Source organism: Streptomyces swartbergensis, from assembly GCF_002148965.1.
In the GTDB taxonomy this organism is placed as follows: Bacteria; Actinomycetota; Actinomycetes; order Streptomycetales; family Streptomycetaceae; genus Streptomyces; species Streptomyces swartbergensis.
The window spans coordinates 1-41844 of record NZ_NGFN01000030.1 but is presented as its reverse complement, the minus strand read 5'-3'; the positions used below and the strand labels follow the sequence as shown (position 1 = coordinate 41844).

The window sequence follows — 41844 nt, the reverse complement described above, 5'->3', positions numbered from 1 at the left end:
CACCACCACCGCGAAGGCGAAGGCGCGCACCCCGCCGAAGCAGCCACAGGCCGCCGCAGGCACGCGCACGCCCCCTCACGCCACCGAAGCGATCCGCATCCTGATGTCCTCCGGCGACAGAGCGCCCTTCGCCGTCACATGGTCCCCCGACGACTCCCCCCGCAGCCGCCGCCCGATCCACGGCACCAGAAACTCCCGCGCCCAGTGCACATCGTCCCGCCGAACCTCGAGCGCCCCCCGCGCCGGCAGCGGCGGCCACGGCTGCTCCGGGTCGGCCGGAACCTCCAGCCCGAGCACCTGCCCCGCGCGGAGCGCCACCCGCGTGTGCCCCTCCGGCGACAGGTGCAGCCGGTCGGCGTCCCAGGCCCTGCGGTCCTGGACACTGCGCAGGGACCACAGGTCGAGGACCGGGCAGCCGTACCGGTCGGCGATGGCCCGGACATGCCCGTTGTACGTCGCGATCTTGCCCCGCAGGTGCTTGAGCACGGGCATCCCACGGGTGTCGAACCCGGTCGTCACCATCACCGTGCCGGCCGCGGCGGTGAGCCGCATCAGGGCCCGTTCGAACCGCTCGGCCACCTCGTCCGGGTCGGTACCGGGCCGCAGGATGTCGTTGCCCCCGGCGCAGAACGAGACGAGGTCCGGGGCCATTTCGACGGCCCGCGGAACCTGGTCCGCCACGATCTGGTCGAGGAGCTTCCCGCGCACCGCGAGGTTGGTGTACCGGAAGTCGCCTTCGGGCCGGCGGTCGGCGAGCAGGACGGCGAACCGGTCGGCCCAGCCGACGAACGCCCCGTCGGGGCCGGGATCACCGACGCCCTCGGTGAAGCTGTCCCCCACCGCCACGTACGACCCGATCACTGCTCTGCTGTCACTCTTCGAATCGTCTGCCACAGCCGCTCATGATTCACCCTTTAATGTGACCTACGCGACCGTAGGCAGGGGTTGACGGGCGGTGAGATAAGCCACTTCCCAAGTGTTCGCCAATTCCGGAATAGGTCACCCTTCAGCGGTGTTGGGGAGTCAATCGCCACACCCGGAAGCCGGTGATCCGGAAGTGGCTCCACACGGTCCGGAACGCGAAGTGCCCACTGGTGTACGGCCGCGGGTCCGTGTAGTCGAAGACGAGGCGCCCGTTGTTCCACCACCTGACCGTCGAACCGTCGGAGACGATCCGCACCCGGTGGGGCTCACCCGGCACCAGCAGCGGCTCGGTGTAGTCGTAGATCAGGGGCCGCACACCGGGCTCGCCGACGTACCGCCGCAGCCGGGTCGTGGTGTTGTAGTTGGCGCCGTAACCGGCGTAGTACGTCGTCAGGTGGTCGTACTCCTCCAACGCCCCACCGCGCGGAGTGGCGAAGAGATCATCCGGGGAGCGGACGTCGGTCGCGTTCCAGAAGTTGTTGAGGTCCGAGACGCGGTCGTTGACCCCGCCCTCGGAGACCGGCGTGGCGGTGTATTCGAGGACGTACGGCCCGTCGAGCCTCCGCCTGAACCACACGGTCGCCCCGCTCGGTACGTCGATCTCCAGAACGCCGCGAGAGGCGGTCACGGTCCCGCCGTCCTGGAGTTCGGTCGCCCACTGGGCGAGGCCGTGGCAGAAGTCGTCGTGGGCGATGAGGCGGCGGTGCCGGGGCGCGGCGTGGGCGGCGCCCGTCGGGAGGAGGGCCGCCAGGCCGGCTCCGGCGGCCAGGGCTGCGAACGCTCTGCGAGTGGTCGGCACGGGACACGTCTCCTCGGGGATCCGCCTGGAAGGCTCTAGAAAGCGCTTGCGCTCCGGACGGGATCACTGTGTCCCAACTGCCGCCCGCTGTCGATCCCTCGGGCCGGCCGATCACCACGAGCCCACGCACACACCGAAGGCCGGACCCGGGGATCGGGGTCCGGCCGACGGTTGCGTGTCAGGCAGGTGGTCGTGCGGTCGGTCAGCCGACGGAGACGCCGTGCGAGCGCAGGTAGGCGACCGGGTCCACGTCCGAGCCGTAGTCCGGCGTGGTGCGGATCTCGAAGTGCAGGTGCGGTCCGGTCACATTGCCGGTGGCGCCGGAGAGGCCGATCTGCTGTCCCGCGCTCACGGTCTGGCCCGCCGAGACGGAGAGCGAGGACAGGTGGGCGTACTGCGCGTAGCTGCCGTCGTTCAGCTTGATGACGACCTGGTTGCCGTACGCGCCGCCCCAGCCGGCGGAGACGACCGTGCCCGCGCCGACAGCCTTGAGGGAGGTGCCCGTCGGGACGACGAAGTCGACACCGGTGTGGTAGCCGCTGGACCACATGCTGCCGGACATCCGGTACGGGGTGCCGACGGTGGCACCGTCCACCGGGGCGCTGTAGCCGCTGGAGGTCGCGGCGGCCGGCTTGGCGGCAGCCGGCTTCGAGGACGACTCGGAGGCGGACGACTTCGGAGCCGAGGGCTTGGAGGCCGAGGACTTCGTGGACTTCGAAGCGGAGGACTTCGACGAGGACTTCGACGGTGCCGAGGACTTGGACTCGCTCGCCGCCGCCTTCTTGCCGATCGACAGCTTCAGGCCCGGGTGGATCAGCGACGGGTCGTCGCCGACGGCGTCACGGTTGTCCGTGTAGAGCTTCTTCCAGCCCCCGTCGACGTTCTGCTCGTCGGCGATCTTCGCGAGATAGTCACCGGCCTGCACGGTGTACGTGCGGGCGCCCGTGGCCTTTTCGACGGCCTTCTTCTCGGCGGCCGGAGCGGACTGGACGGTCTTTTCCGGAGCCGACTGCGGGGTGGCGGCGTGGGCGCCGGCGGCCCCCATGAGCGGAAGGGCGAGTGCGGCCCCGCCGGTTCCGGCGACGGCGATGGAGCGGGTGAAACGCTGGGTTTTCGGGCGGCGGTGCTTACCCTTCGCGGGCATGGCGAATTCCTCTCCGGCGCCTACGAGGTGAGCTGTCGGGTTCGGGCTGGAGATGCCCGGCCGCGCCGAGGCGCGGCTTAACCCCAAGCCGTTCCGGGAACCGGAACAGGCGTCTTACCTGTGGGTCCCCCGCTCCTGCCGTACGTCGGGTCAGTGTGTGCGGGCTCCGGGCGGCGGCAGGATTAGGCGTCCGTCCGGATTGGTGTGGAACGTAAGCGACCAAGACGCGAAGCGACAAGCTTGCGGTTGCCCGTGACGGCGTTTTTCTTGACGCGTCGGCACATTTTCCGTCACGGAGCGTGGATTACCGATCTCCCGCTTTCCTCAATAACCCTGAACAACACGTGAATTACGTGCACATGGCAACAACACATCGTCACGAATATGACGATGCTCACGCACCCCGACCTCATCTCCTTTACGATCGGGGCACGTTATGTCGAAATAACCGAAGCACTCCCTATTCGGACAGAACGGCTACTTACGCTTAAGCCGGACGACGGTGGCGTCCAGATCCCCGCGCAGACCGACCCGCAGCCCGTGATGGAGCAGCACCGCGCCCCGGTGAATTTCGCCCGTTTCGAGGCATTCGTACGATGCCGCGGGGTCGAGGCCCCGCAGCCGGAGCGCCGGAACGGGCTCGCCGTAGCGCTGTGCCTGGAGCCAGGCGAGGACGACGGTCTCGTCGCCGAGCAGGTACTGCACGGCGCTCAGGCCGCCCTCCGGCGGGCGCAGCCGGTATTGGTCACCGCGCTGCACGACGGGCCGGATCTCCTTGTAGAGCTCCACCCAGTCCCGCGCCTCGGCGAGTTCCCCCTCCGTCCACTTCGTGAGGTCACCTCCGACCCCGAGCACCCCGGCCATGGCACTGACGAACCGGAACCGCAGGGAACTGGCCCGCTGGTTGAGCATGGCGTTCGGGCTGTCGGTGACCCAGGCGGCCATGACCCGGGCCGGATGGATCTGGCTGAAGCCGTGCTGGATGGCGAGCCGGTCGAGCGGGTCGGTGTTGTCCGAGGTCCACACCTGGTCGGTGCGGCTCAGCACACCGAGGTCGATCCGGCCGCCGCCGCCCGAGCAGGACTCGAAGGCCACCCCGGGGTGAGCGGCCCGCAGCCGGTCCAGCAGGGCGTACAGGGCATGGACGTGGTCGACCCACAGCCGCTGCGGGTAGGGGTCGTCCGGCCAGCCGGCGTCGGTGAAGCAGCGGTTGAAGTCCCACTTGACGTAGTCGATCGGGGCGCTGGAGAGGAGCCCGTCGAGCTGCTGCCAGAGGTACTCCTGGACGTCCTCGCGGGCGAGGTTCAGTACGAGCTGATTGCGGAACTCCGTCCGCTTTCGTCCCGGTTGGTACTGCACCCAGTCCGGGTGCGCGCGGTACAGGTCGCTGTCCGGGTTGACCATCTCCGGCTCGACCCAGATCCCGAACTGCATGCCGAGGCCGTGCACGTGGTCGGCGAGGGGCTTGAGGCCGCCCGGGAAGCGGTCCGGGTTGGGAGTCCAGTCACCGAGCCCGGCCCGGTCACTCGTACGCGCCCCGAACCAGCCGTCGTCGACAACGAACAGCTCGACGCCCATGGCGGCGGCCCGCTCGGCGAGCGCCCGCTGCTGCTCCTCGGAGATGTCGAACTCGGTGGCCTCCCAGGAGTTGAACAGGACCGGCCGGTCCTGGTCGGCGTCCGGGATCACGTGCGCCCGCTGGTAGGCGTGCCAGGCGCGGCTCGCCCCGCCGAAGCCGCCGTCGCTCCAGAGCCCGGCGAAGACGGGGGTCGTGTACGACTCCCCCGCGCCGAGCATCAGCAGGCCCGAGTCGTCGTACCCGGCCCCGCCGGTGATCTGCACGCGCGCGTCAGGGAGCTGGGCCACGGCGATCCGCCAGGACCCGGACCAGCCCAGGGCGCAGCCGTAGACCTCGCCGCTCTCCTCGGTCGCGTCGGTGTCGAGCGCGACCCACGGCAGGTGCTGGTGACCGGTGTGGCCGCGGCGGCTGCCGATGACCTTCTCGCCGTGGGTGAGGGCGGAGCGCTCCAGCCGGGACTCGGCGCCCCAGCGGCCGTGCAGCTGGGACAGCCGCCAGGTGTCGCGGTCGGGCAGGGTCCAGGTGGCGGAGTCGGCGCGCAGCACCTCGACGGCAGGGCCGTGGTTGCCGAGGGCCACCCAGCGCTCGACGACGTCCGTCGAGGAGCGCATCCGGTAGTGCAGCGTGATGGTCAGATCGCCGTCGCGGAAGCGCAGCCGCAGCTCGCCGCCCTCGGCGTCATGCCCCTCGTAGGTCCACTCGGTGCCGCGCCGCTCCGGGGTGCGCACGGACAGGGCGGGCCGGACGAAACGGGGACCGCCCTCGACCGGGTACTCCTCGCGCCCGTCGAGCGGGGATTCGAAGGGCCAGTAGTCCGGCAGCGGCCGGACGGCGAGTGCCTCGGCGTCGGCGAGGCCGATCCGGGGGCCCCAGTGCAGGTGCAGCAGTTCGTCGCGCTCGGTGACGTGGACGGCGTAACTACTGGCCGGACCGGAGAGCACCCACGTACGACCGTCTTCGGAGATGTCCAGCATCAAGGCCTCACAGATTCGAACAGGCCCGACCAGGTGCGACCAGGCCCCAACATCATCAAGGGCTGCGGGGGCTCCGGGCAACGCCTGTGGACAACTCATTGCCCCAGGCAGGCATGTCGTATCGTCGAGTGGTGCCCGTCGACGAGCCGCGTCGGCGGCGCCGAAGGGGAGGAGCCCTCGTGACGCAGCAGGTCCCGTCGACCGAGCCCGAGCTGGCCGGAGTGCGCAACTTCCGGGATGTGGGCGGACTGCCGACCGTGGACGGACGACGGGTGCGGCAGGGGGTGCTGTTCCGCAGCGGCCACCTCGCGCATGCGACCGGTGAGGACGCCGCCTTCATGACCACCCTGGGCCTGCACACGATCTTCGACTTCCGCAACGAGGCCGACCAGAAGCTCGAAGGGCCGGATGTCGAGCTGCCGGGCGTGCGCAATGTGAACCTGCCGCTGAGCGACCCGGCCGACGGCGCCGAGTTCTGGCGGATGGTCCGCGACGGCGACCTGGACCAGCTGCGCGCGATCCTCTCGGACGGCAAGGGCGCGGACCGGATGATCGCCTCCTACCGCACGATCATCCGGAACCGCACGGCCGAGCACTCCCAGGTGCTGCACGCGCTCGCCGAGGACAGCGTCCCCGCCCTGATGCACTGCGCGGCGGGCAAGGACCGCGCGGGTCTGTCCATCGCGGTGACACTGCTCGCCCTGGGCGTCGAGCGCGAGGCGATCGTCGACGACTACCTGAAGTCCAACGCCAAGCACCGCCGCTACAAGGTGCACCGCAGCAGCTCCGCCGCCTCGGCCTACTCCCCCGAGGTCATGGAGCTGCTCAGCCCCCTGTTCGACGCGCGCGCCGAGTACCTGGCGGCGGCCTTCGACACCATCGAGGAGACCTGGGGCTGCGTCGACGCCTATCTGGAGAAGGGGCTCGGGCTCACCCCGGAGACCCGGGAGCGGCTGCGCGAGCGACTGCTCGACTGAGAAGTACGGCTAGCGGGCCCCCGCCTCGAACAGGAAGTACACGAACGCGGCGAAGATGTGCCCCACCACGAGGTAGACGAACAGCCGCACCCACAGGGCGCGGGGAAACTTCTCCTCCATGTCCTTCACGGCATGTCTCGCATGTCTCGTATGTCTCCAGGGGTGGGGCCCAGGCACAGGGCGGCCGTGGGGCTCTGCAAGAGGGTGTGGACGAAGAGCAGTTCGACGCCGTCCGGGTCCTGGGCGGCGATCCGGTGCGGGGTCAGCGAGTCGAAATGGGCGCTGTCGCCGGGCGCGAGCTGGTGCGTGGTGTCGCCGAGGCTCAGCCGCAGCCGTCCCCGGAGCACATGGAGCCACTCCTCGCCGGGGTGGACGCGCACGATGTCACCCTGGGAGCCATGGGGGACGTGGACGCGCAGGGCCTGCATCCCGCGGCCGGAGGCGCCCGCCTGCCAGTAGGTCCAGCCGCCCGCCGCGGTCGGTTCCATGTCGGCGGCGCGGACGACGGCGTCCCGGTCGGCGACCGTCTCGCCGAGCAGCTCGGAGACCGTCGTACCGTAGATGCGGGCGAGCGCGAGGAGCATCGGCAGGGAGGGCTGGCGTTGTCCGGTCTCCAGGCGGGAGAGGTGGGCGGGCGACAGCCCGGCGGCGCGGGCCGCGGCCTCCAGGGTCAGGGATGCCCGGCGCCGCAGTGCACGCAGTTGCGGCGCGACGGCGGGCAGCGCACCGGCCGCCTGGTCAGCCGGCGGGGCGGCCCCGGAGGACCGCTCGGTCTCGGAGGAGCTCATGCCTCCATTCAGCCGGAGCCTTGCCTCAGCGGCAAATTCCTTGCCTCTGAGGCAAAAGCGCTGTCGTTCGCAGCCTGGTCAGGCGCTACCGGTTGGCCACCGCCTGCTTGACCAGCGTCTTGCCGAAGTCCCAGACCAGCCCGCCGTCGTGCGCGTCGTCCATCACGGCCGTGAAGGCGTCGACGAACCGGTCCACCTCCCGCTCGCCGATGATCAGCGGCGGGATCAGCTTGATCACCTCCATGTGATCGCCGGAGACCTGGGTGAGGATCCGGTGCTTCTGGAGCAGCGGTACGACGACCATCTGCGCGAACAGTCCCTTGCGCGCGGCCTGGAGCATGGCCCAGCGGCTGCGCAGCTTCAGCGACTTCGGCCGGCCGAACTCGATGCCGATCATCAGGCCCCGGCCGCGGACGTCGGCGAGCATCTCGTACTTGTCCGTCAGTGCCGCGAGCCGGGATCGGAGCTGTTCCCCGGTGGCGCGGACACCGGCGACGATCTGCTCGTTCTCCATCACCGACAGCACCGCCAGGCCCGCCGCCATGGCCTGCGCGTTGGACCCGAAGCTCGCCGAGTGGACCAGCACGCGGTCCATGGACGAGTAGACCTTCTTGAAGATCCAGTCCTTGCCGAGCGTGGCGCCCACGGGCACATAGCCGCCGGAGAGGGCCTTGGCCACGCACACCAGGTCGGGTTCCACACCGTCCTCATGCTGGTAGCCGTAGAAGTCGCCGGTGCGGCCGAGACCCGTCTGCACCTCGTCGGCGATGAGCAGCGCCTTGTGCCGGTGCAGCAGGTCCTGGGCGGCCCGCAGATAGCCGGGCGGGGCCTCCAGCACGCCCTTGCCCTGGATCGGCTCGACGATCAGGGCGGCGACGTCGCCCTTCCTCAACTCCCTTTCCAGCGCGTCGAGGTCGCCGAGCGGTACGGCCGTGTCGGGCAGCAGCGGGGCGAAGCCGTCGCGGAAACCGGACTCCCCGTTCACGGAGAGGGCGCCGGTGGTCAGGCCGTGGAAGGCGTGCGCGCAGTACAGGATCCTGGGCCTGCCGGTGACGAACCGGGCGAACTTCAGCGCTCCCTCGACCGCCTCCGTGCCGCTGTTGCCGAAGAACACCCGGTCCAGGTGCGGGCTGTGCGCGAGCAGCTTCTCGGCCAGCAGGCCGGGCAGCGGCTGGCAGTCGAACCGGGTGAGGTCGGCGAGCTGCGCGTCCAGGACGTCGTGCAGCGCCTTGCGCACCACGGGATGGTGGCGGCCCAGGCCCATCACCCCGAACCCGGCGAGCATGTCCAGGTAGTCGTTGCCGTCCGCGTCGTAGAAGTAGGCGCCCTCGGCGCGCTCGTAGACCTTGTCGAAGCCGATGGTGTGCAGCATGCGCGGGAGCTGGTGGTTGAGGTACCGGGTGTGCAGCTCGTAGCGCTCGGCTCCGCGTTCGGCCAGCAGTGCGCCGAGGTCGAACGCCCCGGCCTGCGACGACTCCGACGCGGACTCGGCGGTTGTCATTCCTGTGGCTCCTTGGACAGCTCTTTCTTCACGGTCAGGCTCGCACTGATCCGTCCGGCGACCTCGACCGGTGTGAGGCCGATGTCGGCGAGCACCTCGCCGCGCTTGGCGTGCGCGAGGAACTGCTCCGGGATCCCGAAGCGCCGTACGGGGACGTCGACTTCGGCATCGCCCAGGGCCAGCGCCACGGCCGAGCCGACCCCGGCCGCCCGGCTGTTGTCCTCGACGACGGCGACCAGGCGGTGTTCGGAGGCGAGGCCCGGGAGCGCCGGGTCGACCGGTTTGACCCAGCGGGGGTCGACGACGGTGCAGCCGATGCCGCGGGCTTCGAGCAGCTCCGCCGCCTGGAGGCACACCGGCGCCATGACGCCGACGGCGACCAGAAGCACCTCCGCTCGGTCGGCGCGGTGCAGCACGTCCAGCCCGCCCACCCGGTCGACGGCCGGGATCGACGGGCCGACGGACTCCTTCGGGAAACGCAGCAGTGTCGGCGCGTCGTCCACGGCGACCGCCTCGCGCAGCTGGGCGCGCAGCTGGTCGGCGTCGCGCGGCGCGGCGATCCTGAGGCCGGGGACGACCTGGAGGACGGACATGTCCCACATGCCGTTGTGGGAAGCCCCGTCGACGCCGGTGACCCCGGCCCGGTCCAGCACGAACGTCACCCCGCAGCGGTGCAGGGCCACGTCCATCAGGAGCTGGTCGAAGGCGCGGTTGAGGAAGGTGGCGTAGACGGCGACGACCGGGTGCAGGCCGCCCGTCGCCAGGCCCGCCGCGGACACGGCCGCGTGCTGCTCGGCGATTCCGACGTCCCACACCCGGTCCGGGAACCGTTCGGCGAACCCGCCCAGGCCGACCGGGTGGAGCATGGCGGCGGTGATCGCGACCACGTCGTCCCGCTCCTCGCCGATCCTGACGATCTCCTCGCCGAACACGGAGGTCCAGGAGGGGCCGCCCGCCGGCGAGAGCGGCACGCAGGTCAGCGGGTCCATCACCCCGACGGTGTGGAAGTGGTCCTCCTCGTGGGCGAGGGCGGGTTCGTAGCCGCGGCCCTTCTCCGTGAGGCAGTGGACGAGGACCGGTCCGTGGAAGCGTTTGGCACGCCGCAGGGCGGACTCCACGGCCCCGATGTCGTGCCCGTCGATCGGGCCCACGTACTTCAGGCCCAGGTCCTCGAACAGGCCCTGCGGGGCGAACGCGTCCTTGAAGCCCTTCTTCGCGCCGTGCAGGGCCTCGTAGAGGGTGTTGCCGACCAGGGGCGTGGCCTGGAGCACGTCCTTGCCCCAGGCCAGGACCCGCTCGTAGCCGTCGGTCGTGCGCAGGGTCGCGAGGTGGTTGGCGAGGCCGCCTATGGTCGGGGCGTAGGAGCGTTCGTTGTCGTTGACGACGATGATCAGCGGCCGGTTCTTGGCGGCCGCGATGTTGTTCAGGGCCTCCCAGGCCATGCCGCCGGTGAGCGCCCCGTCGCCGATGACCGCGACGACATGGCCCTTCTCCCCCTGCACCTGGCGGGCCTTGGCGAGCCCGTCGGCCCAGCCCAGCGCGGTGGAGGCGTGGCTGTTCTCGATGACGTCGTGCTCGGACTCCTCGCGCGAGGGGTAGCCGGACAGGCCGCCCTTGCCGCGCAGCTTGGAAAAGTCCTGGCGTCCGGTCAGCAGCTTGTGGACGTAGCTCTGGTGGCCGGTGTCCCACAGGATGCGGTCGACCGGCGACTCGAAGACCCGGTGCAGGGCGACGGTGAGCTCCACCACCCCCAGGTTGGGCCCCAGATGACCCCCGGTCCTGGCGACCGCGTGCACCAGGAACTCCCTGATCTCGTCGGACAGTTCGCCGAGTTCCGCCTCGGCCAGCGCCTTCAGGTCGCGTGGTCCTCGGATGGTCTCCAGAATCGTCACGATCGGGCCCCCTTCGAATTCCGTGCTCTTCAGCTCACGGTGACGGCCGGCTCCCCCGACCCCACGCCGTCCTGCTCCATCTGCTCGGCGAGCTTCATCGCCTCTTCGATCAGCGTCTCGACGATCTTCGATTCGGGGACGGTCTTGATGACCTCGCCCTTGACGAAGATCTGCCCCTTGCCGTTGCCGGAGGCCACCCCCAGATCGGCCTCCCGCGCCTCGCCGGGACCGTTGACCACACACCCCATGACGGCGACCCGCAACGGCACTTCCATGCCCTCGAGCCCGGCCGTGACCTCGTCGGCGAGCTTGTAGACATCGACCTGGGCGCGACCGCAGGACGGGCAGGAGACGATCTCCAGCCGCCGCTGCCGCAGCCCCAGCGACTCAAGGATCTGGATGCCGACCTTGACCTCCTCGGCCGGCGGCGCGGACAGCGACACCCGGATCGTGTCGCCGATGCCCCGCGACAGCAGGGCGCCGAAGGCCACCGCCGACTTGATCGTGCCCTGGAACGCCGGACCCGCCTCCGTCACGCCCAGGTGCAGCGGATAGTCGCACTGCTCGGCCAGCTGCCGGTACGCCTCGATCATCACGACCGGGTCGTTGTGCTTGACGGAGATCTTGATCTCCCGGAAGTCGTGCTCCTCGAACAGGGACGCCTCCCACAGCGCGCTCTCCACGAGCGCCTCGGGGGTCGCCTTGCCGTACTTCTGGAGCAGCCGCCGGTCCAGCGACCCTGCGTTGACGCCGATCCTGATCGGCGTGCCGTGGTCCTTGGCGGCCTGCGCGATCTCCTTGACCCGGTCGTCGAACTGCTTGATGTTGCCGGGGTTGACGCGGACGGCGGCGCAGCCCGCGTCGATGGCCGCGAACACGTACTTGGGCTGGAAGTGGATGTCCGCGATCACCGGGATCTGCGACTTGCGCGCGATGGTCGCGAGCGCGTCCGCGTCGTCCTGGGTCGGGCAGGCGACCCGGACGATCTGGCAGCCGGACGCGGTGAGTTCGGCGATCTGCTGCAAGGTGGCGCCGATGTCCGACGTACGGGTCGTCGTCATCGACTGCACCGACACCGGGGCCCCGCCCCCGACCGCCACCGGACCGACCTGGATCCGGCGCGAGACGCGCCGCTCCGCGATCGGCCGGACCGGTACCTCGGGAACGCCCAGCGGGATGGCGGTCATGGCCTCACTCCCGGTTTCCGGAGACCGTCTCGCGCATGGCGCGCAGGGACTCCTTCAGCGATCCCATGGTGGCGAGGACGGCGGTGGGCTCGTAACCGCAGTGCGCCATGCAGTTGGCGCAGCGCGGGTCCTTGCCACGGCCGTACTTGTCCCAGTCGGTGTCCTCGACCAGCTCCCGGTACGTCGGCACATACCCGTCGCTCATCAGGTAGCAGGGGCGCTGCCAGCCGAACAGCGAGTAGTTCGGGATCGCCCACGCGGTGCACGGGAAGTCGACCTTGCCCTCCAGGAAGTCCAGGAAGAGCGGGGAGTGGTTGAGCCGCCAGCGCCGCCGGTTGCCGCCCGCGAAGGCCTTCTTGAACAGCTCGCGGGTCTGCTCCACGCCGAGGAAGTGCTCCTGGTCGGGGGCCTTCTCGTAGGCGTACGCGGGCGAGATCATCATCTCGTCGACCTTGAGGTCGTCGTTGAGGAAGTTCAGCACCTCGATGATGGTCTGCGGTGTGTCGGTGTTGAAGAAGGTCGAGTTGGTGGTCACCCGGAAGCCCTGCCGCTTGGCCTCCTTGATGGCCTCCACGGCCTCGTCGAACACGCCCTCCTTCGCCACCGACTCGTCGTGCCGCTCGCGCAGCCCGTCGATGTGCACCGCGAAGGCGAAATAGGGGGAGGGCTTGAACTTGTCCATCTTCTTGCGCAGGAGCAGGGCGTTGGTGCACAGGAAAACGTACTTCCGCTTGGCCACCAGCTGACGCACGATCTCGTCGATCTGCGGGTGCATCAGCGGCTCGCCACCGGCGATGGACACCATGGGGGCGCCGGACTCCAGCACGGCCCCCACGGCCTGGGCGACCGGCATCCGCTGCTTGAGCACCCCGGCCGGGTGCTGGATCTTGCCACACCCCTCGCACTTGAGGTTGCAGGCGTACAGCGGCTCCAGCTCCACGATGAGCGGGAACTTGTCCCTCCGGCGGAGCTTCTGTTCAGCCAAGTATGTAGCGACCTTGATGGACTGTCGGAGCGGCATGGCCATCTGGCTCACCTCCTGGGGAGCAGCAAGGAACGGTGCCATTCGAAGAAAGCGGGAAGGACCGAACGAAGGACACGGAAAGCCGATATTCCACCGCGCACCGTGCCGATCCGGACGAGTTCATGTTCTGGAGCGTCCACGACCACCCGGACGGCCGCAACCGGGCGCTCGCCCGCGCGCACGGCGCTCAAGAGCGTGGCCGCCGACTCCATGTCGACCGCGATTGCGCCGGTCGCGCGCAGAGCGGACCGTTCGTGACCTCGGACGACGTGGTCGGAGCCGGTGAGCGGCCCGGTGTGCACGGTCCGCCCGGGCACCGCGCGGCCCAGCTCCTTGACCAGCAGGTCGGTCCCGACGCAGGCGGTCGCACCGCGGGGGTCACGGGTCTCCTCGGCGACGACCAGGTCACCGGGGTGCATGCCGGGCGCGAGCCCCGCGCAGAAGCCGGTGGCGAGGACGGCGGCGTCGCGCAGGGCCGGGCCGGCGAGCATCCGGGTGACGGACCGCTCGGCCGCCGCCGGCCCCATACCGGTCCGCAGCACGGTGACCGGCCCGTCGGCGCCGCCACGGTCCCCCGCGCGCAGGGCGAGCTGCTCGATGCCGAGCGCGCAGGCGATCAGCAGCGGGGCCGGAGCGGGCTGCGTGCTCATCAGCTCCCCTCGGCCTCGGCGAGCGGCTTCCCGGTCTCTGAGCTCCCCGTGGCCGCGGCGAGCGGCTTCCCGGCCGCCCCGCTGCCGTGGTGCCGGTCGGCGAAGGGCTCCCCGTGCAGGTACCGGCCGAGCGCGGTGAGCGGGAACACCTGCCGGTAGAGGTGGTAGTTGATCGAGAAGTCCCACGGGAAGCCCGTCCCCGTGAAGTACGGCTCGTCCCAGGAACCGTCCTCCCGCTGGGTGGCGGCGAGCCACTCGATGCCGCGTTCGACCGCCTTGGAGTCCCGCTCCCCCGCCGCGAGCAGGGCCATCAGGGCCCACGCCGTCTGGGAGGCGGTCGAGGCGCCCCTGCCGCTCCACTCCCTGACGTGCGTGTAGGAGCGCAGGTCCTCGCCCCAGCCGCCGTCGTCGTTCTGGACCGACTCCAGCCAGGTCACGGCCCGTCGGATCGCCGGGTGCGCGGCGGGGATGCCCGCGGCGACCAGAGCGGGTACCACGGACCCGGTGCCGTAGACGTAGTTGACGCCCCAGCGCCCGAACCACGAGCCGTCGGGCTCCTGTTCGGCCAGCAGCCACTCGATGCCGCGCCGGGTGCGCGGGTCGTGGGCGAGGCCCTCCACCGCGAGCATCTCGACGACGTGCGCGGTGACGTCGGCGGAGGGCGGGTCGATGACCTCGCCGAAGTCGCAGAACGGCAGCCGGTTCGGGAACGGGCTGGTGTTGTCGACGTCGAAGGCGCCCCACGCCCCGTTCTTCGACTGCATGCCGAGGGTCCAGCGCAGGCCGCGCCCGACGGCCTTGTCCATCCGCACCGGGTCGTGGTGGGCGATCCGGCGCAAGGCGAGGATCACCTCGGCGGTGTCGTCGATGTCGGGGTAGTTGTCGTTGTGGAACTCGAACGCCCAGCCCCCGGGCGGCAGTCCGGGCCGCTTCACCGACCAGTCACCGGGCCGGACGATCTCCTCGCCCAGCATCCAGTCCGCGGCCTTCACCAACTGCGGGTGGTCGGCGGGCAGTCCGGCGTCGACGAGCGCGATCGCGGCCAGGCAGGTGTCCCACACCGGCGACTGGCAGGCCTCGATCATCCGGGCCCCGTCCTCCCGCCATACGGCGAACCGGTCCAGCGAGGCGAGTCCCTCGCGCATCACGGGGTGCTGGAGGTCGTAGCCGAGCAGGTGCAGGGCGATGATCGAATACACGGCCGGGGGCTGGATGCCGCCCCAGCAGCCGTCGTTCTCCTGCCGCTCGATGATCCACCGGGCGGCGCTGTTCATCGCGGCTCTGCGCAACCGGCGCGGCGCGACCTTCCGCAGGGCGTGCAGTCCCTTGTCCATGCGCTGGAAGGCGCCGTCCCAACTGAAAGCCGGGGCAAGCGGCTTGGCCGGGTTCGGGTGGGCCGGGTCGGTGTGCAGCTCGTCCAGCGGGAAGGGCGCGGGGCGTACCGGCCGCTTCGCGGAGACGATCGTCAGCGGGACGATGGTCTGCCGCGCCCAGCAGCCGAAGTCATAGATGTTGAGCGGCACCCACTTCGGGAAGAAGATGAGCTCGGGAGGCAGTTCGGGCAGGTCCTCCCACTTCCACCAGCCGAACAAGGCCAGCCAGATCCGGGTGAAGACCCGGGCGGCGGCGATGCCGCCCTGCTCGCGGATCCAGGCGGAGGCCTTCGCCATGTGCGGTGCGCCGGGCTCGTCACCGGCCAGGCGGAGGGCGACGTAGGCCTCGATGGTGGTGGAGAGTTCGCCGGGGCCGCCGTAGAAGGTGGCCCAGGTGCCGTCCTCGCGCTGCTCGCCGCGGATGAAGAGCGCGGCGGCCCGCGTGGTCTTCTCGTCGCGGATGCCCAGGAACTGACGGAGCAGCAGGTCCTCGGCGTCCATCGTGACGTTGGTCTCGAGGTCGCCCTTCCACCAGCCCTGGGCGTCCTGGCGCGAGAGCAGGAAGTCCGTGGCGCGCTGTGCGGCGCGGGCGGCGGCTTCCGGTACCCCGGCCGCCACGGGGATGTCGGTGTCGGTTTCGCTGGCCGCGGCGGCGCGGGGTGGCAGGGCCCCGGTGCTTCCGTCGGTCGTCGCTGTCATGGCTTCCCCTTCGTGCAGTGGTGCAAGGTGTGCAGCTGCTGTGGGTCCGCCGTCGGCCGGTGTCCGTGGTGTCTCGCGGCACCGGCCGGCGACTACGCGAGGGTTATTCGGCCGATAGTGATCATCTCTTTCGTACGACGACGAAGTCCGCGAGCGCCGTGAACTGCTCCCGCACCCGGTCGGGCATGTCGACGGCGTCGAGGGCTTCGATGGCGATGGTGTGCTGACGGCGTGCCTCGTCGGCGGTCCACTCGCGGCCGCCCGCCTCCTCGATGAGGGCGGCGCGGGCCGCGAACTCCTCCTCGGAGAAGTTCTCGAAGTCGCTGGCCTTGGCGTCGGCGGCGAGGAGTTCGCCGAGCCGCTCGGAGGCGGAGCCGCCCGCCGCGAGCGCGGCCACGACCGGCAGCGACTTCTTGCGCTGGCGCAGGTCGCTCCAGGTCTGCTTGCCGGTGGAGACCGGGTCGCCCCAGATGCCGAGGAGGTCGTCGACGGCCTGGAAGGCGAGGCCCAGGTGGTAGCCGTACTTCTCCAGCGTGTCGGCGGTGCGGTCGTCGGCACCGCCGAGGACCGCACCGATGGAGCTGGCGCAGGCGAGCAGGGCGCCGGTCTTGTTGCCCTCCATCTCCAGGCACTCCTCGACGCTGACGCGGTCGCGGTGCTCGTAGGAGATGTCCTGGGCCTGACCGTCGATCAGGGCGCGGGTGGCGGTGGTGAGACGGCGGGTGGCGCGGCCGGCCTCGACGGTGCCGAGTTCGAGGAGCACCTCGTTGGCGAGGGCGAACAGGGCGTCGCCGACCAGGATGGCCTGGGCGGGGCCGTGCACCTTCCAGACCGTGTCGCGGTGGCGGCGCTGCTCGTCGCCGTCCATCAGGTCGTCGTGGAGGAGGGAGAAGTTGTGGACGAGCTCCACGGCGACGGCGCCGGGGATGCCGGTCTCGGGGGCGGCTGACATGACCTCGGCGGACAGCACAGCGAGGGCGGGGCGAACGGCCTTGCCGCCATCCCCCGTCGCGGGCCGGCCCTGGGCGTCGATCCATCCGAAGTGGTAGGCGGCAACAGTGTCCATGGGAGGTGCCAGGCGGTCGATGGCCGCCCGCAGTACCGGAGTGGCCAGGGTCCGGCCGCGCTCCAGGAGCGCGGTCACGTCCACCGCCTCGGCAGTCTTCGAGGCCGGGGGCACAGTGGGCACAGTCTCTCCTCTTGTTGCGGTACCGGGGGTGCGGGGGCCGCCTGCCGCGCTGTCCTGAGCGAGCATCACGCCGCCTCCTCGAACTCGAAGAGGTGGCGAGGGCGGGGCCGGCCCAGGGCGCCCAGCACGGCGTCCGCCGCGCTCACACCACTGCGGACCGCACTCTCCATGGTCGCGGGCCACCCGGTGGCGGTCCACGCTCCGGCCAGGTACAGGCCGGATGCCTTGGTGCGGGCGCCGGGCCTGAGGCGCCCGACGCCGGGGGTGGGAGCGAACGTCGCGGTGCGCTCCCGGGTGACGAAGAAGTCCTTCACTTCGGCGCCGCGGGTCAGCGGCAGCAGCCGCTCCAGCTCGGGCAGGTACCGCTCACGCAGCACGGCCACGGGCTCGTCGATCTCGTCCTGGGCCGCCGACTGGGACAGGGCGAGGTACTGCCCCTCGCGCAGCCCGGACGCCTCGGTCCGGTCGAAGACCCACTGCACCGGGGTGCCGAGGGCGGTGAAGAACGGCCGGCCGAGCACCTTGCGGTCGTACACCACATGGACGTTGAGGATGGGTGCGGTCCCGATCTCCAGGAGCCGCTCGGGCACGTCCAGGGCACCCGCGGGCAGCAGGTCGTGCGCCTCGCGCTGCGGTACGGCGAGGACCACCGCGTCCGCCTGAATCGTCTCGCCGGGAACCTCGATGCTCCACGCGCCGTTCCCGTTCTGGGAGACGGAGGTGACGCGTGTACGGATCTCGGTCCGGACGCCCGCGGAGTCGAGCGCCTTGCGGGCCAGTCGGTCGTGCAGGTCGCCGAGCGGGACGCGCGCCCAGCCGATGTCGGCCGCGCCCGGGTCGGACAGCAGACCGGTCTTGAACACCATCGCGGCGAGCCCCAGGGAGGCGTCGCCCGCGACCGCGTTGAGGGTGGCGACCCCGACCAGGTCCCACAGGGCCTCGATGGCGCGCCTCGACTGGCCGTGCGCGGCCAGCCAGCTGCCGAAGTCCTGCGTGTCCAGGGCCGGATCGGCGAGGTCGAGCCCCTTGAGCGCGAGCGCGGCCCGGCCCACCTTGGCGCGGTCGGCGAGCGACAGGTGCGGATAGGTGGCGAGGCTGCGGCCCAGGTGCAGGGGCACGGGCAGCGCGTCGCGCCGCAGCCTGCCGAGGCGCCGCCCCGCGGGCCGTGCGACGTCCAGGACGGGCACGTCGAGCCGGTCCTGGAGCGGAGCCAGCGCCGCGCCCTCGATGCGGTCGAGGAACCAGCGGTAGGCGGTGCAGCAGCGCAGGTACACGTGCTGTCCGTTGTCGACGGTCAGCTCGCCGCGCTGGAAGGAGAAGGCCAGGCCGCCGAGTCTCGGCCTGCCCTCCAGCAGGGTGACGCGCACGCCGGCGTCGGCGAGCGCGAGCGCGGTGGTGACGCCGGCGAGCCCGCCGCCCACCACGACGGTGTGCCGCCCGTCCGTGACCGGTCCCCGGGATCCCGTGCCGTGGGTCATCGTGCGCCCTCCCCTGCCCGGTGGCCGTCCTGCTCGAACGGCGCGCGACCGACCGTCTCCGTCAGGGACGCCGTCCCACGCCGGAGGGTTGCCCGCCACTTGTCTCCGACGGTGTGGCCGGGAGGGGAGTCGTGGCGGCGCTCGGCCGCCGGGGTCACTGGCGTGGGACCGCCCGACCCGGCGCCGACGACCGCGACGTGCCTGCGTCGGTGTGCCGGGGAGGGGACCGGTTCGTTCTCGTGGCGGGCCTGCGGGACGTCGCGCCCGCGCTCGGCCGCCGGGGTGACGCGGGCGGGACCGCCCGGCCCGGCGCCGGTAACCGGGGCGCTCCCCCGCCGGCAGACGGAGGAGAGCACCGACTCGCTCTCGTAGCGGGCCTGCGGCACGTCGTGGCCACGCTCGGCCGACGACGCAACTCGGGCCGAACCGCCCGACCCGGCGCCGGTAACCGGGGCGCTCCCCCGCCGGCAGACCGAGGAGAACACCGACTCGCTCTCGTAGCGGGCCTGCGGCACGTCGTGGCCACGCTCGGCCGACGACGCAACTCGGGCCGGACCGCCCGACCCGGCGCCGACGACCGCGACGCGCCTGCGTCGACAGGTCAGGGAGAACACCCGCTCGGTCTCGTGGCGGGCGCGCGGCGCCGCGCTCTCCGGCGCTGCCCGGCAGCACAGGACTGCGGCCGCGCGGCGGGCGTGAGCCCGGTGGCCGGCGGCATCCCCCTGGACCGGTTCGTTCGTCACGCGCGCCTCCTGACGGTCCGTCGGGTCACGTGGCGGGCGTCGAGGCCGGACAGGCCGCGCACGGCGACATAGGCCTTCTCCCGGCCGGGCAGGGAGACGCGGCCGCGCAGCACGGCCTCGGGGTCGCGCTCGATGCGGTCGAGGAGGCGTCGGTAGATGCCGGCCATGGCGGCGACACAGGCGCCGCTGCGCCGGTCGAGCATGGGGAGCAGCCGGTAGCCCTCGGCGAAAAGAGCGCGGGCCCGTCGCACTTCGAAGTGCACGAGGCCCGCGAAGTCGGAGCCCTCCGGTGGCCGCGGCCCGCTGAAGCCGGCCGAGCAGCCGAACTTGGCGAGGTCGTCGGCCGGCAGATAGGTGCGCCCGTCCACGGCGTCCTCGCGGACGTCCCTGAGGATGTTGGTGAGCTGGAGCGCCAGACCGAGCGTGTCTGCATACTCCGGCGCGCGCTCGACGCCGCGCGCCCCCGGCTCGGTGCCGAACACACCGAGCGAGAGCCGCCCGATGGCCCCCGCCACACAGCGGCAGTAGACCTTCAGGTCGTCCCAGGTCTCGTAGGTCTCGCCGCGTACGTCCATCAGGACGCCGTCGATGAGCTCGTCCAGGCCGCCGAGCGGAAGCGGGAAGTGCCCGGCGGCGTGCGTGAGGGCGACGGCGACCGGGTCGGTGTCGTCGTCGGCCACCGCGCCCTCGCGGATCCGGCTGAGCAGCGTCCGGGTCTCCTCCAGCCTGGCCACCTTGACGTCGTCGGCGAGCGCGCCGTCGCCGATGTCGTCGACCCGCCGCGAGAAGGCGTACAGCGCCGACATCGCACGGCGCTGGGGCGTCGGCAGCAGCCGGATGCCGTAGGCGAAGTTGCGGGCCTGCCGCCCGGTGACGGCCTCGCAGTAGCTGTAGGCGGCGAGTACCGGTGGGGACGCGTGTGGTACCGACTCCACGGTCCGGATCACCCCTCTCCTCGCAGAGTCACGCCCACCTCACGCMGCAACTGGACCTTGCCGGGCTTGGGCGGGCCGGGAAGTACGTCGTAATCGGCGGCGGCGATCGCGCGGACGGCCGCCCTTCCCCCCGCCACGAACCCTGCGAGCAGCAGCTTCAACCTGCCGTGGACGCTACCCACCAGGGGGGCGCCTTCATTCAGGAGATCCAGGGCCCTTTGCGCTTCGTACGCAATCAGCGCACGGACCGACGCTCCGGCGGATTCCGTGGCGAGGTCGGCCTCCTGGACGTGGAAGCGTTTCATGTCGGCGGCGGGCAGGTAAACGCGGTCGCGGCCGAGGTCCTCGGCGACGTCCTGGAGGTGCTCGACGATCTGGAGGGCCGTGCAGATCATGTCGGAGCGGCGGACCCGCTCGGGCGTCGAGGTACCGGTGACGGCGAGGACCAGGCGGCCGACGGGGTTGGCGGACAGCTCGCAGTAGGCGAGGAGGTCGTCGTAGGTCTCGTACCGCGTGACCAGCTGGTCCTGGCGGTTGGCGGCGATCAGGCCGAGGAACGGCTCGGGGGTCACAGAGCGGCGGCGGACGGTCGGCTGGAGGCGGTGCAGCAGGGGATGCCGCGGGGTCGAGTCGAAGACCCTGCGCAGGTCGGCCTCGAAGGCGTCCAGCAGGACCAGCCGGTCCTCGGCCTCCTGCGGGGAGACACCGAGCAGGCGGGCGTCGGCGCCGCCGGGGGCCAGGTCGCCGTCGCCGATGTCGTCGACGAGGCGGGCGAAGCCGTAGACGGCCATGAGGTCGGTGCGCCAGGCCCGGGGCAGGAAGAACGGGGCCACGGGGAAGTTCTCACCCGCGGCCTTGTCGAGCGTGCCGCGCTCCGGATCGAGGGCGCGCGCCGTGCCGGTTCCCGTCACCGCCGGCTGCCCGGCGGGAGGACGGCACGTGCTGCGTGGAGCTGGGGAGTTTCCGTAGCCATTGCCGTCACATCTCCCGTTCTACACTGCCGACCCAATACACACTATTTCGGACACGCCGCCCAGCCGTCGCCGCACGGCGGTGCGACGAGCGATGTCGCGCATTATCGCCCTGATTGCCGTGTTTCGGGACCGGTACAGCTTACGTTGCACAACGCATCGCGGTTCGCCAGGGTGTCCCGCACATCACGAGAACACACGGATTGGCCCCAAGATTCCTAAGAAGGGCCGGAGTTGACGCTTCTTTTGCAGACGCAGGGCCCTGCCGGAACAGTTCCGGCAGGGCCCTGGACGGGCCGGGCTACTTGCCGGTGAACTTCTCGTACTCCTTGAGCACCTCGTCGGTCGGGCCGTCCATCCGCAGCTCGCCGCGTTCCAGCCACAGAACGCGGTTGCAGGTGTCGCGGATCGACTTGTTGTTGTGACTGACCAGAAACACGGTGCCGGCTTCCTTGCGCAGCTCCCGGATGCGGTCCTCGGAGCGCTTCTGGAACTTGCGGTCGCCGGTGGCCAGGGCCTCGTCGATCATCAGGACGTCGTGGTCCTTGGCCGCGGCGATGGAGAAGCGGAGGCGGGCCGCCATGCCGGAGGAGTAGGTGCGCATGGGCAGGGTGATGAAGTCGCCCTTCTCGTTGATGCCGGAGAAATCGACGATGTCCTGGTAGCGCTCCTTGATCTCCTCCCGGGACATGCCCATGGCGAGCCCGCCCAATATGACGTTCCGTTCGCCGGTGAGGTCGTTCATCAGGGCCGCGTTGACGCCGAGCAGCGAGGGCTGGCCGTCGGTGTAGACCTTGCCCTGCTCGGCGGGCAGCAGACCGGCGATGGCGCGCAGCAGGGTCGACTTGCCGGAGCCGTTGGAGCCGATCAGTCCGATGGCCTCGCCGCGGTACGCCACGAAGGAGACGCCTCGTACGGCGTGCACCTTGCGCACACCCCGTGCCGCGTCGTCGGAGCCGCGCTTGAGGATGCGGCTGAGTGCGGCGGTGGCGCTGCCCTTGCCGGTCTTGGCGCCGTTGACGCGGTAGACGATGTGCAGGTCGTCGGCGATGACGGTGGGGATCCGTTCGTCCTGCTTCTGGTCAGCCACGGCCGTACCTCTCCTCCGCCTTCCAGAAGTACACGAAGCCCCCGAGGGCGAAGAGCACGGCCCAGCCGCCCGCGGCCGCCCACACGTGGTCGGGGAGGTACTCGGAGCCGTAGTCGTTCATGAGGGCGAAGCGCATCAGGTCCATGTAGATCGCGGCCGGGTTCCACTGGAGGACGTTCGCGATCCAGTCCGGCTTGTCCTCCAGGAAGATCGGGATGGAGAACATCACCCCGGACGCGTACATCCACGTCCGCATCACGAACGGCATCAGCTGCGCGAGGTCCGGGGTCTTGGCTCCCGCCCGGGCCATGATCAGCGCGAGGCCGGTGTTGAAGCAGAACTGCAGGGCGAGCACCGGCACGATCAGCACCCAGGACAGGTCCGGGTAGTGGCCGAAGCCGACCGCGATGGCGAACAGCACGATCATCGAGAACAGCAGCTGCTGGAGCTGCTGGAGCGCGAAGGAGATCGGCAGCGAGGCGCGCGGGAAGTGCAGGGCGCGGACCAGGCCGAGGTTGCCGGAGATCGCGCGCACGCCCGCCATCACCGAGCTCTGCGTGAAGGTGAACACGAAGACGCCCGTGACCAGGAACGGGATGTACACCTCGCGGGACATGCCCCGGTCGGCCTCCAGGAGCAGACCGAAGATGAAGAAGTACACGGCCGCGTTCAGCAGTGGTGTGGCCACCTGCCACAGCTGGCCGAGCTTGGCCTGGCTGTACTGGGCGGTCAGCTTCGCCTGGGAGAAGGCGATGATGAAGTGCCGCCGTCCCCAGAGCTGACGGACGTACTCGATGAGGGACGGCCGGGCGCCGCTCACGCTCAGCCCGTACTTGGCGGCGAGCTCCCTCGCCGTGAGTCCCTCGTCGGGCGCCGCGGGCGCGCTCACCGCGACCGTGGCGTCGTGCGTTGTCTCACTCACTAGTGGAAACTTTCGTCTTCGAGATGCGCGGCCTGTGCGGGCCTGGCCTGAGCCGGGGTCCGGGGTACGACCGGGGGTCCCGGGTACGAGCTTGTCAGATCACCGGGGGCCGGCCCAGTCGGGTCAGCCGCCACACCGTACGCCACTTCATGGGCCGACGGCGTCCGCACGGGGTGGTCCAGCCCTCGCGGAATCCGCCGAACCAGGCGCGCAGGGCGGAGCGGGAGGGACGGCGTACGAGGGTGAGCAGCAGCCACACGCCGAGGTAGACGGGGACGAGGGGCGCGGGGAGGTTGCGGCGGGCGAGCCAGACGCGGTTGCGGGCGACCATGCGGTGGTAGACCGCGTGCCGCGAGGGAGCGGTCGTCGGGTGGTACAGCACCATGTCGGACCGGTAGTCGATCATCCAGCCCGCGTCGAGGGCCCGCCATGCCAGGTCGGTTTCCTCGTGGGCGTAGAAGAATTCGTCCGGAAGTCCGCCGACGTCGGCGAAGACCCGGGTGCGGACGGCGTTGGCGCCGCCCAGGAAGGTGGTGACCCGGGAGGAGCGCATCGGGTCGGCGGCGCGCAGCCGGGGCACGTGGCGGCGCTGGGTGACGCCGGTGTCCGGGTCGGCTATGCGGAAGCTGATGATGCCGAGCTTCGGGTCGGCCTCGAAGGCCTCGCGGCACAGCTCGGCGGTGTCGTGACCGGCCAGCAGGCCGTCGTCGTCGAGGAACAGCAGGATGTCGACGTCCCGGCCGGCGGGGCCGAAGGCCTCGATGCCGACGTTGCGGCCGCCGGGGATGCCGAGGTTCTCGGGCAGCTCGATCGTGCGGACGCCCTCGGGGACGTCCGGGACGGGCGAGCCGTTGCCGACGACGACCACCTCGACGGGGTCGCCGTCCTGCTTGGCGACCGAGTCGAGCAGGGCGCGCAGTTCGTCGGGGCGGTTGCCCATGGTGATGATGACGGCGCCGACCTTCATGCCGCTCACTTCAGCCTGCTTGAAGCGAGGATGGACACCAGGTGCAGGAGGGTCTGCACCAGCGCGATGCCGGCCAGCACCGCGACGCCGAGCCGGGAGAAGAACAGGTCGCCGCGCACCTGGTCGGCGATCGCCAGGACCAGGATCAGCAGGGACGCCTCGATGCCGAGGATCAGGCGGTGGAACTTGAGCGCGGCGGCGGCCTTGCGGGCCAGCGCCATGCCGGAGGAGCGCATCTCGGCGGCGGTCTCCTGGACCGGCGGCTTTCCGGCCTGGTGGCGGGCGACGCCGACGAGGTCGGTCTCGGCCTTGATCAGGATGGCGCCGAGGGCGGCGAGGGTGCCGAGGAAGGCCCACAGCCAGTCGATCCGGCCGCTGCCCCACAGGTCGGCGGCGCGCAGGCCGAAGCCGACGAGCACGGCGGCGTCGGTGAGGTAGGCGCCGACGCGGTCCAGGTAGACGCCGTTGAGGGAGTACTGCTTCTTCCAGCGCGCGATCTCGCCGTCGACGCAGTCCAGCAGGAGGTACATCTGGACCATGACGACGCCGAGCACGGCGCCCGGGATCCCCGGCACGAGAAGTGCCGGGGCCGCGAGCACACCGAAGACGGTCATCAGGTACGTGAGCTGGTTGGGCGTGACCCGGGTGTTCACCAGGTAACGGTCGACCCGCAGGGACACCTCACGCATGTAGAGGCGTCCCATCCAGTGCTCACCGCTGCGCCGGTCCTTCACCCCCGCGGGGTGAACGACGGGGCGTAGTTCAGCTACCGATGGCCTTGACATAGTCGGCGTAAGTGTCCTTGATCTGTTCGGTGTTCAGGTCGAGGTGTTCGAGGATGGTGTAGCGGCCGGGCCGGGTCTCCGGGGCGAACTCGACGGCCTTGACGAACTCGTCCGTGGTGAAGCCGATCTCGTCCGGCAGCACGGGCAGCCCGTGCCGGCGCAGCACCTCGGCCATGTACGCCGACTCCTCGTGCGCCCCGCGCAGCCACATCGCGAAGGCCGCGCCGAGACCGCACTGTTCGCCGTGGGCGGCGGCCCGCTTGGGGAACAGCAGGTCGAAGGCGTGGTTGATCTCGTGGCACGCCCCGGAGGACGGCCGCGAGTCGCCGGACACGGACATGGCGATGCCGCTGAGGACCAGCGCCTCGGCGAGCACCTGGAGAAAGTCGTTGTCCCCGATGCCGCCCGGGTGCCGCAGTACGGCCTCACCGGCCTGGCGGGCCATGGCCGCGGCGAGCCCGTCGATCCGCTCGCCCTTGACGCGGTTGGCCAGCTCCCAGTCGGCGATCGCCGAGATGTTGGAGACGGCGTCACCGATGCCGGCGCGGACGAAACGGACCGGGGCCTCACGGATGACGTCCAGGTCGATGACGACCGCGATCGGGTTCGGCACGCCGTAGGAGCCGCGGCCCGCGTCGTTGTCGAGGGTGGCGACCGGCGAGCACAGGCCGTCGTGCGCCAGGTTCGTGGGCACGGCGACCAGGGGCAGGCCGACGCGTGCCGCGGCGAACTTGGCGCAGTCGATGATCTTGCCGCCGCCGAGGCCGACGACCGCGTCGTAGTGGCCGGCCTTTATGTCGCTGGCCAGCCGGACCGCGTCGTCGAGGGTGCCACCGCCGACCTCGTACCAGGTGGCGCCGGGCATGCCGGGCGAGATGCGCTCGCGCAGCTTGGCGCCGGAGCCGCCGCTGACCGCGACGGCGAGGCGGCCGGAGTGCGAGATGCGCTCGTCGGCGAGGACGCACGCCAGGTCGTCGAGGGCACCCGGGCGGATGTCCACGACGAGCGGCGAGGGGATGAGCCGGGTCAGTACTGGCATGCGATCTCCCGTCCACGGGCGAGATCGTCGTGGTTGTCGATCTCCACCCACTTGACGTCGCCGATCGGCGCCACGTCGATACGGAAGCCGCGGTTCACCAGCTCCTGGTAGCCGTGCTCGTAGAACTGCTGCGGGTCGGTCTCCCACACGGTCTTGAGCGCGTCGGCCAGTTCGGGGGCCGCGTCGCCCTCGATGAGGGTGACGCCGATGTACTCGCCGGTGGCCTCGGCGGGGTCCATCAGCTTGGTGATCTTCGTCATGCCCTTGGCGGGGTCGACGACGACCTTCATCTCCTCGTCGGCCAGGTCCTTCACGGTGTCCAGGGCGAGGATGATCTTCCTGCCGTCGCCGCGGGCGGCGAGCAGCGTCTTCTCGACGGAGACCGGGTGGACGGTGTCGCCGTTGGCGAGGATCACGCCGTCCTTGAGGGCGTCACGCCCGCACCACAGGGAGTAGGCGTTGTTCCACTCCTCGGCCTTGTCGTTGTCGATGAGGGTGAGCTTGAGGCCGTACTTCGCCTCCAGCGCTTCCCTGCGCGCGTACACGGCCTCCTTGCGGTAGCCGACGATGATCGCGGCCTCCGTGAGGCCGACCTCGGCGAAGTTGGCGAGGGTCAGGTCGAGAACCGTGGGTTCGCCCTCTATGCCCGCGGGCCCCACCGGCACCAGCGCCTTGGGAAGGCTGTCGGTGTAGGGGCGCAGACGCCGTCCGGCGCCGGCCGCCAGCACGAGGCCGATCATGCGGGTTCTCCTTCATCGTGTACGGCGGGCGCCCCTGCGGACACCCAGAAGCGGATGCTCTCGACGAGCACCACCAGGGCCACGGCCACGGCGAGAGCCGTGAGCGCGACCGTGAACTGCGAGGCGGTGAGCAGCGCGGCGAGGACGGTGACGAGCAGCGTCCGTCCTTCGTGCCCCCCGATGGAACGCACCAGCCAGGCCGGGGGCGCTCCGGCGTTGCCGCGGATGCGGTAAACCGTGTCGTAGTGATGGTAGGCGACCGCGGACACCAGCCCGAAAGCCGCAGGAAGGGCTCCGTTCACGTCCGCCCGGGCCGCCAGGATCAGGACGGTGCCGTATTCGGCGGCGCGGAAGAGCGGGGGGACGAGCCAGTCGAGGGGGCCCTTGAGGGGGCGGGCGACGGCCAGACCCGAGGTGAGGGCGTAGGCGAGGGCGGCGACGATCGGCCAGGGTCCGCCGAAGCCGGTCAGCGCGGCCGTGAGGACCACGGCGAGACCGCCGAGGAGGGCGACGGCGGGGGTCGCGAAGCCCGGCAGCTTGCGCGCGGGCTTCTTGAGGGCCTCTGCCACTCCCTGGGCGAGCGGACCGCTGTCCGCGAGGTCGGCGAGTGCCCCGGCCGCCCGGTCGGTCCGCTCGGCCCGGCGGGTCAGGGAACGGAGCACCCGGCCCGCCGTGGTGTACGTCGCCGCGAAGGCGCAGCCGATGAGCAGTGCGTAGAAGGTGATACGGGGAGTCGTCACCGCCGTGAGCACCGCGATCATCGCCCAGCGCTCGCCGATGGGCAGGACGATCATCCGGCGTATCCAGACCGTCCAGCCGACGCTGTCGAGCTTGTCGGAGAGGGCGGCGGTGGGACTGGTGTTGGCCGTGGCGTCGTGGTTGGCCTCGTTGAAGGAGAAGTCCACGACGTGCCGGCAGGTCTGCAGGACCATGGCGCCGAGGGCGAGGGCCCAGACGTCGTCTCCGCCGCGGGCGGCACCGAGGGCGAGACCGGCGTAGTAGGCGTACTCCTTGGCCCGGTCGAAGGTGGCGTCGAGCCAGGCGCCGAGGGTGGAGTACTGCAGGGAGTAGCGGGCGAGCTGGCCGTCGGTGCAGTCCAGCACGAAGGACGCGATCAGCAGGACGCCGGCCGCGACGAATCCGCCGCGGGTGCCGGTGGCCGCGCAGGCCGCCGCTATGAGGGCGGTGAGCAGCGAGGCGGTGGTGACCTGGTTGGGGGTCAGGCCGCGGCGGGCGCACCAGCGGGCGATGTAGCGGGAGTACGGGCTGATGCAGTAGGTGGTGAAGAAGCCGTCGCGGGACTTCACGGCCGACTTCAGGCGTACGGCCTCGTCGTCGACGTCCGCCACCGCCTGCCGTGCCTCGTTGCGGGCCTGCGGGTCGGCGGGGACGGTGGCGACGAGGCTGCCCAGTTCGGGGCGGTGCACGTCGGCGCCGTCGGCGTCCAGGGCGGTGAGGATGCGGTCGGCGAGGCTGTCGACGAGGGTGGTGCCGCCGCCCGCGGAGTTCTCGCGGGCCATCGCCCGGGTCAGGGCCTGGCGGCCGGCCGGCTGGGCCGTGACGGCGCCCGGGATCGCGGCGAGCGGGAAGCGGGGGTCGGTCAGGCCGAGACGCAGCGCGTGCACATGCCCCATGAACCTGGCGTCGACCAGGGCGACCCTCTCCTCGGCCGGCACCCCTGCGAGCAGGGTCTCGGCCTCGGCGGCGTCGGCCGCCACCCGCACGTCGAAGCCGAGGGACCGCAGATCGCCCTCGATCGACGATCCGGGGACCGGCTGACCGGTGAGGATGGCGGTCGACAACCGAATTCACTCCCTGGGGACCGACGCGTCCGCGCCAGTGCTGTACATGGTGGGGGCGCCCGCGCCGGAAGCTCCCGGGCGGCATGTCGGCAGAGGCTATCGGATGCGGGGAGGGCCACGTTCACCGCCTGTTCGGCAGATCGATCTACGTGGTTCGCACAAGCCCTTGCCGCGATCATCATCGTGGATCCGGGGCCCGCCCCACAAACCGCGCCCCCCAGACCGGACATCGAGGACATCACGCGGGTCCGACCCAGAGCCACATAGGGTGGGCGACCATGACTTGGCTGATCACCGGCGGGGCCGGCTACATCGGGGCCCATGTGGCCAGGGCCATGAACGAGGCCGGGGAGCGCGTCCTCGCCCTGGACGACCTCTCGGCCGGAGTGGCCGCGCGGCTCCCGGCGGACGTACCGCTCGTCGAGGGCTCCTCGCTCGACGGCGACCTGCTGAAGCGGGTGTTCGCCGAGCACGGCGTGACGGGTGTGGTGCATCTCGCGGCGCGCAAGCAGGTCGCCGAGTCCGTCGCGCAGCCGACGCGGTACTACCAGGAGAACGTGGGCGGTCTGGTGACCCTGCTGGACGCGGTCGCCGGGGCCGGGATCGACCGCTTCGTGTTCTCGTCGTCGGCCGCGGTGTACGGCGACCCGGGGGTGGACCTCATCACGGAGGACACGCCCTGCGCGCCGGTCAACCCGTACGGCGAGACAAAGCTGGCCGGGGAGTGGCTGGTGCGGGCGGCGGGGCGCGCGCACGGGATCTCCACCGTATGTCTGCGCTATTTCAACGTGGCGGGCGCGGCCGCGCCGGAACTGGCGGACACGGGTGTCTTCAACATCGTCCCGATGGTCTTCGACCGGCTGACGCGCGACGAGGCGCCGAGGATCTTCGGTGACGACTACCCGACCCCGGACGGCACCTGCATCCGCGACTACATTCATGTCGCCGACCTGGCCGAGGCGCATCTCGCGGCGGCCCGGCGGCTCACCGGCGGGGGCGTCACCGGCGACCTGACGGTCAACATCGGCCGGGGCGAGGGCGTCTCGGTGCGCGAACTCATCGCGGTCATCGGCGAGGTCACCGGCGACCGCCGGCCACCGCTCGTCGAGGGCCGCCGCCCCGGGGACGCGCCGCGGGCGGTCGCCTCGGCTGCCCGGGCGGCCGGGGAACTGGGGTGGACCGCGCGGCGCGGGGTGCGCGAGATGACCGAGTCGGCGTGGCGGGGCTGGCTCCTGCACCACGGCTCCTGAGCGCGGCTTCCGCCTCATTGACATGCCCTGACCTGCACATCGTTTCCGCAGGTCAGGGCACATGACAACGGTGTTCAGTGCCGCGTTGCGCATACCCCCTCCCCGTAGTTCACTGGGCTGCCCGAGCACGATCAGGCAAACGCGGGAGGATGACCTTTCATGGGGGCTGGGCACGATCACGGGCATGCGCACGGCGCGCCGGCCGGCGGTACGGCGACCTCGGCGTACCGCGGCAGGCTGCGGGTCGCGCTGGCGATCACGCTCGGCATCGTGGTCGTCCAGATCGTCGGGGGGGTGCTCGCCGACTCGCTCGCGCTCGTCGCGGACTCGGCGCACATGGCGACGGACGCGCTGGGCCTGGGCATGGCGCTGCTGGCGATCCGCTTCGCGAACCTCCCGCCCAGCGACCAGGCCACCTTCGGGTACGCCCGCGCCGAGATACTCGCCGCTCTGGCCAACTGTCTGCTGCTGCTCGGGGTCGGCGGGTACGTCGTGTACGAGTCGGTCCAGCGCTTCGTCACCCCGGCGGACACCGAGGGCCACCTCGCCGTCGTGTTCGGTGCCATCGGCCTGGTCGCGAACATGGTGTCGCTGGCGCTGCTGATGCGTGGCCAGAAGGAGAGCCTGAACGTGCGCGGCGCGTTCCTGGAGGTGGCGGCGGACGCTCTGGGCTCGGTCACGGTGATCGTCTCGTCCCTGGTGATCATGCTCACCGGCTGGCAGGCCGCCGACCCGATCGCCTCCCTCGTCATCGCGCTGATGATCGTGCCGCGCACGGTGAAGCTGCTGCGCGAGACCTTGAACGTCCTGCTGGAGGCGGCGCCCAAGGGCGTTGACATGGCGGAGGTGCGCGCCCACATCCTGGCGACCGACGGGGTGGAGGACGTCCACGACCTGCACGCCTGGACGATCACCTCCGGCATGCCGGTGCTGTCGGCGCACGTGGTCGTCAGCTCGGACGTGCTGAGCGCGACAGGCCACGAGAAGATGCTCCACGAGCTCCAGGACTGTCTCGGCGGCCACTTCGACGTGGAGCACTGCACGTTCCAGTTGGAGCCGGGCGGGCACCGGGCGCACGAGGCGCACCTCTGTCACTGACGCGCCGCTGCCGAGACCTCTGGGGCTGATGGCGCTGGTGGGCGCCTTGTGCTGGGAGTGCGCCGGGGTGCGCAGCCCTCCGGCGCGCGCCCCGCGTCCTGGCTCTCACCACACCGGCGGGGACGATTTTCGGCCCACCGTGCCGGGCACGATCACCTACTGGGTGCCTCTTCCGGGGCCGAGCGGCGCCGTCCGCGTTCCGCGCCTCCGCGCGGGACATGCGGGCGCGGGCGTGACGTGCCGGGAGTGCCGGATTCGTACGGCAGACTTGGGGCGCGAAGACCGATGTGAAGGATGGGTATGCCGATCACACCTGCCACCGCGACGCACAGCCCGTCGAACGGCACCGCAGACGCGATTTTGCTGGAACTGGTCGACGAGGACGGCGTGACGATCGGCACCGCGGAGAAGCTCGCCGCCCACCAGCCGCCCGGGCAGCTGCACCGCGCGTTCTCGGTGTTCCTCTTCGACGAGTACGGCCGGCTGCTGCTCCAGCAGCGGGCGCTGGGCAAGTACCACTCCCCCGGCGTGTGGTCGAACACCTGCTGCGGCCACCCCTACCCCGGTGAGGCACCCTTCGCGGCGGCGGCCCGGCGGACCTTCGAGGAGCTCGGCGCCTCCCCGTCCCTGCTGGCCGAGGCGGGCACGGTCCGCTACAACCACCCGGACCCGGAGTCCGGCCTGGTGGAGCAGGAGTACAACCACCTCTTCGTCGGGATGGTGCAGGCCGTGGTGCGGCCGGATCCGCAGGAGGTGGCATCGACCGCGTTCGTGACTCCGCCGGAGCTGGCGGAGCGGCACGCCAAGGACCCCTTCTCGTCCTGGTTCATGACCGTCCTGGACGCGGCCCGGCCGGCGATCAGGGAACTGACCGGCGCGTCGGCCGGCTGGTGACGGCGGCCCTGAGGGCAGGGGCTACGGGAAACGCGCGGGCTTGAGCGGCAGGGTGACCCAGATCACCTTGCCGCCGCTCGCGGTGTGGTCGACCTCGCACACCCCGCCGGCCTCCTGGGTGATCTCGCGCACCAGCAGCAGTCCGCGACCGCCGGTCCGGCCGTGGTCGGTCTCCAGTGCGGTCGGCCGGTACGGGTGGCTGTCCTCCACGGACACGCGCAGCCACTCGGCGCCGACGGCCAGCTCGACGGCGATGGTCGGCGAGAGCACCGCCGCGTGCTTCACGGCGTTCGTCACCAGCTCCGAGACGATCAGCAGCAGCCCCTGGGCCAGGTCGTCCGAGACGGGCGCCCCCTGACGCAGCAGCAGGTCCCGGACGGCGTGCCGCGCCTGCGGCACCGAGGCGTCGACCGCTGGTGCGGTGAACCGCCAGACCCCTTCGTACGGCAGCGGATCCTCGGGCCCCGGGCCGAGGGGCGCCGCGCCGCCCTCTGGGCGTGGACCGAACCCACGCCCGTCGTCGTCCATCGTCCGGTCGCCACCCTCACGCTCGATTGTCGCCACACTCCGAGTGTTGGTAACGATGCGCTCCTTACCCCAGAGCTGACCAGAAGTCAGCAAGTATCGAGCACTTCTGACCGTTGGCGTATGACACAGTCAGTTGTGGGACTGGTCCTGTCCCTGTTGTGCCGTCTCGGCGAACTATTCGGGTTGTACGGGTTTGACATCCGGATAGCATCCGGCGCATGGAGCCGCAGCTGCTGTACAGCGTGACCGACTCGGTCGCGACGGTCGTCATCCGCCATCCCGAGAAGCGCAACGCCATGACGGCCGCCATGTGGCGCTCCCTGCCGCCGCTGCTTCAGGGGCTCGCGGGCGATCCGGCCGTGCGGGCGCTGGTGCTCACCGGCGAGGGCGGGACGTTCTGCGCCGGGGCCGACATCTCGACGCTGCGGGGCTCGCCGGAGGAGGCGCAGCGGCTGGCCGTGGAGGCGGAGGAGGCGCTCGCCGCGTTCCCGAAGCCGACGCTGGCGGCGGTGCGCGGGCACTGTGTGGGCGGCGGGGCGCAGCTGGCGGCGGCCTGTGATCTGCGGTTCGCCGAGGAGGGGGCGCTGTTCGGCGTGACGCCCGCGAAGCTCGGCATCGTCTATCCGGCGTCCTCGACCAGGCGGCTGGTCTCCCTGGTCGGGCCGGCCACCGCCAAGTACCTGCTGTTCTCCGGCGAACTGATCGACGCGGAACGGGCGCTGCGCACCGGGCTGGCCGACGAGGTGCTGCCCGAGGGGGAACTGGGCAAGCGGGTCGCCGAGTTCACCCGGGTCCTGGCGTCCCGTTCGCAGCTGACGCAGGCCGCGGCCAAGGAGTTCGCGAACGGGCGCACGGACCGCGACGCCCACTGGGCCGCGCGGGCACGCGAGAGCGGCGACACCGCGGAGGGCGTCGCCGCGTTCCTGGAGCGCAGGCAGCCGCGGTTCGGCTGGAGTGTGCCTACGTCAGGATGACGCCGGAGTGCGACCGGAGCAGTTCGACGATGTGCGCGGGGGCCTTCCCGGGTGATCCGGCGTCGTAGGGAGGCTGCGGGTCGTACTCCGTGGCGAGCTGGACGATCTGCGCGTGGTCCTCGCCCGCGATGCGGCCGAGCAGGGTCAGTCCCATGTCGATGCCGGAGGAGACGCCGGCGGCGGTGACGTACTTGCCGTCGGTGACGACCCGCTCCCCCGTGGGCTCGGCGCCGTGGCGCTTCAGCTCCTCCAGGGCGAGCCAGTGGGAGGTCGCGCGGCGGCCCCGGAGGAGTCCGGCGGCGGCGAGCAGCAGGGAGCCGGTGCACACGGACGTCGTCCAGGTGCTGGTGGCGTCGGCGGTACGCAGCCAGGTGAGCAGGGGTCCGTCCGCGGCTGACGGGAGCGGGCCCGGGCCGCCGGGGACCACGATGATGTCGGGGTTCGGTACGTCGTCCAGGGTGCGGTCGGCGAGGAAGGCGAGGTTCCCGGAGTCGTTCCGTACGGGGCCGGTCTCCTCGGCGACGAAGACGGTCTCCGCGTCCGGGAGCCGGCCGAGGGTCTCGTAGGGGCCTATGGCGTCGAGGGCGGTGAAGCGGTCGTAGAGGACGATGGCGATCTGCATGGGTCCCTTTCGTCGGTTCGGCGGGGTTCAGGGGGTCGTCGCGGGGCGGAAGCGGCGGCGGTACTCGGCCGGGGGTGTGCCCAGGGCCTTGACGAAGGCCCGGCGCATGGCCTCGGGGGTGCCGTAGCCGCTGGTGCGGGAGATCTCCTCGATGCCGTCGGTGGTGTCCTCCAGCAGGCGGCGGGCGTGTTCGAGGCGGACCCGGTCCACGTACCGGCCCGGTGTCATGCCGGTCTCGGACCGGAAGGCGCGGGCGAAGTGGCGGGGCGACAGACGGGCGCGGGCGGCGAGGGCCTCGACGGAGAGGTCGGCGTCGGGGCGTTCGGCGATGAAGCGCTGGACCTCCCGGAGGGGTTCGCGGTGTGCGGTCTGGGCCGCGAGCTGGGCGCTGAACTGGGCCTGGTTGCCGGGCCGGCGAAGGAACACGACCAGGTGGCGGGCGATGGTGAGGGCGGCGTCCCGCCCCAGATCCTCTTCCACCAGGGCGAGGGCGAGGTCGATGCCGGCGGTGACACCGGCCGACGTGGCGATGTGGCCGTCGCGTACGTAGACGGGGTCGGGGTCGATCTCGACGTCCGGGTGGTCACGGGCGAGCCGGTCGCAGTACGCCCAGTGGGTCGTGGCCCGGCGGCCGTCCAGCAGGCCGGCTGCGGCGAGCACGGCCGCGCCGGTGCAGACGGAGACCAGCCGGGCGGCGCGCGGCCCGTGCTCGCGCACCCAGTCGACCAGGCGCGGGTCGGGGCGCAGGGAGCCCGTGCCGCCGGGGACGAGGAGGATGTCCGGGTCGGACGCCGTGGTCAGGGACTCGTCGGGTACGAGGGTCAGGCCGCTGGTGGTCCGCACCGGCGCGCCGTCCAGGGACGCCGTGCGGATCCGGTACGCGCCCGGAGAGAGCAGCTCCGCGCCCGCGAAGACCTCCACGGGGCCGGTGACGTCGAGGCTCTGCACGCCCTCGAAGAGGACGGCGAGAACGGTGCGCTGGGCCATGCCGCCGATTCTTCGCGGGCCCGACGTGCGGCCGCAACGACGAGTTCCCCACCTTTCCTGCCATGAGGGGCGCGACCATAGAGGGCATACCAAGCGGTTGGTAACCTGCGCGGCATGACGACTGCCGCCCTCTCGCCGCTCGCCGGCCGACGCTGCCAGAACGTGCTCAACACCCTGCACGCGACGCACTACTTCTCGCCGGATCTGGGACGGGAACTCGGTGCCGCCGGGGTCACCCATCCCCACGCCGTGAACTTCGCCGTGCGGGCCGCCGCCCTCGGGCCGGTCGGGGCCGGGGCGGTGACGGCGACCTTCTACAACTACAAGTACGAGCTCGTGGCCCGGCACGTGCCTGCCGTGTGGGAAGCCGCGACGCCCGGCCAGGTGCTGGCGGCACGCGCGCGTGCCGTCGACGCGACGCTGCGCCGCCTGCTGGGCGAAGAGGCCCTGGCGTCGGCGGAGATGGCCGAGGCAGCGCGGCTCGCGCTGCGCGCCGCCGAGGCCTGCTCGCGCGCGGCGCGACCGCTGTACGCCGCCCATGCCGACCTGCCGGTCCCCGAGGAGCCGCACCTCGCGTACTGGCATGCGGCGACCCTGCTGCGCGAGCACCGGGGCGACGGGCATCTGGCCGTGCTGATGTCCGCGGGGCTGGACGGGCTGGAGGCCATGGTGACCCACACGGCGACGGGCAAGGGCATGGCGCCGAAGTGGGTCTTCAGCACCCGGGGCTGGAACCAGGAGGACTGGGATGCTGCGACCGACCGGCTGCGTGAGCGCGGGCTGCTGGACGCGACCGGCGAACTCACCGAGCGCGGTGTCGCCCTGCGTGAGGAGATCGAGCAGGAGACGGACCGCCTGGACCGGGCGCCGTACGAGCACCTGGGCGCGGACGGGGTGGCGCGGCTGACCGAGCTGGGGGCGGCGTTCGCGCAGGCGGCGCTCACGGCCGGGGCCTATCCGGCGGATCTGCTCGGCAAGCGCTGACCGGGGCCCGGGGAAGCGGTCGAGCCCCTCGGCCGTGCACCAGGCCGGGGACATGTGTTCGGCCGTGACGCATGGTGAGGCCTTGGTGAGGTACCCGGTCTCTCCCGGCCGCTGCGGTCGGGAAGGAGAAAGGGGAATTACGTGTTCCGTGCCATTGCAGACGTGCTGCGCCAGATCGGCGGTGCCATCGCCACCGTCGTGACGCTGCCCTTCCGGGCCCTGGCCCGGCTCTTCGGCGGCGCTTCGTCCTCCACCCGCAGCCGCAGGGCCTGACCAGGGTCTGACAAAGGCCGCCCCGACCTGCCGGATGCCGGCCTGACCCCCGAGTGTCGGTGCCACCTGCCACAATTGCCGCGCAACCTCAGTGGATAGGCGGTACGGGATCGTGACGACACCCGGGTCCCTCAAAGCAGGGTCCATCGAAGGCAGGATCGCCGAGGAGCTCGGCGTACGGGAGCGGCAGGTCAGGGCTGCCGTGGAGCTGCTCGACAGCGGTTCTACGGTGCCCTTCATCGCCCGCTACCGCAAGGAAGCGACCGAGATGCTCGACGATGCGCAGCTGCGCACCGTCGAGGAGCGGCTGCGCTATCTGCGGGAGCTGGAGGAGCGGCGGACGGCGATCCTGGAGTCGGTGCGCGAGCAGGGCAAGCTCACCGAGGAACTGGCAGCGCGGATCCGGGCCGCGGAGACCAAGGCGCGCCTGGAGGACATCTACCTCCCGTACAAGCCCAAGCGACGCACCAAGGCGCAGATCGCCCGTGAGGCCGGTCTCGAGCCGCTGGCGGAGGGGCTGCTCGGCGATCCGACCGTCGAGCCCCTCGCCGCGGCCGCCGCGTTCGTCGACGCCGACAAGGGCGTGGCCGATCCGCAGGCGGCCCTCGACGGCGCCCGGGCGATCCTCACCGAGCGGTTCTCGGAGGACGCCGACCTGATCGGCGAGCTGCGCGAGCGCATGTGGGTGCGCGGGCGGCTGGCCGCCAAGGTGCGGGAGGGCAAGGAGGAGGCGGGCGCGAAGTTCGCCGACTACTTCGACTTCGCCGAGCCGTTCACCGAGCTGCCCTCGCACCGCATCCTCGCGATGCTGCGCGGCGAGAAGGAGGAGGTCCTCGACCTCGTCCTGGAGCCCGAGGAGCCGACGGACGGCCCGTCGTCGTACGAGGGGACGGTCGCGCACCGGTTCGGGATCGCCGACCGGGGCCGCCCCGGCGACAAGTGGTTGCTGGACACGGTGCGTTGGGCCTGGCGCACCCGCATCCTGGTGCACCTCGGCATCGACCTGCGGCTGCGGCTGCGCACGGCCGCCGAGGACGAGGCGGTGCGGGTCTTCGCGGCCAACCTGCGCGATCTGCTGCTCGCCGCCCCGGCGGGCACGCGTGCGACGCTGGGCCTCGACCCCGGTTTCCGTACGGGTGTGAAGGTCGCCGTCGTCGACGCGACCGGCAAGGTCGTCGCCACGGACGTCATCCACCCCCACGTCCCGGCCAACCGCTGGGACGAGGCCATCGCCAAGCTGGCCCGGCTGGCGAAGGAGCACGCGGTCGAGCTGATCGCCATCGGCAACGGCACGGCGTCCCGCGAGACCGACAAGCTCGCCGGGGAACTGATCGCCAAGCACCCGGAGTTGAACCTCACGAAGGTGATGGTCTCCGAGGCCGGCGCCTCCGTGTACTCGGCGTCCGCCTTCGCTTCGCAGGAGCTGCCCGACATGGACGTGTCGCTGCGCGGCGCCGTGTCGATCGCCCGGCGGCTCCAGGACCCGCTGGCCGAGCTGGTGAAGATCGACCCGAAGTCGATCGGTGTCGGCCAGTACCAGCACGACCTGTCCGAGGTGAAGCTGTCGCGCTCGCTGGACGCGGTGGTGGAGGACTGTGTGAACGGCGTGGGCGTGGACGTCAACACGGCGTCGGCCCCGCTGCTCGCCCGGGTCTCCGGCATCACCTCAGGGCTCGCCGAGAACATCGTGGCGCACCGGGACGCCAACGGCCCGTTCAAGTCCCGTGGTGAGCTGAAGAAGGTAGCGCGGCTGGGCCCGAAGGCGTACGAGCAGTGCGCGGGCTTCCTGCGGATCCGCGGCGGTGACGACCCGCTGGACGCGTCCAGCGTGCACCCGGAGGCGTACCCGGTCGTCCGGCGCATGGTGAAGACCGCCGGGCAGGACGTCGCGGGTCTCATCGGCAACACGGGGGTGCTGCGCTCGCTGAAGCCGCAGGACTTCGTGGACGAGACGTTCGGTCTGCCGACGGTCACCGACATCCTCAAGGAGCTGGAGAAGCCCGGCCGCGACCCGCGTCCGGCCTTCAAGACGGCCGCCTTCAAGGAGGGCGTGGAGAAGATCTCCGACCTGTCGTCCGGGATGATCCTGGAGGGCGTCGTGACGAACGTCGCCGCGTTCGGCGCGTTCGTGGACGTCGGTGTCCACCAGGACGGTCTGGTGCACGTCTCCGCGATGTCGAAGACGTTCGTCAAGGACCCGCGGGACGTGGTGAAGCCCGGGGACATCGTCAAGGTGAAGGTCCTCGACGTCGACATCCCGCGCAAGCGGATCTCGCTGACGCTGCGCCTCGACGACGAGGCGGCTCCGCAGGGGCAGGGCGGCGGCTCCGGCGAGCGCCGGCAGCGCGGCGGGCGTCCGCCGCAGCAGCGGCAGGGCGGTCGTGGCGGCGGTGGCGTCCGCGGCGGCGGTGGTTCCCGTCAGGCGCCCCCGCCCGCCAACGGCGCGATGGCCGACGCGTTGCGCCGCGCCGGTCTGGCCGACCCGAAGGACGGCCGCCGCTGACGGCTCCGCCGGGGGTTGTGGGGAGCTGCGGGTCCGTTGTGGCTGGTCGCGCCCAGGCGGTGGTAGCCGCATATGGACCGCAGCTCCCGCGCGCGCCCCTGGCTGGAAGGGGAGCTTCGCCCCTTCCAGATCTAGAGTGGGCTATATGTCTGCTTCACGTGTCATCACCTGGAAAGTCTTCGCGAGTCAGGGGTTCGAGACCGCCTGGGTCCGGCTCGGGAACGGCGTGCTGCGGGCGCGCGGGCGGGCCGTCGGGACCGATCCGGAGCCCTACTGGGTCACGTACGACCTCGACACGGCCGACGGGTTCGTCACCCGCCGACTGCGGGTGACGGTCGAGTCCGCCGTCGGCAGCCGCACGCTCGATCTGCGGCACGACGGCGGGGGCGCCTGGACCGCCGACGGCGAGTGGCTCCCGGACGTCGACGGCGCGCTCGACTGCGACCTGGGGCTGTGCCCGCTCACCAACACCATGCCGGTGCTCCGGCACGGGCTGCTCCAAGCGCCCGGTGAACGGGAGCTCCTGATGGCCTGGGTGTCGGTGCCGGACCTGACGGTGCGGCCGTCCCGGCAGACCTACACGCATCTCGGACACGGGCGGGTCCGGTACGCGTCCGGCGACTTCCGCAGCGACCTGGAGTTCGACGAGGAGGGGTACGTCGTGGAGTACCCCTCCCTGGCCACCCGGCTGACGGTCCGTTAGCGTTCGGTCACCTTGCCGTCCGCCACCTCGATACGGCGTGTGACGTGTACGGCGTCGAGCATGCGGCGGTCGTGGGTGACCAGCAGGAGGGTGCCCTCGTAGGAGTCGAGGGCCGACTCCAATTGCTCGATGGCGGGCAGGTCGAGGTGGTTGGTCGGCTCGTCGAGGACCAGGAGGTTGACGCCGCGGCCCTGGAGCAGTGCCAGGGCCGCTCTGGTGCGCTCGCCCGGGGAGAGGGTCGCCGCGGGGCGCAGGACGTGGTCCGACTTGAGGCCGAACTTGGCCAGGAGGGTGCGGACCTCGGCCGGTTCGGTGTCTGGGACGGCCGCGCGGAAGGCGTCCATCAGGGGCTCCTGGCCGTGGAACAGCTTGCGGGCCTGGTCGACCTCGCCGAGCAGGACGCCCGAGCCGAGGGACGCGTGCCCGGCGTCGAGCGGGACACGGCCGAGCAGGGCGGCGAGCAGGGTGGACTTGCCGGCGCCGTTCGCGCCCGTCACCGCCACCCGGTCCGCCCAGTCGATCTGGAGGGACACCGGGCCGAGCGCGAAGCCGCCGCGGCGCACCTCGGCGTCCCGCAGGGTCGCCACGACGGCGCCCGACCGCGGGGCCGACGCGATCTCCATGCGCAGCTCCCACTCCTTGCGGGGCTCCTCGACGACGTCCAGCCGTTCGATCATGCGCTGGGTCTGCCGGGCCTTCGCGGCCTGTTTCTCGCTGGCCTCGCTGCGGAACTTGCGGCCGATCTTGTCGTTGTCGTTGCCCGCCTTGCGGCGCGCGTTCTTCACGCCCTTGTCCATCCAGGAGCGCTGCGTCTGGGCCCGGTCCTGGAGGGCCGACTTCTTGTCGGCGTACTCCTCGAACTCGTCGCGGGCGTGCCTGCGGGCGACCTCCCGCTCCTCCAGGTAGGCCTCGTAGCCACCGCCGTAGAGGTTGATCTGCCGCTGGGCGAGGTCGAGTTCGAGGACCTTGGTGACGGTGCGGGTGAGGAACTCGCGGTCGTGGCTGACGACCACCGTGCCGGCGCGCAGTCCGCTCACGAAGCGTTCGAGGCGCTCCAGGCCGTCCAGGTCGAGGTCGTTGGTCGGCTCGTCGAGGAGGAAGACGTCGTAGCGGGACAGGAGCAGGGAGGCGAGGCCGGCGCGGGCGGCCTGGCCGCCGGACAGCGACGTCATCGGCTGGTCCAGATCGACCGCGAGGCCCAGGGAGTCGGCGACCTCCTCGGCACGTTCGTCGAGGTCGGCGCCGCCGAGTCCGAGCCAGCGCTCCAGGCTCGTGGCGTAGGCGTCGTCGGCGCCGGGCGCCCCGTCGACCAGGGCCTGGGTCGCCTCCTCCATGGTGCGCTGGGCCTCGGCGACGCCGGTGCGGCGGGCCAGGAACGCCCGTACGGTCTCGCCGGGGCGGCGGTCCGGCTCCTGCGGCAGATGGCCGACGGTCGCGGTCGGCGGGGACAGGCGCAGCTCGCCCTGCTCGGGGGCGGTGAGTCCGGCGAGCATCCTGAGCAGGGTGGACTTGCCGGCACCGTTGGCTCCGACCAGGCCGATCACGTCGCCGGGCGCGACGACGAGGTCGAGTCCGGTGAACAGGGAGCGGTCGCCGTGGCCGGCGGCGAGGTTCTTGGCGACGAGGGTGGCAGTCATCAGACCGCGATCCTAACGGCCGTGCCGGGCGGTCCGCGGACGGGTTTCAGGGGGTCACGGCCGTCACCAGGACGTTGGTGGCGGTGCGTGCCACCAGGAAGGACTGCCCCTTGACCGCCTTGGTGCCGAGGGCGATGCGGTGGCGGCCCGGCTCCAGGACGCCGTCGAAGATCTCGTGGGTGTGGGTGCGGGAGAGCCGGTCGAGGCGGTACGCGGTGAGGGTGACCCGGCAGGCGGAGGTGACCTCGACGTCGGCCTCGCCGCCGGTGGCGGTCAGGCCGGTGAGGCGGCGCTGTTCCAGCGGGCTGCGGTCCAGGGCGTGTTCGATCTGGGCGACGAGGAGGGGGACGATCGGGGCGAGGCCGTCGACGTAGGGGACCTGGACCTTGGCGCGGTCGAAGGCGCGACGGACGGCGGCACGTTCCCGCTCGTCCGTCCCGCGGCCGAAGGCTACGGCGCCGTAGTCGCGCAGTTCGTCGGCGGGCACGTGGTCGGCGTCGTGCGCGATGTCGGCGCCGACGCCTATGGTGCGCAACGCCGCGGCGAGCTTGGCCAGGACGGCGACGCGGGCACCGATCAGCAGGACGCGGCGGGTGTCCGGGGCCGAGCCGTTCAGCAGGGCGCTCAGCGCCGCGCGGTACTCGGCGCCGCGGAAGCGGAACGGGCCGATGCCGTGGTAGCCGTTGAGCTCCAGGTCGGCGTGGTCGTCGGTCTGCCAGGCGAAGTCCCGCCAGATGAAGTCCTCGCCGTCCCGGCGGATGACCGCGGTGACGGCGCCGCAGGCCAGGTCCTCGCACTCGGGGCAGCCGTAGACGACGTACCGGCCGCCGGGCAGCGGTGCCGGGCTCTCCAGGAGCAGGCTGCGGACCTGCGCGGTGAAGATCGAGGGTGGTACGTCGGAGGCGAGGGGGGAGACCGCGTCGAGGTCGGACAGCTGGAACAGCAGCGGGCGTCCGTCGACGATGAAGTCCACGAAGTCCCGGTGGACCTGGTAACCACCGTCTGTGAGGACTCCGCCGGCCCGCATCGCGGGTGCCAGTCCGAAGGTCGTGTACTCGGCACACATATCGTGAGTATCCCCACACAGCGCGTGATGTGAGCACGGCATGACACATTCCGCTACGGTCCGGGCATGGCTGGTGAGCGCGGTGACGAGATCGTGGTGGTCGGTGGCGGGGTGGTCGGGCTGACGACCGCGGTGGTTCTCGCCGAGCGGGGG

38 protein-coding genes and 1 riboswitch are annotated in these 41844 nt (G+C 71.4%); of the genes, 9 read left to right on the top strand and 29 right to left on the bottom strand.

Annotation, left to right across the window (positions count from 1 at the left end; all coding sequences use genetic code 11):
- Window positions 1-75: 75 nt before the first annotated feature.
- From CA983_RS07855 to CA983_RS07840, 4 genes are all read right to left on the bottom strand, one after another.
- On the bottom strand, window positions 76-861 hold the full coding sequence (locus tag CA983_RS07855; RefSeq protein WP_086600146.1) for an SGNH/GDSL hydrolase family protein: 786 nt from the start codon (window positions 859-861) through the stop codon (window positions 76-78).
- 145 nt (window positions 862-1006) lie between these two features.
- On the bottom strand, window positions 1007-1723 hold the full coding sequence (locus CA983_RS07850; RefSeq protein WP_086600145.1) for a DUF6250 domain-containing protein: 717 nt from the start codon (window positions 1721-1723) through the stop codon (window positions 1007-1009).
- Between the two features lie 202 nt (window positions 1724-1925).
- Window positions 1926-2867 carry a M23 family metallopeptidase gene (locus tag CA983_RS07845; RefSeq protein WP_086600144.1) on the bottom strand — a complete coding sequence of 314 codons (942 nt, stop codon included), beginning with the start codon at window positions 2865-2867 and terminating at the stop codon, window positions 1926-1928.
- A gap of 4 nt (window positions 2868-2871) precedes the next feature.
- Window positions 2872-3033: riboswitch (cyclic di-AMP (ydaO/yuaA leader) on the bottom strand.
- Window positions 3034-3344: 311 nt separating this feature from the next.
- Window positions 3345-5420 carry an alpha-galactosidase gene (locus CA983_RS07840; protein ID WP_086600143.1) on the bottom strand — a complete coding sequence of 692 codons (2076 nt, stop codon included), beginning with the start codon at window positions 5418-5420 and terminating at the stop codon, window positions 3345-3347.
- A gap of 179 nt (window positions 5421-5599) precedes the next feature.
- Here CA983_RS07840 and CA983_RS07835 point away from each other — a divergent pair, with 179 nt between their 5' ends.
- Entirely contained in the window at window positions 5600-6397 is a 798-nt protein-coding gene (locus tag CA983_RS07835; protein ID WP_086600142.1) for a tyrosine-protein phosphatase, read from the top strand.
- A 9-nt stretch (window positions 6398-6406) separates the two neighbouring features.
- Here the strand turns inward: CA983_RS07835 and CA983_RS07830 are convergent, their stop codons facing one another.
- The 20 genes from CA983_RS07830 to CA983_RS07735 form a co-directional block, all read right to left on the bottom strand.
- Window positions 6407-6517 carry a DUF6126 family protein gene (locus CA983_RS07830; protein ID WP_425276428.1) on the bottom strand — a complete coding sequence of 37 codons (111 nt, stop codon included), beginning with the start codon at window positions 6515-6517 and terminating at the stop codon, window positions 6407-6409.
- Between the two features lie 5 nt (window positions 6518-6522).
- On the bottom strand, window positions 6523-7185 hold the full coding sequence (locus CA983_RS07825; protein WP_086600140.1) for a helix-turn-helix domain-containing protein: 663 nt from the start codon (window positions 7183-7185) through the stop codon (window positions 6523-6525).
- Window positions 7186-7270: 85 nt separating this feature from the next.
- Window positions 7271-8686, bottom strand: a complete 1416-nt coding sequence (locus CA983_RS07820; protein ID WP_086600139.1) for an aspartate aminotransferase family protein — start codon at window positions 8684-8686, stop codon at window positions 7271-7273.
- On the bottom strand, window positions 8683-10578 hold the full coding sequence (gene dxs, locus CA983_RS07815) for a 1-deoxy-D-xylulose-5-phosphate synthase (protein WP_086600138.1): 1896 nt from the start codon (window positions 10576-10578) through the stop codon (window positions 8683-8685). The genes CA983_RS07820 and dxs overlap by 4 nt, the downstream gene beginning before the upstream one ends.
- 29 nt (window positions 10579-10607) lie before the next feature.
- A complete protein-coding gene (gene ispG, locus CA983_RS07810; RefSeq protein WP_086600137.1) occupies window positions 10608-11765 on the bottom strand; it encodes a flavodoxin-dependent (E)-4-hydroxy-3-methylbut-2-enyl-diphosphate synthase in 1158 nt (385 codons plus the stop codon).
- 4 nt (window positions 11766-11769) lie between these two features.
- Window positions 11770-12792 (bottom strand): adenosyl-hopene transferase HpnH, encoded by a 1023-nt coding sequence (gene hpnH / locus CA983_RS07805; protein ID WP_086600136.1) that lies wholly within the window; start codon window positions 12790-12792, stop codon window positions 11770-11772.
- Between the two features lie 5 nt (window positions 12793-12797).
- Window positions 12798-13439, bottom strand: coding sequence for a phosphorylase family protein (locus CA983_RS07800; protein WP_086600135.1), 642 nt, complete (start codon window positions 13437-13439; stop codon window positions 12798-12800).
- Entirely contained in the window at window positions 13439-15511 is a 2073-nt protein-coding gene (gene shc, locus CA983_RS07795) for a squalene--hopene cyclase (protein WP_086600134.1), read from the bottom strand. Before shc ends, CA983_RS07800 begins: the two co-directional genes overlap by 1 nt.
- 121 nt (window positions 15512-15632) lie before the next feature.
- Window positions 15633-16700: a polyprenyl synthetase family protein gene (locus CA983_RS07790; protein WP_167407342.1), complete on the bottom strand. Its 1068-nt coding sequence runs from the start codon at window positions 16698-16700 to the stop codon at window positions 15633-15635.
- Window positions 16701-16765: 65 nt separating this feature from the next.
- Window positions 16766-18178: a hydroxysqualene dehydroxylase HpnE gene (hpnE, locus tag CA983_RS07785; RefSeq protein WP_086600132.1), complete on the bottom strand. Its 1413-nt coding sequence runs from the start codon at window positions 18176-18178 to the stop codon at window positions 16766-16768.
- Complete coding sequence (locus CA983_RS07780; protein WP_086600131.1) at window positions 18175-18921, bottom strand: DUF6380 family protein; 747 nt, start codon at window positions 18919-18921, stop codon at window positions 18175-18177. Before CA983_RS07780 ends, hpnE begins: the two co-directional genes overlap by 4 nt.
- A complete protein-coding gene (gene hpnD / locus CA983_RS07775) occupies window positions 18918-19868 on the bottom strand; it encodes a presqualene diphosphate synthase HpnD (RefSeq protein WP_086600130.1) in 951 nt (316 codons plus the stop codon). The genes CA983_RS07780 and hpnD overlap by 4 nt, the downstream gene beginning before the upstream one ends.
- The gene (gene hpnC / locus CA983_RS07770; protein ID WP_086600129.1) at window positions 19865-20767 is read right to left on the bottom strand and encodes a squalene synthase HpnC; all 903 of its coding nucleotides are present in this window, start codon (window positions 20765-20767) and stop codon (window positions 19865-19867) included. Before hpnC ends, hpnD begins: the two co-directional genes overlap by 4 nt.
- 361 nt (window positions 20768-21128) lie before the next feature.
- Window positions 21129-21917: an ABC transporter ATP-binding protein gene (locus CA983_RS07765; protein WP_167407341.1), complete on the bottom strand. Its 789-nt coding sequence runs from the start codon at window positions 21915-21917 to the stop codon at window positions 21129-21131.
- Entirely contained in the window at window positions 21910-22839 is a 930-nt protein-coding gene (locus tag CA983_RS07760) for an ABC transporter permease (RefSeq protein WP_086600128.1), read from the bottom strand. The genes CA983_RS07765 and CA983_RS07760 overlap by 8 nt, the downstream gene beginning before the upstream one ends.
- A 94-nt stretch (window positions 22840-22933) precedes the next feature.
- The gene (locus CA983_RS07755) at window positions 22934-23806 is read right to left on the bottom strand and encodes a glycosyltransferase family 2 protein (protein ID WP_086600127.1); all 873 of its coding nucleotides are present in this window, start codon (window positions 23804-23806) and stop codon (window positions 22934-22936) included.
- Between the two features lie 5 nt (window positions 23807-23811).
- Entirely contained in the window at window positions 23812-24591 is a 780-nt protein-coding gene (locus CA983_RS07750) for a CDP-alcohol phosphatidyltransferase family protein (RefSeq protein ID WP_086600148.1), read from the bottom strand.
- Window positions 24569-25630, bottom strand: a complete 1062-nt coding sequence (locus tag CA983_RS07745) for an iron-containing alcohol dehydrogenase family protein (RefSeq protein WP_086600126.1) — start codon at window positions 25628-25630, stop codon at window positions 24569-24571. The genes CA983_RS07750 and CA983_RS07745 overlap by 23 nt, the downstream gene beginning before the upstream one ends.
- The gene (locus CA983_RS07740; protein ID WP_086600125.1) at window positions 25618-26370 is read right to left on the bottom strand and encodes a phosphocholine cytidylyltransferase family protein; all 753 of its coding nucleotides are present in this window, start codon (window positions 26368-26370) and stop codon (window positions 25618-25620) included. Before CA983_RS07740 ends, CA983_RS07745 begins: the two co-directional genes overlap by 13 nt.
- The gene (locus CA983_RS07735; RefSeq protein ID WP_086600124.1) at window positions 26367-28172 is read right to left on the bottom strand and encodes a DUF5941 domain-containing protein; all 1806 of its coding nucleotides are present in this window, start codon (window positions 28170-28172) and stop codon (window positions 26367-26369) included. Before CA983_RS07735 ends, CA983_RS07740 begins: the two co-directional genes overlap by 4 nt.
- Before the next feature lie 278 nt (window positions 28173-28450).
- On the opposite strand from CA983_RS07735, the gene galE reads away from it, so the two are divergent.
- The 3 genes from galE to idi all read left to right on the top strand — a co-directional run bounded on the left by galE (window position 28451) and on the right by idi (window position 31414).
- Window positions 28451-29422, top strand: coding sequence for a UDP-glucose 4-epimerase GalE (gene galE, locus CA983_RS07730; protein ID WP_086600123.1), 972 nt, complete (start codon window positions 28451-28453; stop codon window positions 29420-29422).
- A 159-nt stretch (window positions 29423-29581) separates the two neighbouring features.
- On the top strand, window positions 29582-30520 hold the full coding sequence (locus CA983_RS07725) for a cation diffusion facilitator family transporter (protein WP_086600122.1): 939 nt from the start codon (window positions 29582-29584) through the stop codon (window positions 30518-30520).
- Window positions 30521-30820: 300 nt separating this feature from the next.
- Window positions 30821-31414 (top strand): isopentenyl-diphosphate Delta-isomerase, encoded by a 594-nt coding sequence (idi, locus tag CA983_RS07720; protein WP_086600121.1) that lies wholly within the window; start codon window positions 30821-30823, stop codon window positions 31412-31414.
- 21 nt (window positions 31415-31435) lie between these two features.
- Here the strand turns inward: idi and CA983_RS07715 are convergent, their stop codons facing one another.
- Entirely contained in the window at window positions 31436-31942 is a 507-nt protein-coding gene (locus CA983_RS07715; RefSeq protein WP_086600147.1) for an ATP-binding protein, read from the bottom strand.
- A gap of 218 nt (window positions 31943-32160) precedes the next feature.
- On the opposite strand from CA983_RS07715, the gene CA983_RS07710 reads away from it, so the two are divergent.
- The gene (locus CA983_RS07710) at window positions 32161-32916 is read left to right on the top strand and encodes an enoyl-CoA hydratase/isomerase family protein (RefSeq protein WP_086600120.1); all 756 of its coding nucleotides are present in this window, start codon (window positions 32161-32163) and stop codon (window positions 32914-32916) included.
- On the opposite strand, the gene CA983_RS07705 is transcribed toward CA983_RS07710, so the two are convergent.
- Together CA983_RS07705 and CA983_RS07700 are read right to left on the bottom strand one after the other, a co-directional pair.
- Window positions 32903-33538, bottom strand: a complete 636-nt coding sequence (locus CA983_RS07705; protein WP_086600119.1) for a DJ-1/PfpI family protein — start codon at window positions 33536-33538, stop codon at window positions 32903-32905. The genes CA983_RS07710 and CA983_RS07705 overlap by 14 nt on opposite strands.
- A gap of 27 nt (window positions 33539-33565) precedes the next feature.
- Window positions 33566-34525 (bottom strand): GlxA family transcriptional regulator, encoded by a 960-nt coding sequence (locus tag CA983_RS07700; RefSeq protein WP_086600118.1) that lies wholly within the window; start codon window positions 34523-34525, stop codon window positions 33566-33568.
- A gap of 114 nt (window positions 34526-34639) precedes the next feature.
- On the opposite strand from CA983_RS07700, the gene CA983_RS07695 reads away from it, so the two are divergent.
- From CA983_RS07695 to CA983_RS07685, 4 genes are all read left to right on the top strand, one after another.
- Window positions 34640-35509 carry an SCO6745 family protein gene (locus CA983_RS07695; protein WP_167407340.1) on the top strand — a complete coding sequence of 290 codons (870 nt, stop codon included), beginning with the start codon at window positions 34640-34642 and terminating at the stop codon, window positions 35507-35509.
- Window positions 35510-35650: 141 nt separating this feature from the next.
- The gene (locus CA983_RS48880) at window positions 35651-35782 is read left to right on the top strand and encodes an LPFR motif small protein (RefSeq protein WP_252100478.1); all 132 of its coding nucleotides are present in this window, start codon (window positions 35651-35653) and stop codon (window positions 35780-35782) included.
- A 112-nt stretch (window positions 35783-35894) separates the two neighbouring features.
- Window positions 35895-38285 (top strand): Tex family protein, encoded by a 2391-nt coding sequence (locus CA983_RS07690; RefSeq protein WP_086600116.1) that lies wholly within the window; start codon window positions 35895-35897, stop codon window positions 38283-38285.
- Window positions 38286-38430: 145 nt separating this feature from the next.
- Window positions 38431-38988, top strand: coding sequence for a putative glycolipid-binding domain-containing protein (locus CA983_RS07685; protein WP_086600115.1), 558 nt, complete (start codon window positions 38431-38433; stop codon window positions 38986-38988).
- Here the strand turns inward: CA983_RS07685 and CA983_RS07680 are convergent.
- Together CA983_RS07680 and CA983_RS07675 are read right to left on the bottom strand one after the other, a co-directional pair.
- Window positions 38985-40625 (bottom strand): ABC-F family ATP-binding cassette domain-containing protein, encoded by a 1641-nt coding sequence (locus CA983_RS07680; protein ID WP_086600114.1) that lies wholly within the window; start codon window positions 40623-40625, stop codon window positions 38985-38987. The genes CA983_RS07685 and CA983_RS07680 overlap by 4 nt on opposite strands.
- A 46-nt stretch (window positions 40626-40671) precedes the next feature.
- Window positions 40672-41691 (bottom strand): oxidoreductase, encoded by a 1020-nt coding sequence (locus CA983_RS07675; protein WP_086600113.1) that lies wholly within the window; start codon window positions 41689-41691, stop codon window positions 40672-40674.
- Window positions 41692-41844: the final 153 nt, after the last annotated feature.

Bases quoted from the DNA above. Each gene is read 5' to 3' on its own strand.
- CA983_RS07675 (WP_086600113.1), bottom strand. From the start codon at position 41,691: ATGTGTGCCGAGTACACGACCTTCGGACTGGCACCCGCGATGCGGGCC.
- CA983_RS07820 (WP_086600139.1), bottom strand. From the start codon at position 8,686: ATGACAACCGCCGAGTCCGCGTCGGAGTCGTCGCAGGCCGGGGCGTTC.
- CA983_RS07755 (WP_086600127.1), bottom strand. From the start codon at position 23,806: ATGAAGGTCGGCGCCGTCATCATCACCATGGGCAACCGCCCCGACGAA.
- CA983_RS07695 (WP_167407340.1), top strand. From the start codon at position 34,640: ATGACGACTGCCGCCCTCTCGCCGCTCGCCGGCCGACGCTGCCAGAAC.
- CA983_RS07725 (WP_086600122.1), top strand. From the start codon at position 29,582: ATGGGGGCTGGGCACGATCACGGGCATGCGCACGGCGCGCCGGCCGGC.
- shc (WP_086600134.1), bottom strand. From the start codon at position 15,511: ATGACAGCGACGACCGACGGAAGCACCGGGGCCCTGCCACCCCGCGCC.
- CA983_RS07750 (WP_086600148.1), bottom strand. From the start codon at position 24,591: ATGTCAAGGCCATCGGTAGCTGAACTACGCCCCGTCGTTCACCCCGCG.
- idi (WP_086600121.1), top strand. From the start codon at position 30,821: ATGCCGATCACACCTGCCACCGCGACGCACAGCCCGTCGAACGGCACC.
- CA983_RS07740 (WP_086600125.1), bottom strand. From the start codon at position 26,370: ATGATCGGCCTCGTGCTGGCGGCCGGCGCCGGACGGCGTCTGCGCCCC.
- CA983_RS07745 (WP_086600126.1), bottom strand. From the start codon at position 25,630: ATGCCAGTACTGACCCGGCTCATCCCCTCGCCGCTCGTCGTGGACATC.
- CA983_RS07680 (WP_086600114.1), bottom strand. From the start codon at position 40,625: ATGACTGCCACCCTCGTCGCCAAGAACCTCGCCGCCGGCCACGGCGAC.
- CA983_RS07845 (WP_086600144.1), bottom strand. From the start codon at position 2,867: ATGCCCGCGAAGGGTAAGCACCGCCGCCCGAAAACCCAGCGTTTCACC.
- CA983_RS07705 (WP_086600119.1), bottom strand. From the start codon at position 33,538: ATGCAGATCGCCATCGTCCTCTACGACCGCTTCACCGCCCTCGACGCC.
- CA983_RS07715 (WP_086600147.1), bottom strand. From the start codon at position 31,942: ATGGACGACGACGGGCGTGGGTTCGGTCCACGCCCAGAGGGCGGCGCG.
- CA983_RS07710 (WP_086600120.1), top strand. From the start codon at position 32,161: ATGGAGCCGCAGCTGCTGTACAGCGTGACCGACTCGGTCGCGACGGTC.
- hpnE (WP_086600132.1), bottom strand. From the start codon at position 18,178: ATGACCCACGGCACGGGATCCCGGGGACCGGTCACGGACGGGCGGCAC.
- hpnH (WP_086600136.1), bottom strand. From the start codon at position 12,792: ATGGCCATGCCGCTCCGACAGTCCATCAAGGTCGCTACATACTTGGCT.
- CA983_RS07800 (WP_086600135.1), bottom strand. From the start codon at position 13,439: ATGAGCACGCAGCCCGCTCCGGCCCCGCTGCTGATCGCCTGCGCGCTC.
- CA983_RS07830 (WP_425276428.1), bottom strand. From the start codon at position 6,517: ATGGAGGAGAAGTTTCCCCGCGCCCTGTGGGTGCGGCTGTTCGTCTAC.
- ispG (WP_086600137.1), bottom strand. From the start codon at position 11,765: ATGACCGCCATCCCGCTGGGCGTTCCCGAGGTACCGGTCCGGCCGATC.
- CA983_RS07825 (WP_086600140.1), bottom strand. From the start codon at position 7,185: ATGAGCTCCTCCGAGACCGAGCGGTCCTCCGGGGCCGCCCCGCCGGCT.
- CA983_RS07840 (WP_086600143.1), bottom strand. From the start codon at position 5,420: ATGCTGGACATCTCCGAAGACGGTCGTACGTGGGTGCTCTCCGGTCCG.
- CA983_RS07700 (WP_086600118.1), bottom strand. From the start codon at position 34,525: ATGGCCCAGCGCACCGTTCTCGCCGTCCTCTTCGAGGGCGTGCAGAGC.
- CA983_RS07685 (WP_086600115.1), top strand. From the start codon at position 38,431: ATGTCTGCTTCACGTGTCATCACCTGGAAAGTCTTCGCGAGTCAGGGG.
- galE (WP_086600123.1), top strand. From the start codon at position 28,451: ATGACTTGGCTGATCACCGGCGGGGCCGGCTACATCGGGGCCCATGTG.